The following is a 57,671-nucleotide window of genomic DNA, read 5'->3' on the forward strand; positions in this document are numbered from 1 at the left end:
AGACGCCGGTGATGAACAGACGTTTGAGTCCGGAACCACTGTGACTGGTGCCTTCCTTGAGAACCGTGAAAAAATTCCGGAAAAAACCTTCTCCATGCGTGAGGGAATGATAGGCCTGTGTTCCGGCGGTGGAGAGGATGGTATTGGCAAAATTGTCGTATTCATCAATGATGACATACACCGGCAAATTCAGTTTATTGCATGTCTGAAGTATCCGGTTGAGACGGGAAACGAAGCCGGAAATTTCCTGGATTTCCCGCATCGAATCTTCGGTGAAACAGGAAGTGTAGCTCCTTAAAAACCAGTTGAGAACACCAATCCCATATTCCTCAAAACTTTGCTCAACCCATTCCATATCGGCCCTGACCGCGGAAAAATTGAATTTGAGAATCAGATAGGAATTCCGTTCTTCCGTGGGATGTTCCCCAACCCAGAGTCCGTTGAAAAACTTCTCGAATTGGTCTTTTTTGGCAATGTCGTAATACGTTTCCAGAATCGAGGCCCACAACGACTTGCCGAACCGGCGGGGACGGATGAAAAACAGATAGCGATTTTGTTCAAGAACGGGAATGAATCGGGTTTTGTCAACGTAATAGTCATTTTTTTGACGGATATCTTCAAAGTCAGACGCACCGTAAGCGATATTGCGAACACCGGGTTTGAGCATGAAACCTCCTGATCAGCATGATAATGGTTCAATACTCTTCTTGTAACCCTGACACCCGAACAGTGCAAGCGGTGAGACTCTGTTCCGGTATCACCGTGAACGCGATCAAAGCACTAGCGTTTACAGATCCCAGGTTGCGCCGAGGGAGATCTGCTGAACTCCTTTTTTGAGTTGAAGCAGGCAGGCCGGAAAGCGTTGAATACGGAATAAGCTGATACCTCGGAACGGCTGATCATTTCGAACCAGCATGCATCAGATCTGATGCCCTGGAAAGATGGGCCGCGGTGCTATCTGATGGAACGATTATTCAACTTTGAAGGTTTCGATAAACTGTTGGAGTTCCCGTGATAAATCAGCCAGAGACTTTGAATTATCCTGAATTTGTGAGGCTTCAGCATCAACATTTCCTGTGGATTGGCGAATGCTTTGAATGGAACTATTGACAGAGGCAACCCCCTCAGCGGTGTTGGCTGAGGCCCTGGCAACTTCCCTCACGCCACGGTCGCCCTCTGTCACATTGCGGGCAACTTCACGGGATGCCTGGGAGGCTTCCGCAATGGATCGGGCGATTTCACGCAAACCCTGATCTGATTCGTGCACATGCAACACCGCTTCCTTACTGGCTCCGGCAATCATGTCAACGGATTTTGAGATTTCGGTTGCTTCCTTGCTCTGGAGTGACACAACCTGGCTTATTTTCTGGTTCAGTTCAGACAAAGTATGGATGATTTGATTCACATTTTCTGTATGACTGAGCATGTCCTGTGTTTGTTGCTGAATCAACAGCATGTGTTCACCGACATCGTTGTTCGCTTCAGCGGTTTGCCGTGCCAGTTCCTTCACTTCTGAAGCGACAACCGCAAATCCTTTTCCCATATCTCCGGCACTGGCGGCTTCGATGGTGGCATTGAGTGCCAGCATGTTGGTTTGCTCGGCAATGCCTTGAATCGTTTTGACTATTCCTGAAATAGTTTTGGTAGTCTGCCCCAACTCACTCATGGCTTTTAAGTTTTGTTCCGCGCTATGACTGGCATTTGTGGAAATGGTTCGAGCCTCAATGGCGTTCTGACTGGTTTCATGCATGTTGATCGAAACGTTTTCCATCGATTTTGAAACATGCTGAATATTTTGGGCTATCTGGTCAATATTTTGTAAAAAACCTTTGGTATTGGCCGAAGCTTCTTCTGTCGCCGACGCAATCGTGTTGATATTTGCGCTTAATTCTTCAACCGCGGCTGAAATGGAAGTGATGGATGAGGATGTTTCTTCAGTCGCTGCGGCCACCTGATTGACATTCCGGGTTAAAATATCTGAAGACTGAGATATGGAATCCACCTGTGTTTTTACAGATTCAGAGCCTTCCGCGATATGTCCTGAACTATGAGCCAGGGACACCGCCATTTCGTTCAAATGACGAGACTGTTTGGCAATGGTATGGATGATATTCTGAATTTCATCCATCAGCATGTTGAAGCCTCTTCCCAATTTCCCGATTTCATCATTGGATTTCACATTCATCCGGTGTGTGAAATCTTTGCTTCCATCCGCAATGAATTGAATTTCTTCAATGAATTGAGTCAAGGGCTGCATGATTCTGTTCAGCATCCAACCCAGAATCAACATCGTGACTATGATCAACCCCAAAGAAAATAACAGAGAAGAACGGATCTGACGTGTGATGAGTTCATAAGCATCCGATTTATGCATTTCAACATTAAGAATCCACGGATATTTTTCGTCATACAGATAAAACGCGAAAATGGACTCACCCGTTTCATCCACTTCTTCGGTAAAAACGCGACCTTTTTTCAAAACCGCCTTCATTCCCTCATTCAATTTACCATCAACCAGATCATCCACATTATTGACAATATGCGTTCCGTCAAGGGTGGTCATGAAAATATTGCCGCTCGTTCCCAGTTCAAAATTTTGCTGAAGCAACTCATGTTGAAAAGCAATCACAACCTCAGTCACGATGACTCCCAGCGTTTTGTTGTTTTTATCTTTAACAGGATGCATGGCCAATTGATGAAAATGATCTTTCTCCTTGAAGCCGAAAAAATCTGTGATCACAGGTTCTGTCAAGGCTTTCCTGAAATAATGCGACTCGGAAATCGCCTGTCCCAGATGAGAAGCCGTTGCAGTTCCATGCGGAGGACTCAAAATAATTTTCCCATTGGTGTCGGCGAGGAAAACATGGTGCAGTTCGCCCCAGAAACTTTCCTGATAATGCAACACGGAGTTGAAGGTCGTTTTTTGATAAGGTTCCTGATCTCTGGCAAGATCCGGTGTATCCAGATACGCAATCACCGCGGGATTCCGGCTGAGGGCCCCCAGATTCTTGAGAATGGTCTGGAGATGGTCGTCAAGAGAGGTTTGTTTGAGTTGTGCAATGCTCTGAATGTGCTGAAGAAGATTGGCTTCCGTCTGCTCAATGGTAGAGATGGTGTTATACGTTCCCGGGACCAAAATCAGAATCAAACCCGCAATCAGAAAAAAAAGCTGGAATTTACGTTTCAAGGTCATAATCCCCCCTCTCTGTTATATGATTTACTCAAGAGTTGTAAGTTTTCAGTTATCAGTCTTCAGCTTTTTGTAAGTCATTGAAATTAAAAATTTCCTAAACATCAAACTTTCAAAGAAACTTTTAGGCTTATATAAAAAATCATAATAATTTCAATAAATTAAAAAAACTGAGAACTGAAAGCTGAGAACTGAAAGCTGAGAACTGAAAGCTGAGAACTTACCACTGTCGAGTGATTTATAAGCACATTCGGATGAAGGGCGCACTGTATTCTGATGTCACAATAAAACAATTCAAAAAATACCAATGTTTGTTATGGAAATAGAGTCATTTGATTTTCTTTGCAGAAATGAGATGAAGCAGCCAATGATGCGGTAAACATCTTGTATCCTGCATAAAAAAATCTCGTCTGCCAGATTGCGCATTGAACATGACATTCTGGCCTGTGTTCTGTAAATATCTTTGACAAAACACTATTTTATTTTGTATAGGCCAAAGACGTTTCGAGAATTTTCTCAATCTTTTTTACAGGGAACCTTATGAACTGGTTATGGAGAACAACATTTGCCGGAATATTGCTGGTGTTATTTTTTCTGTCCTCTTGTGACAAGATCAATATGGGAGAAATGAAAGTTTCTCAACAGGAAACCTCGATTGAACTGACGGACAGTGAAGTTTCCGCTCAAAAAGAAATTTATCTGCAAGATGAATCAGCAGGAATCATTCAGGGGATGATTCAGGATTTTCAAACAGGAAAACCGATCGGTCAGGCCAGTGTCAGTGTCAATGCTAACGGAAAAACTTTTTCCGACAAAACACAGGACGACGGCACCTTTTCTCTAAAGGTGCAGGATATCGCCCCGATGGATGGTGTTACACTGCATGTCGCCAAAGAGGGCTATGCGACATCCAGTCGATCTATTGTTTTTGAACAACAAAATCTTATGTATGAAGTCGGAACAATCCCGGTAATGCCGGCTGAGTCGGTGAGTGCGGCAGCGTCTGCATCAGCAACAACAGCAACCACATCTGGAACAGCAACAACTGCGGCGCAAGCACAAAACACGCGAACCATTACTGGACGAATCCTCAATAATTTCTCTTCAGAGGGTCTTGCGGGCGTTCAGATCGTGGTGGAGGATTCGGCACAGGAACATAAGGTGGCGCTGTCAGATGCCAAGGGTGAATTCAGTTTGTCAGGAGAAAAATTCAATATTGGAAATTCCTACAACCTGAAACTGTCAAAATCCGGTTACGTGTCCAGAAGTGATGTGTCTGTGACCATCCGTGAGGCCAACAACCAGATTGATAATACGCCAATTCATCTGTATCGGGCCGTGGGAACGATCACAGGCAAGGTAGAAAATGACACAACCGGCAAACCTCTGGTCGATGCCGTTGTCACCGCCAAGGACAGTCAGGGCAATGAAATCGTGATCCGTACAGACGAACTGGGCGCCTTTGTGCTGGAAAGCCAGCACTTTCAACTGGAACAACTCTATACGGTCACAATCACGAAAACGGATTATCAGCCCTTTGAAACCCGTGTCTTTATTTCTGTTCCGTCTGCCAATCCGATTCCCGGGGAAATAGTACAACTTAAAATAGATGCCAGCATCTCTACCAGAGTGATCAATCAGGAAACTGGCCAGCCTGTTTCAGGAGTCAAGGTTCAGACGGTTGACTCCTATGGCAGAAAAATTCAGGCTGAAACGGATACTTCAGGGAATCTGGTGCTTGGGAGTTCAGGATTTCTGAGAGACCAGAAATACAAACTTGAACTCAGAAAAGAAAATTACATTTTTAAAACCATTGAATCACAACCCTTACAGGCCGGCATCAATACCATCCGTGAGATCCCTTTGCTGGAGCCACCGATTGGCACCGTTAGCATCACCGGAAAAGTCCTGGACTACTGGAAACAGGACAATCAAATCAATAATCCAGCCCTTGCTGACGCATTGATTCAGATTCAGGATGATGAAGGTCTGGCTCGCACAGCTTTCACCAATGACCAAGGAGAATTCACTGTCAATGGTAAATTTTCCCGATATCAGGATTATGTACTGAAGATTTCCAAAGATGGTTATTCCGGACAAACGCATAAAGACTGGCAGGAAGCGTCAGTCAAAATTACAGGAGAACAGGTTTCCGCAGGGACGCAATTGCTGTATCCGTTGGGCCTGTTTGTGAAACTGAAGCGTTCGTCCGACAGTTTGCCAATTTTCCGGAATTTTCTGTTTGATCTGAAACAGACCCATGAAAAATTTCTGACAGGCAAACCCGGATTCACACTTTCAGGAAGAAGTACGACCAATAAAAACTCGGCTGATACGTTTTATGTCCATATTGATGAACCTGATTTTCCAGAAACCTTACCCTTAGGTAGCAAACACTCCAATTATCTGGCCGTCAACGGAAGCTCACGAAAAGGGGTACTCGCTGAAAGTTTGGGAACAGACTCAAGGGTGGCAAAGTGGAATTTGAAAACCTATGTCATGTATCATTTTTTCGCGTCCACTGTGGGCAACTACACCTTTGTGCTGGAGGGAACACCAGACACCCGACTGGAACTGTATGACCGGGATAATCAGAAACTCTATCAGGTGAATGGTCATAGCGGTGTGTATCATATTCGAACGCCTGGATGGAACGTGCTTGTCGTACAACCAGCCAACAACAACTCTTACGGTTTCTTTGACATTCGTGTTACAGGCCCCTCACTTGAAAACAACCTGGGACCACTTCCTCAGACATGGCTGGTTTCCGACATTTCCAAAGGGAGCGTGTTGTCCTGGTATAGTGATGTGGATAAAAAAATGTATGTGGCGGCGTTTGACGAACCCGGGTCCTCGGGAGAAGTCACTATCAGCCATTTGGGAGCCATTGGCGAGATTGTTCGCGGCAGTAGTTTCACGGGTGTGATGCGAGCAGTGGAAAACTCAGGATTGACCGTTGAAATTCAAAAAGGATACTTTAACATCTTACGCGGTGAATGATATGACCGGAAAAATTTTTTGGATACAGACAGTGGCCCTGCTAATTGTGGGAGTCATATTTCAGCAAGTGCCTGCGCATGCGGCACCTGAACAGTTGGCACAGGGGGAATTCAGGTTTCAATTGGGGGATCAATCTTACCAGATGTCCAATGTTCAGGCGGTGATTGATCGAAAGAGCAAGATCGCCATCATGATTGGCCTGGATGATCGTGAGCAAAAAACCAAGGTTCTCCTGACGATTTCGGGGGAAGATCCCTCCAGTGAATTGCATTTGAACACCGAGTTTAACGCATTGTCTCTGTCAATGACCTCTGAAAACTATAAGGTTTCCATCATTCCTGCCAGGCAGTTGGCACCAACCTCCGAAATGCAGTATACCTCCAGACAGGCGAATACCGGGCAGTTTGTTCGTCAGCAGGCACGTTGGGTTTCCATGTCACGGAAACAGCGTCTTGCGACCGGAGAAGGCGTGATTCACAATGAAAAACTGGATGGAACCATTCTCTATGTCAATTTAAAGCCGGTTGTGAAAGATCATGAAATAGTTGAATTTCTTGGTACATTTTCCGGCGTTGTAAAAAATGGTCAGTCTGACCAAAATGATGAAAACGCGACCACACTTTCTAACGGAGAATTCCGGGTTGCTGTTCAAACAGGCAAATAATCAAGGGGGATTATGCGTTACAGATTATGGATCATGTTAGTTTGCGTTTTGATGACCGGCACCTTCTCTCAAGGATGGGCTTACACCTATAAATCTCATGAAAATATCTCGGAAGACGCCTTCCTGTTTATGGAATCCCACGGCTCAAACCAGATGCGTTGGGCCGCTGATTATATGAAAGCTAAAGCCGGGGGGCGTTATACAGGTGTTTGTCTGAACAAGACCAACAAACCTGATGACATTGCGGAAGGCACCGCGCTGACAGAGTGTGGTGCCATTGGCATTGCCCGAGTTGGCGGCATCAACCCCGATTATTTTACAGATGCGTTCTGGGACGATCTCACCGCGTTCAACTGGAATTATCCCAACCCGTTTCTCAAAAACAACTTCACCTCATGGTTTCATTTTATCAACCTGATTCCGGGCAAAGCTGACGCGGGACATCCGATCAAGAATAATGTTTATAATGATTATGATGGTTATTCCTACCAGGCAACTTACGGGTTTCCTGATACTGGAATTGATTATGCGGTGGCGGCCATGATGAACAACGCGCAGATGAGCATTGATCTGCCTAATTGCACACATCATATTTGTTCTGAAAAATATTCAATTGTGCCCAATGGCAATCCCGCGACAGATTATAAACAAAATGGATCCACAACGCCGTTGGGGGCACCCAGTAATAATGAGATGAAAACAGGGACCGCCAAACGGACTAATTATAACTGTTTCAGCGATATGGCGTTTCATAACTGTCCAGACAATGGTGCCAAACTCAATAATAAGGATGATTACTACCAAATTCCCAATACCGATTCTGATCCCTGGTTGGCTTATGGCTATGAAGACTGGGTGATTTATGAGCCTGCGGATAACGCCTCCACGTTTTATTACAATGAATTTTTTCTGGAAGGTGGCGCCAGTCGGAACAGCAGTTTGCAAACCTCGGCAATCGCCAACCGTTACTACACCCTCACGGGGCCGGAATTGCTCTATTTGGCAGTAACATCCCATTGGGCGGGTGATGTCACCCATCCCGCGCATATCTGGAGTACCATCGGATATAACCACGGGGAATATGAAGAATGGTCTGATGAACATTATGGGACTCGTGTTTTGGGTGGGCATAACAGTAATAATTTTGAAAATTATGAAGAAGCTGTCGCATTTATGGAACAACGCCAAAATCGGGATGAAGCGACAATCGAACAGATTTTTATGGAACAGGCGTTTTTCACCTACCATATTCGCATGCGCAGTGGCTATGACGTCATGACCAGCACCAATGACGCAACCCGTACCCGGCTTGGCAAATGGTCCATCAACAATGCCATTGCCATGGTGTCTGTTATTTTTGAAAAAGGGGTTCTGGATTTGAGAAAGTACAAATAGGTCACACTAAATGCTTGAACACATTCCCTCCAGTCCACCAATTTCATGGGTAAAACTTCCTTCCAGCCGGTTTGAACCGGCTTGTTCATCCGTCGGATATATCCTTCATCGAGTCGTCCTTCTCCTGTTTCTGGGGGGAATGACGACGGCCATTGTTTCAGCCAACAATAATCTGACTTCAAGTATGGTGTACCAATTTGATGGTGGACAACTGTCAAAAAGTACGTTTTTTCTACTGAGCCAAACGGAATTTGAAAAAATCCCTGATCCTGTGAAAATTGTTGACACCCTGGAATTTCGAGAAGCACAAGGTTTGCTTGCCACCAGACATGGCTTAAAAACAGATCCCCGTTATTCCTGGTTTTTATTGAGGAAACGCAGAGGACGGATGGCGAATGAGGCACATCTGGCATGGAAACGTCATACAGGTGGAAATCAGAGTTTTTCTTATGAAGCCATCTGGAAAGCGTTTGCAGTTCAGGTTGATTTAACTTCGGTCAGCGCCAGCATTGAAAAACTGGTCAACAGAGATCCGCATCTACCCCGTTTGACAACGGACCCAGGGCAGGTAAATGTGGGACACTGGGCAGAGGGCGACATCACTCTGGCAATGCTCAAGCTGGAGATGCTGGATGAAGACTGGACGCGTATGCTTGTTTTTTCGGAACCTGTGCGTCAGCAAGCCTTGCTCGAAGCCCTGAAATATTGGACTCACACAATGTTGAGCAAAAAAGTTGTGGCTGATTTTGGTGCGGTTAAAGAAGAACTGGAACGTCAGGATCACAATCGTGTCGCGGAACTTTTTCTGTTATCACGCTATCGCCAGGGAGGAAAAGGGATCTATCCTGTGGATCCCCTGCATGTAAAATTCACACGAACACAACTGTTTGATCATTATATGGCAACAAGATCCCGCTTCCGGCAAATCCTTCAGTTGAACGCCCGCTACACGGTGGTCAAAGATTGGGATATCGCTACGGAGTTTATTGAAAAACTGGAAGAAGGACAGGACTTTAAAAAATTAGCGGAATCCTCTGCTGTCAATGAAAAATTCATTCAAACCGCTGATATTCATGTGTTGCCACCCATTCCCGCCAAATCCACATCATCCAATGCCAAACCAACCATTGAGGATATGGTGTGGGAGATTGCCCGATCGGGTGATAAAGAAATATCTGTTCATCCCCTGGACAATGGATATCTCATTGCTCAGGTCATTGATATGCGTGAAATTGACGCGGTTCAACAATTTCAGGATGTTCAGAGCATCATATCACTGGATCTGGAAAAACAATTGCTGACCAAACAATACCCCAGGGATCTTCAACAAATCCGCCGCACCATGCATTTTGAACACATTCCCCCTGCGGAATTATCCCGATGATTCTCAGAAAGTCAGTGCCAGGCTGGTTCCTGTTTTTGGAAACCATTCTCCGGAATGTTTTTCTGTGCGGATCTGTCCTGATTCACTTTGAAAATATTCCGCGCTCACAAACAAATGAAGACTCAGATCATAGCCCAAGGGAACATCCGCGTAAAACGCCTGAGTCCATGAAGACGATTTAAATTTAAATCCATGCGTTTCTTCATAGGGCAAATCTTGTTCATACGGACTAGGTTCACGCGAAAAATCCAGGTTTGTGTAGATCAAACTGTACATTGGTTTCCAGGTATCCAGAAAATGAAACAGAATATTCATCCTGGCAGTTTTCAGTCGTGTCAGAAACTCAAATTGTCGTGCCTGAAGGTCCAGTTTTTCAGCTACAAGCGCGGGTGAATCCTCATCCGAAATAAATATTTCCTCCTTTTTGTCTTCGCCTGAACCGAAATACAAATCCATCTTGAACAATCGATTGTGGTAAAATATCCCGTATCGCTCAACACTCATGCGATGCGCAAAAAAGAGGTGTTTATGTCGTACCGCATATTGAATTTGCGGCAAAGACACATCAATGGAGTAAGAGCCATAATCCAGACCGCCACCAATATGCATGATTTCTGTCATGCGGCCATCATGAGGTCCCAACTCCCGTTCAGACCATTTGAAACGTTCTTCCCCAATGAGTAGTCGGGAAATGTCATACATGAAGGAAAAATGCGCATAATCGGCCTTGAGGCGATAATAAAACTGTGTTTGCGGTTCTTCATGCAGACTATAAGGCATCGGCGCGCTTCCGGTAATGAAAATTCGCTGAAATCCAAAGGGGCCAGCGGAAAGTTCACTGGACAATACCGGAGTGAAGTTATTTACCCTGTTGCTGGAGGCTCCATAACGAGAGCCTGCGTTGAACCATAACCCGAGAATGGTGTCATTTTTATAAACCTGGGGAACCGGATAGAATTTCTGATTTTTTTCATAACGGGACATTATTTGATGTCCCTCCATCAGATGGTCCAGTTCCTTTTTAATCAATAGTGGTTCTCCCAATAATTGCTGTGGGTAAATTGTTTGATGAGAATCGCCGGTCTCATAACGACAATGGCTGAAGGGATAAGGATGTAAAAATTGAAAATTGGCGGAGATTCCTTTTTCCAGTATTATTTCATTCGGCTGAGTCACCTTGGTCAGCTTCCAGATGTTGCTTTTTTCAATCACGGTTTCTTCCCCTTTGGGCGTCAGGAATGAGATTTTGTCTTCAGAAAAATCAACGGCCCATCCTTCCACAAGATCCACAATCTGGTTGCGAAACAAGGTCTGGATTTGAATCATTGGCACTTCAGCGGCATTATGTATTTTGGAAACCGGGATCAAACCAATGGGATAATAAGCCAGATAGGTGATTTCATAACGGGAAATATTTCTGATGTCGCCCTGAATGGTCAGCAAATCAATGGATTCTTCATCCACATTCAGAATGATTCCTACTTCACGCTGGCAACTGCCGAAATAGACCGCATTGAGATTGATCGCATGAGTCATTCGTGCCGCACCCGCAAAAAACAGGACGCACAGCAGAATTTTATAGAAAAAATGAAACTGCGGCCATGAGGGAGTATGGTGCTTCATCAAAAGTGCCTTTCTTCTGGTTGAATTGGTAACTGTAATGTCTTAAAAAATAGTTCAGATATCCAGTCAGTGTCACATAATTGCCAAAACGATGTTGCAAATATGCGGAGGTTGTCAAGTTGCTGAAGGTGATGGAGTTTCGTGCTTCTGGAAATTCATCATGGTACGTGCCTGTTAAGCCGATTTGATCCATGCCCCAGTGAATTTCTTCATTCAATTCCCAGTCAAATCCGGCTCTTACAAATTGTGCTTCCAATGAAAATTTTTCCAGGGACTGCGACAAGGCAATGGATTCTGGAGAAATCAGATTAAAATCCTGAAATTCATGCGAGTGAATGAGTTGAATATTTTCACGACCGGGCGATTTGACATCATTGGTGATGAGCGACATGATGCCTCTGAACTTCAGTGTTTCCCGCGTATGTTGCAATCGAAACACAGGTGCGGCCTGAGTTGCCAGAACTTCCCGGAAAATATCATTGCCATGGATTCCAATCACAGGATAAAAGCCACCGCCTGAAAAAGACCAGGCACCCCAGTCAACGCCTGTCATGGCCATATAATTGAATTGAGGCAGAATCGCTATTTTCTTTTCCGAGGATTGCTTCAGAAATTCCTGAAAAAATAGTCGGTTATCAATCATGAAGCCTTTGCCGATTTGCATCGCAATCGGATTTCCCGCAAAAAATCCATTGAAAAAATGGGACTTCACTTCAGTACGAACCGCAAACACAGCTTCCGCATTGGGTAGCCATTCCAATGGTTTGGTTCCAAGAACAAACAGGCTTTGATGAGAATAGGGGCGACCATTGGACCATTGAAAATAAAAGGGTGGGCCAACTCGAAGTTCCTGATTTTTGAGATCCTGCAAATAAACCAGGCCCAGTTGTGTGGCTGTGTCATATAAAAAAGGTCGGGCATAGAAGCGGGTGCGCTGTTGAAAGCGCTCCAGTTCCTCAAAGCCTTTCTGGAATCGGGACAGGAACTGGCTGATTTTAATTTGGTCACTGATCATTCGGGTCGGGCGGGTTTCCGCATCATGTTCAGGGTGCTGTGCGGCGCATTCAGGCAGATTCCGGCCAACTCCCAGGTGGACAGATTCATAGTTTGAAACCGTCACCGGAGATTGAGGGATGATTTCCGGTGTGCTGATTTTAACAATTTTCTGTATATCCATAAAAAAAGTTTTTCCTTCCAGATCATAAAACACGACCCAGTTTTCAATGAAGCGAATAGGCCATCCTGTAAAATTGGCTTTTTGATCTCCATTGATACTGACACTTCTCAAAAAATCAGCGGCACCACCGGATAAATCAATTTGTGAGACAGGATTGGAAATCAGATTATAGATGAGCACATGATTCAATTCATGGGCCGGAAGTGTGTCATAGCGCCCTTCCAGGGTCAGCAGATGAATCGTCTGATCATCCACATTGATGATATGACCACTTTTGGCATGGCAGGATTTATCAATCAGGGAATAAATCTCAATGGCCTGACTCAGTCGCGGATGTAAAAAACAGCCGAAGGCCAGATAGAAAAGAACAGAATTAACAAAAATTCGCTGAACTGAACGTGACATGAGTTATTCCTGATACAATTTGGATAGTGGCATAGCACCGGATTGCCCGCGCCATGCCCAGTGAAAATTTTCTCCGGAATTCCAGCAGAACAACCCTTCCAGCATCCAGGGCCACATTTCAGGAGAGAGGGTTGTGATTCCCGATAAATAATATGCCAGACAGGAAATCACGGTGTCATGAGTGATATAAATGTTAAGTTCTCTGGCGTTTTTTGCCGGAGGACATTGACTGATTATGCGTGGAACACCTTGTGAGAGTGGAATGACACCGGGAATGAGTTCACCTTGTAATTGCAGATTGATCAAGCCCAGCGGACCCACTTCAAGAAATATTGTTCCCGCTTGCCTGATATTTTCCACAAACGCACCCGGTTCCTTGAGAATCGGCAAGGGAATGACATCGGTTTTCAAGCCAAGGGTTTCCATGATAATGCGTCCTGTTTCCATACAACGCCCCATGGAACTGGAATAAATCCCGGAAACTGAAAAAGGTAGCGTTTGTGCCCAGTTCCGCACCATTTCAATTCCTTCCGGTGTTAATGGAATGGCGGCGCCGGAGGTTCGTTCCGGGATTGCGTAGCGGGTTGAATGTCTGAGGAACAGAGAAGCGCCGGTATCCACGGGAACAAGATTCATGGAGGTTTCCATCAATGGATGGGGAGAGGTGTTAAAAATCATCCATTCTTCCATGCGTTCTCCGATCTAATGAATTTTTTGATTGACTCAATCCAATATTCAAAGCCGCAAATTATATATCCAATTTAGGGGCGGGGTTCAAGGTAACATTTCATGGCAAGAGGTTTTTTAGAATTGCAAAAAACCACTTGTTCTGTGAGATCCATCACGTTACATACCATTGTAGAACAGGTTTGTTTTTTGCAGGAGCATCCGCATAAACCCTACAACATTGTGTTTCTTTTCCGGGAGTGTTCATGAAAATTCGAATAATGCTGGGAGTCGCGTTATTAATTCAAACTTTGATTCTGTGTTTTTCCTTCATTCTCTGGGAAAATATTCAACCTGTTGACGATGGCTTTGTTTTAACCCTGTCCATGCTGATATTTTTGATGGGAATTTTGATGACTTTGATTTTATTGGTATTGTTTCTCTTGTTTGTAGGAACGTTCATTCCATTGATGCGGAGTCTTCAAAGTGCGGCCAATTTTGATTTTTCAATCCCGGTTCCTGGAGAAAGCCAGCATGAATTAGGTCTGATCGGCAAAGAACTCAACCAGTTGATTTCCGGTTCATCTCGTTTGCAGACACATCTCAAGGATCATCATACCATGCTCAAAACAAACAATGTCAGTTTGAGTAATCTGATTCAAAGACTACAGGACATTGCTGGAAAAACCCTGAAAGATCTAAAATCTTTTGAACATCATGCCAAGTTGACCATCCATGAAATTCAGCACCGTACCCAGAAAAACCAGGATTTTGATAACCTGCTGGAAGATCTCGGGGAAAAAATGTGCAACATTCAGGAGGAAATACAAAGTGGACTAAAATCAAATCAGGAAGATATCAAAAACCTGAATGTTGTCAGTGGACAATCCGATTCCATCGAACGCAGTACCAAGCAAATCATGGAATTGGTGAATCAGACCGCAACCCTGGCATTGAATGCCGCAATTGAAGCGTCCAAAGCCGGCGAGCATGGAAAAGGATTTGCCGTGGTTGCTGAGGAGATGCGCAATATTGCCAATAAAATCAAAAATTTCGCTCATGACATTAAAACACAGAGTAACCAGATCAATGACAGTGTTGTGGTCGCTGAGGAAACATTGAAAAAAACAAGGACAATTCTCGTACACATTGACACCATTTCCAAAACTGGAAAAGAAACGGTGGAACACCTTCAAGCCATGATTGATAAAATGGAACATCAGGTTTCTGATATTGAGCGTCAAATGGGCAGTTTTTCAGAACGCTCCCACGACCGTGTTCAAAGCTTCAAGGAACTGGACGAAATAGCTTATGAACAAATGCGGATTTTTAAGAAACTGGAAGAAATCACCCTTCAATTTGCCAAACTGAATATTTCTGGCATTACTCACTCCTGATCTGACAGCTTTGTTGAAAACAACACCTTCCGCACTCATCCGATTTTTTCTGTATTCATTGTTTGCACTCAGCACTTTTTCCATAGCAGGGAGCAGTGCGGCCGCCATGTTGATGACGCTGGTGCTACTCTATCATATTAAATTGAATCCGGAGACGCTTCAATTCCAGCATCCTTTGACCACGCTGTTGGCGTTATGGTTTCTCTGGGAAATATTCGCCGCGTTTTTTACCCCTGCCGTGACAGACAGTCTGCTCCATTTACGGTACCAATGGCGCTTTCTGATTCCGCTGGTTGTATGGAATGCGTTTCCCTATGTGAAAAATCGAAAGGTATTGCTGATATTTGGTGTCTTTCTGATGCTTATTTCTGTTTATGGCATCATCCAGTATTATTATGGCGTTGACTGGTTGCGACCTGAAGGACGAAAGAGTATCACGCCCTACATGCCGGACAATGTGACAACAGGTGTGTTTCATGCCAAAGGGAATTTCAGTCATCACCTGACCTATGCGCATTATCTGCTGTTATCCTTCCCTGTTTTTGTTTCATTAGCTGTCAATCGTGGTCAGTCCCTCAAATTTCGTCTATTCACCCTTGTGACCGCCTGTTTGACAGGCCTGGCCATCTTGTTTTCCCTGGGTAGAAGTTCATGGATTGGCGCAATCGTGGCTCTTTGCATCCTATGTTTAAGACTTCCCAAAAAAATAATTTTGTTGATTGCGGGCGTGGGGGTTCTTGCCGTAGTGGTGCTATTGCCCGTCGCTCACCTGGGCGATTCCTTTGAAAAATATCAGCAACCGATTGAATCCGGACTCAAAGCCCGACTGGACAGCATGTTTGTCGCACGTCTTCAATCGGATCGGTTTGCCATGTGGGAGACTGGCATCATGTCGATCAAGGATCATTTCTGGTTTGGCATTGGCTGGAAAAATGACACGGTTGTGATGGACAAATATCGCCAGCAAATTACAGAAAGAAATGGACATATTTTTTGGAACAAGGCTTCGGCAGGCATTCACAACATCTATCTTCAAATGTTTGTATATCTGGGTTTTCCGGGATTACTGCTCTATCTGGGGCTGTGGGGGTGCATGTTCCGTTGGAATTATCAAAACATCCGGTTATCCCAGCCTGCTTCCTTGGAAAATGGAATTTTGTGGGGCATGTCCGCAGGCTGGATGGGATTCATGCTGGCAGGTTTTTTTGAAAATGATTTTATGGATGGAGAAACCCAGACTTTGTTGTTTATGCTGTGGGGCTGGAGTTTGTTTCTGGGCAGTGAATTACGTAAAAAATCTCAGTCCTTAGCAGAAAATAACTGAGGTTCCCGTTCGAAAAGCTCATACAAACTCACAGTGTTTTCAGGTTGTGTGAATTGACCCGCAGACAATAACTTATGCGGATGATCCGGTAAGTCTGCCAACCAAAATCCGATTTCTTCCATTGTTGTTCTGCATTGGCCATCAAATCCCCATAAATTAATTTTTTGCTGTTTTTCCAATAGAATAGACGTCAGTGAAAAAGCCCTTGATAAAAATATTTCGTAGTCTTCCAGAGTTGTCGCTTTCAAGGGATCACAATAAAAATGAAAAGTCTCATGGGCTTGGGGCCTTGTATATTCATTCAATATTATATCCAGTGACGCTGCCGTTTTTTTCCAATGGATATGCCTGACAGAATCGCCTGATTGATAGGGTTTAAGCTGAAAAAATTCATGATCGCCCAGAAGGTTGTGTTCCTGATTTTCATGGAACTCTTCTTTCATGATTGATTTAAGACGAACAGAATATCTGGCTGGCGGAATAACCAGTTCAAAATGACATGCCATTCGTTTGAATTTATCAAATAAACCAAAAGGAAATTGGGTGCGGCATTCTGCTGTGACCTGCCTGTAGATTCCTCGTGATAAAGGATTTCCGGTTAGAGAAATGGTTTGTAGCGTATCAGGAGGCAGGACCGGTAAAATATGGTTTGTGTCCCATTCAGGGATCAAAATATGAAGTCCGATGATGGGCAACGTATGATGAGAATTACGAACAGTGGCTTTTAATACAATATTTTCTCCGGAGGGCTGATATTCAGAGGCAGACAATTCAATGGAAAAATGCCTCATGACCCTTTCAGAAAGCCATCCAGAGAGGATCATTCCGTTCAGGAAAAACCCCAAAGCAATATACAGCGTATTTATTCCGGTATTGATCGCGCCAATTCCCAACAAGGTCGTGATGATCGTAAACCAGAAACCAACTTTGGTGAATTGCAGTCCTCTGTTGGTTTGAGGAAACCATAGTTTTAATTTCCACCAGCGCTTGGGATCGGACTGTTTTTGATCATGGATGGAAGGCTTATGTGTTTTCTTCCGCATTGCTTTCCTGATGAAATATTCTGAGTTGTTTTAAAAAATCATCAATGCCGGCAATTTTGTTTTCCTCACAATAATCCGTCAGCCATTCCCATTGTTTTATCAAAAAAGCATCTAACCGTGATTTTTGAGATACATTCAGTGTTTGTGCCTGCTGAATCTCATACATGAATGCTACGATATCCAGAATTTTGAGGTCTGTTTTCAAGGCCTGATTTTCGTGAACGCCAAGTCCTATTAAAAAAGTTTCCTGTATCTGATCAAGTCTGAGCCTCAGTTCCTTGTTTTTGAGTCCGGGAAGAATATCTCCGGTTGCGGATTCATGAAGATCGTGTGTTATGGCTAACACAATCAATTCATTCCTTTTTTCCTCGTCATAACCCCGAAATCTGCTCCAGTACAGTGCCAGAAACGCAGTGCAGAAACTATGCTGCCCAACGTTCCAGTTTCCAAATCCGGAAACCGTAAACGCTCTTGGAATTTTAAATAAATTCATAAGGACATCAAGATTGGGAGAATCCTGGATTTCAGATAAATATCCCTGGGGTGTCAGTATATCTAAGGGTGCAGGAGTATGGCCCATAAAGTTCCCTAAATATTACATTTATTAAAAATGAAAGTTCAAAAGATTGACATCCTGTACGCTTCATGTTCTAATAGTACCACAATGGTACAAATTAAACAATAAATGCAGGAGGCGTATGAAAAACACTAATAAGAAACATGCAATCAATCATGAAGAGATTCAACAATCGTTGGAGTCGTTTTTAAAAAAAGGTGGAAAAATTGATGTACTCCCCCCTCAACGAGTCGTTACCAGAGAAAAAGTGGGTGGTGACAAATGGGGAATGTACATTGCTCTTGAAGATATTCAACCAAATTCATGGAATTAAACATTGAAGACGGGAAGGCCTGCGGGAATTTTTTATTCCCGCAGGTTGTTTGCTATGAAGGGACAATCAGGGAGTGTTGAGCTGGTAGGTTCCAATGTATGCTGTCAGGGTTGATTTACCCATTTTAAATGGAAGAATGACACTTCCTGCGCCATTTTCATCAATGGTCACACCACTGCATGTCGCCAGGGATTCACCACCAAGACAGACATTGACAATGTCTCCAGTCTTAAGACCTGTTGTGGCAACAGAAACAGTGTAGTCTCCTGAGACGTTAAGAGTCGCCGCATTGCTGTTCACACTGACGGCCCCAACAGAAACAATCTGGACTGTTGGTGTCGATACCACATTATACGTTAACTCACGAAAACTGGTTTTGTATAAATTGGGGTTGTTCGAATAATTGACTTTAGAGGTGATATTGCCAGTATAATTCACCGTTTCCAAAATGACATAGGCATCATCTATTTTGCCATTTCCAGAAATTGTATTCGCAACCAATCGCACCATTCCATTTGAACCATTTCCTCCTTTTTTCATTCCATTTCCACCCGTTCCACCTTTGGCCGTAATCAGCCCCGTATCTGTCAGTGTGATCGAACCTGAAGCGGCAATCAATAATGCGCCACCGCCACCGCCACCGCCACCAGCCTCCTGGTTAGCCGCATAAGTAGCGCCGCCGCCGCCACTTCCACCAGTCAGTGGTTGATGATTTGGTGCTGTAAAAAGAGGACTGAGTTTGCCTTCTTTTCCCATATCACCATCTCCCTGAGACACAGGCGCAATTCCACCTGCACCAGCGCCCGGACCAAAACCATTCTTACCGGCAACACGATTATTAATACCAGTAATACCATCACCCCCGTTAAAACCACCAGGCCCACCTCGTCCGGCTAATGCGATGCCGTTAATCAGACTGCTTCCATCTGATCCGTTCAGGCGGATTGTTCCGGCAATTGTCACATCCTGTTGAACCAGTATTTGAATGGGATTGCTGTGATCAAACGAACCTGTATTGCTGTTCCAACCGTTTCCTGCTGGCGTGAACACAACAAGACAGCCTTCACCAATAGTGACAGATTCATATTGCAAAACTCCACTGCTACCAGCATCAATTTCGATTGGCCGTCCTGTACAAACATCACCTGTCTTATTCAAGATCCCGTCTTGTCCATTGCTGGAACTGCTGAACGATGTTTGGCCAAACACACTGCCGGCACATAGAAGGGACAGGCCCAAAATAGCGATTGATTTTTTATTCATAAGAAGACTCCCACTGAATGGTTGATAATCTGTCATTATTGAGAAACAATGATGTCCACACTCACACTTTGACGCAATGCGGGAGTCGTGTTAGTCACATAATATGGATTTGATGTCACCTGATTGTATTTGGAACTGGTGCTGATAGTTGGTCCCAATACAATGGAATATCTTCGATTTCCATCAGACGTATCACCTGTTCCGCTCACAGTAACATCTTGCTCAACATTCCAGTTTTGAGGTGTGAAAACCAGATTGGCAGAACTCACACTGTCCCCGGTATAAGGTTTGGAGGAAACCGCAACTGGAACCGTCACATCGACCAGTGGCTGGCTGGATAATCTTACTTTATACAGTGCTTTCCCACCACTCTCCGTGATGTTCAGACTGCTGCCAACCACGATAAAACCGGCTTTTTCAACATCAATGTTGGTTAGATCCAGATCTTTGGGATCCAAACCATTGTAACCAGTATCAGAACTGACGGCCGAGCCAATCACAATTGAATATTTTTGATCATCATCCGCCATCAGGTCACCTATCGGGGTTATGGTCAATAGCTGTTCCTGATTCCAGTTTTCAGTAGTAAAAACCATTTGTGCCGGACTGACAGTGGCTTCAGTCGTGTCACTACTGGAAAATGGAATAGTGACTGATGCTGTGGGAATTTTGGTTAATTTAATCTTAACCGAGGTAACTTTTCCTTCTGTTGTCTGTGCTTTTTCAACGGGACTGACGGACACTCCCGCGGTCTCATTGTCTTCATTAACCACGGTGATATCATCAGGATCGAGTCCATTGAATCCTGCATCGTTGCTTTGCGCCACAGACGTCAATATTTTATACTCCTGGCTACCATCACCCGCCTGATCATCAACGCCCATGACAATAACCAGTTTTTCTTTCCAGCTTTCAGTTGTGAAGGTGAGTGAAAGAGGCTCCACCTTGCCTTCAGTGTCATCAGAACTGGTCAAATTGATCACCACGTCATCCTTGGGTTGTTTGGTGAGACCAATTGTGAAGTTGGCACCGCCCCCTAATTCCGTAGTGTTACGGCTGATCGGAGAAATAACAAATCCTGCGGTAGTGTTTACAGAATTGTTATCTTCATTATCCAGATTCTTGATTTCCACATGGTTCGGTCGAATTCCGTTATAAGCTGAATCCGCGGAAACCGCATCACCAAACAGCACAGAATAAGTTTGGGTGCCATCCGCCTCTTGATCATCCACCCCTGTCACGGTCACTTTTTGCTTTTTATTCCAGTTGTCGGTTGTAAAAACCAAATTGTCCGGGCTCACTTGTCCCTCACTCAGATCGCTGGAAGATATTTTAAGAGAAACATCCGCGGTTGGTTTGTTTTTTAACTCGATTTTGAAGGTGGCCTGTTTCCCGGTTTCAGATGTCTCCCCGCTGATGGCTGTGACGGTGAAGGCGTCAGGAACCGCGGTATCCCGTTCAGTTCCTGATGTGATTATTTCCTCACTCACACTCTGTTCGCTTAAATTCACGCTCTGATCAGTTTCTGGTTTTAAACAACCTGAAAGACCTAGAGACGCGCAACATCCAGTAATGAACCACTTGTGTATACGTTTCATGAGACATCCCCCTGAAAGAATTTAAAATATGATTGTCTACCTGTTGGTATCTGTGGCGTAAAAAAAATGAAATTGCAAATTTTCGTCAGCAAAATTCCGGGTTACAAACGGTGACATGTCCATCCCTTGATGGATTTGATCAAAAATCTGCTTTAATTCAATGATTTAATGGGGCTGGAGGGACAGGTTGCGAGGGACTGAAGTTATGAACGGACAAGTGAGAACTGCCGAACAGTATGAACGGCAGTTCCATTAATAAAGATTACAGTTGAAGTACACCATCAATCACGGCAGGAGCGTCTGTCAGATCAGGTTCATCTCCGATTTTAGGATCTTCCCACTCGGTGGGATCAGGCAACGTCAGTGCTTCTATGGTGAGACTCGCGCATTGGGCATCTTCCACTTTCTGCATGCGTTGTTCTTTATCCAGCCCCTTTATCAGATATTCTGTTGATTTGGTATCAGTCACAACAACGCCATCAGCCAGGCTGAATTCAGGAACCCATCGAATCTGAGCGTCAGGTTTACAGTCTGTGGATTCACCTGTTTCAAAATCAACACACTTTCCAGGGATTCCGTGAAGATTACCAAACCCCTGATATTCCAGATAGAACGTAGCGTTGGTATAGCCATTTCCTGTATGGGTGTATTTGACCTGCATGGGAGGATCAAATGTAAGAAATGTTCCTGCGGCATCTTTTAGAGAAGAATACCGGTTCCAACTATTCGGACCGGTTTCATAAACATAATAAACATCCAGCAAATTCCTTGCCTGCCATGCACAAGTATTCGTCGTGGTTACACTGGTGTTACGGGGACCAGGACGTGTCATGGTACAAGCCAGTTTATCCAGATTTGCCGTAGTTGGTTCAAATAAAATACCGCTCTGCACTCCATGCTCGTATTGATCAAAACCATCTGAAGACGCACTGGTACTGGTTGAACTGGAAGAGCGGACAATCTCTTTAGTTCCAGATTTCAGGACCATATCCGCTTTACTAAACGTATATGCGATTTTAGTTGCCTCGGCAGGGGTTTTATTATTCTGAAAACTCAAATTCACAGAAGGATCTGATCCTGGACCCATGGATGTTCCTGTAAAATATGGAGAACTGGTCGTGATTTTGTCAGGATCAGGACAGTTGTCAAAACACACCAGTGACAGATCACCTGTAAGTTCTTTGGGACTGACAACATCTTCAGAATAAAAAATCACGACTGTCGCGTCTGTTGGCGCACAGTTGTAGGACGGTCTTGAAAATGATGTTGTTGAAGTAGAGGTTGAAGTATTTTCTGTACATTGGCTAGTTTTAGTGGTTCCAGTGCCCGTTTTGAAGGTCACGGCAATGCTTCCACCCAAGGCTTGGGAAAACATTTGCAGTTCATCAAAATCCAGTTTGGATGTCGCCACATCCAGTGGACTGGCCAGAGGCTCCGGTATCCAGTTTTTTTGGTCCATTTTTGCGACTTTCTGAAGCTTGGTGCCATTCCACTTGACAATAAACTGATCGCCCGGACCTGTCGAACTGAACTCACTATAATTCAGGGGAATGCCTGTTACATCTTTCAGCGTCAACTCCTTGCGTGTCATCTTACGCAAACGGCCTCCGGCAATGAATACAGTATATTCCTCGCCAGCACTTTCTCCGTTTTCATCAAAACTGACTTTCGTCACAGTATCTCCATTTTTAAGCGTTTGGCTGTCAGGCCCTCCTGCATGAATTCCATGATAACCAACCCAGCCATGCTGTTTTTTTCCATCTGTATCTGTCACGATAATGGGAAAACCTGAATTCAGGCTCACTTGTTTTCCCGCCGAATCGTATAAACCATAGCGCCATACACTTTCTTCAAATTTGTCTCGATTGAGACAAACCTGTTTGCCCTCTACATTGTCTTTTCTGAGGAAGAGTGATTCGTTGAAGGCGATGCCGAAATCCATGGTTTCAGAAAAAGTTTCGCCATTGAAAGATGCGTTGAAGGAGGTTTTCAGAGCCCCTGAACCCGCAGTACCATCCTTGGATCGAGTAATGGCTGCCTGCTCCAGACCAGTGAAACCCATTTCTTCAGCTCCCATCTTGTTGAAAAAGCTCAAGACTACCTTTTCTCCCTGTTTCTGTGCTTTCAACAAACCTGTTCCCATTAAGGGTGCATTGGGATAGGCATTGCCTTCTTCATCTGCAGGAATCATTTTGAAATTCATGACAAATAAACCATAAGGATTGGTATCGCTGGCTCCCTCAGTGATTTTGATTTTTGCCTGAATCTGCTGCATTTCAGGCGGACCTTCCATCTCTCCTTCGGGTGGTTTTGCTCCATCAGTGGGTTTTGTACCGCCATCAGCGGGCTTTGCTCCGTCTGCGGGTTTCGCCTGTCGTTCTTTGGGACCGCCTTCTTCACCGCCGCCGCCCATATCATTGTCCTGGCTAAACCAGAAAGTGACATACTGATTGGAATTATCATCCTTGCGGATAGATTCTACCGTGAAATAGGTATAGTCCGGAGAGCTACTGCTTGAAGAGTCGCTTTGCGAACTCTGGTTGGCACTTGATGCGTCATCCTTGCTATCGGCACAGAGATTTTCATCCACTTGTGCGATATATGGCCCCTTGTTCAGCATTTCATCATAGGAAAGAAGATCAAGCATGCATAAAATATTGTTCACTGTATCCAGTGCCTGAGTAGATTTTTCTTCAACAAATACATGTGTTTTATCTGTATTATATGCCGAGTCCGCAGGAACATCAGCCGCAGATAGTCGAAATGTTCCCAGACGCAGTGGTGTTACTCTAGCCGTAGTAGTTGCATCCTTGGCATCCACTACACTGACTTTGGAAGACACTGTCAGTGCGGAAACACTACCATCATCGGCACCTCTGATTTCATCTTTTCCGGTTACACTGTCTGAGGTTGCATCACTTGATGAAGAAGTGGATGTTTTTGAATCTTCCTCTTCCGGCAGAAGACCACAACCAGTCATTATGAGAGATGCCCCGAGAAACGAGGCTATTAATGTTTTTGCCAGTTTTTTCATACATACCTCCTCATTGGTAAATTAAATCCAAAGAGATTTATTCTCAATGGATTGATCATGATGGGATTTATTCATTCATCTATTGTTACATGGACTTAACAAAATCAATGGACCCCTACTAAAAACGCAAAAAATTGCGTCAGTACCCCCCACAGATACAACAACGATCCATGTGGTTCATATGTTTTGAATTTAACGCATAGAAATTTATTTGGCAAGAGTGCTGAAAATTCATTTTTGTCGTGGGTTTCTGAAAGGTTGTGCTATGATCACAAAAATCGAGCATTATCTCGATGAAAATACCGTATGACGATGTGTAAGGTTAAAGCCCATGAGTGTGTTTTCAACAATCAGAAAATTAAACAGAAAATTTGAGACTGAATCAGACATTGATAAATTTGTGCAATATCAGATTCAGAACAGGCCACAATACGCGAACCAGAGGCTGGACCAGTTGATTCAAGCACAAGAATTCCTGGTGCTTGAAAAAATGGAAAATGCCTTTGATGGACTAAAACAAAAACAAAACATCAGCCCTGTCTTCATTGAACATATCCGGGGTATCTGTGCCAGAGGTGTTCAGGCTGTCAATGAACTTCCCCCTGAAACACGTTTCTGGATACAACTGACTGTGGCCAGCCGGAATAATTTGTATGAGTGCGCAGACATTGTGCTCAGAACTTCCCATCAAGCCCGCAAAAACATGATCCATGATCATTTTTTAAAAAAATTCGCGGCAACCTATGACGTCATCGAAATGTTGGAAAGGGATGAAAGATTGTTTGCTGAGGGGATGCCCTTTCACAAAGAGAATCTCCATGGATTGCTCAAGCAACTGGCAGAAAAAATCATCAATTATGGAGTTTTGGAACTGGATGATTCAGACGATGATGAAACTGACAAAGCCGCTATTTTGTATCATTTTATCCGCAACCACACAAAAGAGGAGATTCTGGAAAGCCTGAGTGATGATCGAGTGCTTGTGAATGCGAGTGTTGATTATTTCAGTGTGCTGAACACCTCGCCCCATGTCATGGAATTTGCCAGAGCAAGAAACTATAAGCTCAAACTGTTCCTGATTGATATCAGCACCCAGGATATGTTTGAGGGGATGGATCCCTATGATCTGGTACGTATTTTGACTGGATTGCTCGTGGTGAATACGCAGATTGATCCTGACCTTGAGGATGAACTGAGTGAGGAACCACTCACTAAAAAACTTCTGCACCAGGATACTTTCGAACTGAATGATACCCGCATGCATCTGATGCGCTTTCTGGAGCAATTGAGTCCGTTGATTATTGATGATTTGGTAAAAACGATGATGTTTGTGATTCAGAAAGTGAAGGAAGACACCTCCGACTACGAAGTGCTCAATGACATACGAGCCATTTCTGCTACGGAAAAATTCGGGATTGATCTGGATGAATTGGGAGAAAAAGTCACCAAAGGTTTCAAGGAACTCACCAATCGTGGCATGGGGGTTCTGGCTACATTTGGTGAGATGTTTCAACAATTAAAAGAAAAATATAACCATTACCAGGAGATTAAACAGCAACAGGAACCCGTTGAAGTTGTAGAAGACCAGGTAGCAGATCCGGAACCTGAAGAGGATCCGATGATACAGAAAAATCCGGAATATGAAGCCTTCGCTGAAAAACTACGGTTTGTTCAATCGGATACCATTGACTATAAAGAGGATCGGGATACACCAATCAGGCTCTACAGGGAAATTCATATCGCGTTTGGCGGCAATGAAAATGAATCATTTACCGGGCATCTTAAAAATTGTCTGTTTTGTCTATTTGACACAAAAAAACTCCCATCACTTGATGATGACCGTATCTCCAAACGTTTTCATGTGACCATACTCTCTCCATTTTCCAGAGAAAAACCGGGAAGTTTATCGGAAACATTATTTGCGGTGGGATTGACCAAAGTCACAGGCAGGGATATTTTTCATGACCAGTTGTATATACAGAATCAGGATATCGTAGAACTGGACCCTTACATCATCAAATTACGCGGAATAAAAGATGTATCCCAGGTCAATGAAATCAAACCACGTAAAGTAGTACTTGGTGATGTCACGGTACATGTTCATGCAGTGCCAATAGGTAAAAGCAGTTACCGGGAAATTTATGACCTGCTAGTCCTCCTGTTGCATCTGCTTCCTCCTGATGAATCTGGTTTTTACAGTCCATCCGCACAGTTTTGCATAACGTTTCTGAATAAACAGCTTGAAAAGCTTGGTAGTTCCTAGTGTCGCGGGTGTCTGTGCCCAACAGAAATCATGTTTCTGAGTTGTTTGTCAGCACACTGTGAATTGTTCCAGTTTTCAGGCAACTCAAGATTGATCAGCAAATGCGTCACCAGACTGATGACCGTTTCGAGTTGCTGTTCGATCCTTCCTGGAAAAGCACTTTCGATAAATGTCAGTGAATCCTTGGCGGTATGCCACAGTGTCCCCTGTTCCACTGTTTGTGTGTAGCCATCTTTTTCTCCAATATCCCAGTTCGTCGCTTCAATGGCTCCATAAGGTATTCCCACTTCATGAAAAGGTGCATGGTCACTCCATGAACCTGTTGTCCCCTTGGGATATTCTGGATTATTTCCGGGATTAGTCCTGAACTCATAACTGAGATACGCTGCAAGTGTTAAGGCCTGCTCTCTCAGGTAACCAGAATCATCACCATGCACATACAGATAATCACCTCCCGCGATCGTGTCAAAATTCAGCATACCAATAATTGACTCGCATTGCGCTGCGGACATCTGAGTCACATAGGCATGGGACCCAAGCAAACCGATTTCTTCCGCGCCAAAAAAGACAAAGACCAGCGTGTAGGGCAATACGTTGTTTTTGAGTCTGCCTGCCAATTCAATCAACGCCCCTGCGCCTGACGCATTGTCAATCGCTCCGGTTCCAACCCCGACAGAATCATAATGAGCGCCAAGAATCAGTTGATAGGATCCATTACCCTGTTTGGTCACAATAATATTATACGAGTCAGTATTCTGGTTTAAGGAACTGTTAGTCAGCTTAAATTGTTGTTGTTCAGGCTCGTAGCCCAGATTTGTCAGTTCCTGAACGATATAATTTTTTGTCGAGGCTTCTTGTTCACTTCCTGCGGTACGTTGCCCAATGGATTCGGATAAATAGCGCATCACACCCAATGTTGTTTTTCCCGCATCTGTCATGTCCACGGTTTCTATGTGAACACTGGTCTGTTTTTTTTCTGAACTGGAGGAGCCTGAATCTGAACAGCCTGTCAGACTCAGTACCATGAACAAACACAACATTGTTACAGGAAATCCGCTGACATTCTGCTGACAATTTCTCATTTGTTCATTGACAATGGGGATCAGTATTTTTATTTGATCAAGAAGGGACATCAATATTCATCTCAGGACAAAGAGGTTTCATGGTAAAATGGCCACGTATCAAATTATTGGAATATCAGTTGGGAAATGCCAGAACTTATAATGAATGGTTTGATATTGCCAAAGTACTTGATTTAAAAACGGGTGCGGCCGAATGGCAAGCAACCGATGAATCTCCGCTTTATCCCTGGAAACGGGTGAAAGAACATACAGCGCAAATCAACCAGTATCTGCAACAGAACGATCCAGGGAATCTGGCATATTTTCTTCATGAAAGTCTTTATCTCAACTGGGGAGATATCAGTAATCCGGCTTTATATCAGGAAGCACTGACAGGCACCAAACATTTGATCGAAGCCTACCTTCAGACCATCTCAAAGTCACTGGAATTTTTAAGTCAGACCTCTGTGCCCGGAATGTCAGACACTCAAAAAAACGCTTTGTATGCCCAGTCTGCGCATAACTTTGGCCGATCCGCGTTGCTCTTGAGTGGTGGTGCCGCCTGGGGAATTTATCACCTGGGCGTCGTCAAGGCCCTCTGGCTTCAGGATGTGCTTCCCAAAGTGATTTCCGGCGCAAGCATGGGCTCCTTCATCGCAAGTGTTGTCTGTGTTCGTTCAGACAAAGAAATCCAGGCCATGTATGATGCTCCTGAAATGCTGAACACAGAAGCCTTCAGAGTATTGAATGTTGCTGGAATCTGGACCAATAAATCCCTGATGGATTCTCAACAATTATTAGAATGTATCAAAAAAAATGTGGGGGAATATACGTTTGAAGAAGCATATCTTCGATCTGGAAGAGTGCTCAATATACCTGTATCGCCTGTGCGTGCAGGCCAAAAAGCAAGACTGTTGAGTTATCTGACAACACCGGATGTGATGGTCAGTCACAGCAGTCTGGCTTCCTGTGCGGTACCGGGAATATTTCCGCCGGTTTCTCTAATTGCCAAAAATATTCATGGTGAAATCAAACCCTATCTTGACGGCGAAAAATGGATTGATGGTTCCATCCATGATGATTTACCAATCCGCCGTTTATCACGCCTGCATAATGTGAATCATTCCATTGTCAGTCAGGCAAACCCGCACATCCTGCCTTTTTTATTGAGCAAGAACACAAATGGTCTCACACCGTTTGCTGTAGATCTGACCACATCGGTGATGCATGCGGCCAGCATACAGGCGGTGAAAGCATTGAACCAGCGGGTAAATCTGGCCTCCCAGAGTGCGTTGGTTCGTAAGGCTTATGGCGTGATTGATCAGAAATATACAGGTGATATCAATATCTATCCGGGGTTCAGTCCCCTGATGTATTATAAACTATTGTCCAATCCCACCCGGGAAGGCATGGAAAATTTTATTCTGGAAGGAGAACGTGCGACCTGGCCGCTGATACCCAGGATCAGAGATCAGACGTTGATCAGCCGAACTTTTGAGAAAGGTTTACGCACCATTTCCAGCCTGTCAAAGGAGTGATTTTTCCCTGAAAAGAACAGAATTATTTTCAGATATTCAAATTTGAACATAAACCAACAATCGACCAACAGGTTCTATCAACATAGAGCTGACAACTACAAACCACATTCCGTGAAAGACTACATTCCAGGAAGGTAAATGGTAGAACAACCAGACAAACACAAACCTCTTTTGCAATATTGACTATGATAAAATTTTGTTTTCCTCCCCTGATATTGATCCTTGGCTTAATCCTGTATCAGAGTAATCTTTATGCCCAATATCCAGGCCTTTTGCACCATCAGGGACAAATGGTCATGGTTGATGATGGTGAACTCATTGAGATGACTCCCCAAGACTGGAATCTGAAAAAACCGGTACGAATTCTGCCGAAAGACAACAAGGAAACACAATCAGAAAAAATCCCCTATCATCCTGTAAATCCAGCCGAATTAAACCGTGCATTCCTGGTGTCAGCAATTTCTGATCGCCAGATTTGGGTGCTGACAAATGGCTCGGTTTTTACCAAAGATCCTGCGACACGACGATCTGTTTATAACGTGGAAGGTGTGGCACATTTACTGATCAACGGTGATGAATCAAACTCTGCCCTGAATATCACACTCAATGGAATCTCAATGCAGATCAACCATGCACATTTATTCATAAACGGGATGTATGAACCGGTTCAATGGAGTGTTGCTGAGGGGGAAGTGCTTATTGAGGACGTTGATCAATATTTGTCACACGAAGAGGTCCGTCGCCTTGAACAGGATTCCCGACTGATGCCCGGTGAAACGACACTGAGAATCAAAAAAGGGGAGTCCCTCCAGTTCGTTCAGGAAAAAATGATGCTCGGTCCTCAAGTGAATCTGGTAACAGACTCCGTCTATAAAAACGCGAGCATTCCGGGATTTGAAGCACCGGGTCCCTATGTGTCGGCTGGATTTGTGGAGGCGGATCCTGTGAATCTGAAAATTAATCGCAACTCACAGGTTTCAATACTTCCAGGAAACAGGATTCCTGTTTTTGAAGGCGACGTAATCACAACCGTCTCCGGACAAACGGCCACCTTATCCCTTATTTCTTCGGATCAAATCATGATTGGAGAAAACAGCCAGTTCAGCCTACGGGAACTCCAGTTGGATTCGGAAAATAAATCAGGTTTTCTGGGGAAAATAAATCCCTTTGGTTCGCAAAAACAATACCGGTTTCTTGGTTCCCTGTTGGGAAAAATGCGTGCGATCATTAGTCCCAGAGGCCGACCCGGAATGGTCAAAGTCAAGACGCCTACAGCGACCATCGGTGTGAAAGGTACCGACTTTGAGGTCACTGGAACTGATGCGGAATCTGAAGTTTTGACCGTGGAAGGCCTTGTGAGTGTTTCTGATTCTCAAGGTTTGGGGGAGGTGGATGTAGAACCTGGAATGATGACCACAGTTAAACCCGGCCTGGAACCCGCAAAGCCTACGCCCATTCCTTTGGACAGATTAAAATTGCTGAATCCTGAGCTTTTTCGGGAATTGCATGGTCCTGATGAAACCACGCCTGAAGCTCCTGAAATTAAAACCGGTAAATCGGTTGAAGTCAAAGCCCAGTTACCTCAAGCCTTTATCGCGCCGATTACTTTTGTGGGTATTTTCAGTTATGAAGAAAAAAAACTGCTGGCCGAGACCTTCGCGGGGGAGCTTGCACACCATTATGAAATCATGAAACCTTCTCATTTCTGGAGTGCTCACCGTGTTGCCAATAAAACACTGGACCGGAGTGTTTGTGTCACAGAACGTTGTTATCGGAAAACACTGGAACAACTGAATATTTCATATCTCTTTCGCTTCATGATTGTGCGTACAGGAACCGCCACCCGCCTCAATGTCACATTGCTGGATTATAACCGGGTATATACCAGTTATTGTGAGTTTTGTGCCCCTGAAGCATGGACAACGCTCATTAAATCGCTGGTGAAACAAATTACAGGCGATGTAACGGAGGCTTCTTTCACCATCAAAACGACAGACGATCCTTCTGCCAGAAAACACAAATTAACGATGGTGTTTTCCGGTATTCAGGGAACCTTAAACAGTGAGACATCCGAAATTGCCGCTGAGATGAGCGCAACAGCCAGTTCCGTTTCTTTAGATTATCTCTATCGCACTCCTTCAGGCATTGTCATTGGATTCTGGAGTACGAGGGAACAGGGATCTTTGCGGCAGGTGCTGGAAAGCGGGGAAATTGCGGGAGGTGATCCATCATTGATGTATTCACAGGACGTTGGCGGACTTTCTTTGGGCTACAGCTTTAATCCTGGAAATGCCAGCATCATTTTCCAATTGGTCGGGGGACAAGGCCAAACCGTCTTTTTTCAGCAGAGTGATCATGGTGATTTATGGCAGTTGAATGGAACAACCCAGCTTGGTGGATTAGAAATTCCCGTATATTTTGATATCGGTGGCCTTGTTCTTGGGTTCAAACTGGGAGGCTACAATACGATCACAACTTTTGAGACACAGACACAAACGTCAAAGCCCTCTGAGGATCAAAATACCGATCAAGTCGTCATGAGTTATGCCAAAGCCGGCCTTCTGATCGGTTTTTCATTTTAATACACGAACTCACATTATTGGGCTGAATTCTGGAACTCTGATTCTTCCAGTTCCTGATCCAGCCATTTCCAGACATCATTGGTTCGATGATACTGTTCAAGCACATAGTCCGCCGGAGCTTTCCCTTGTTTGGTATATTTTTCAAAAAAGGGTAACAACCACTTTTCTTCGGAACTGCCCAGATGTTCAAGGACAATTTCCATCATTTTCCAGATTAATTTTTTAAAATTCAGCCAGTTGACTTCCGTATCCATTCCATGTTCCACACCAGCCTTTTGATACAGCCCATAATCCTCTTCGGGTAAATCCATCAACAGTTTTTCAATTTTCGTAAAAACCTGTTCATTATACACAACACAAGTGGTTAATGCTGGAATGGCCATGATGTCTTGAGGTCTGAGCGAATCCATGCACCGGATTTCCAAAATTTTCTTAATCCGTATTTCAGGAAAAACCATGCCGAGATGCTGTTCCCAATCATTCATATCCGGTTCAATCGGGCTGTTTTCTTCAAAAAATTTTCCGAAGGGAATATGTGTCATGGGTTTCAATTCTCCATTTCTAACCAGAAAATAAGGAGAAGCACGTAAAACCCAATCAATATATTTTTGCAGTTTGAACGACTTTTTTACAAATTCAGTGGGCAGTCCCGCCCGTTGGTTGTCTGTATCCAGCCAGATACGTCCCCGAAACGATTTGTAACCATTCGGTTGGCCTTTCAATAAGGGACTGTTGGCAAAAATCACATTCAGGAAAGGAGCCAGTCGATTGAGCATGATAAATTTGCGTTCCAGATCTTCCACTGAAAAATAATCGAGGCTCACCTGAGTGCCCGATGTGCCTTTCATCATCCACTGGCCATGTCCGCCAACGGTCGCCATATAGGGATACATGATATGGTACCGCTGTTTATCCAGCAGAGGCATTTCTGCCAGAGTGAACACAGGATGCACTCCCTGAAACAATATTTTTCCGTCATGCTGAACAACGGCGGAGTGTAGTGCTTTCAGGTATTGAGTCATCGCAATATGCACTTCTGTCAGATTTTTTCTCGGGGCATCGGATAACTCAAACTGTCCTCCGGGCTCAATCGTCAGACTTTGACTCGTCTGATCCCGAAGGCCAATCACATGAGTTCCATCATAAATTTTTTCCCAGGGATTTTCTTTCGTTGAAATCTCAGAACAAAACGACTCCATAATGGGCAACATGCCTTCATGTTCAAGAACTGGAAGCGGTCGGTATTTACGGGGTGGTTTGGAGGGCAATAAAATAAATTTTTCGTATTCCAATCCAATGAGTGGTGTCTTTCCTTTTTGAATTTTGGACGCAATTACGTCCAGAAAATAATCTCGAAGATCTGATTTTTGCATAAAAGCAAAGGATCCATTGCCTGAAAAGAGGAGGTTGAGATATTCACGATGACTGATCGGAACGTTGATTGTAGTTTAAAATCGCTCTCGGAAAATTGTATCAACAATTCAGGAGCGTACACCAGCACAAATTATTTTCTGAATATTTTTTTCGAAAGCCAGTTTTTTAGTCCATCCAGAGTTGAATAAAGAACCGGGACCACAAACAACGTGAGGAATGTGGCCACTGATAATCCATAAATAATCGCATTGGCCATCGGTTTCCAGAAAGTGCTGCTTTCCGCGCCAAAAACTGCGATTGGCCATCGGTAAAAATTAAGATCCATGCCAATCGCGACAGGCACCAATCCAAGAACCGTAGTGATCGCGGTGAGCATCACAGGGCGCATCCGTGCCATGCCGGCCAGAGCGATCGCTTCATCACGGGGAATTCCACGACGGGTCAATTGCTGGATAAAATCAATCAGAACAATGGCGTTATTGACCACAATTCCCGCGAGCGAGACAACGCCGATTCCTGCCATCATCACACTGAAGGGCACATCATGAATCATGAGTCCCATAAAAACGCCCATCAATGACAGAATGACGGAACTGAGAATGATCAAGGGCACCATCAACGAATTGAATTGCATGGTAAGGATGATGTAGATGAAAAAAATGGCAATAAAAAAACTCTGTATGAGAAAACGCTGGGTTTCATCCCTGTCTGTATTCTCACCTGTAAATTTAAGCGTGTAAGTCTTGGGAAGTTCAAAATCCACCAAAGCTTTCTGAACGCTCTGCAACACAACCGCTCCAGGCAAGCCTTCAGCATTTGCGGACACGGTCAAAACCCGGTCAAGATCCACATGTCGGATAGAACCAAAGGCGGGACCTGTCCGGATATCAGCCAATTCGCTCAGAGGAATTCCTTTCCCGGTCGGTGTATAGATATACAGATTTTCAAGGTTCTGAATATCCTGTCGAAATTCCTCATCCAATTGCACCACAATGTCATATTCATCCTTACCATCCCTGAAGACAGACACTTTTCGACCATTGAACGCTGTTCGAACAGTCATTGCCAGATCCATGGCTCTCAGCCCCAGTCTACCGGCTTTTTCACGGTCAATTTCCACTCTCACTTCCGGGCGACTCTGATCAAAATCGTCTCTCAGGTCAACCAGTCCCGGTAAATCCTTGATTTTTTGTTTGATGCCTTCAGCAATTTTTTTCATTACCTTGAAATCTTCGCCTCTGATTTCAATATTGACTGGCGGTTGCTGAGGCGGTCCCATCTGGTTTTTACTGACCCTGACTTCTGCGCCGGTGATTCCGTTCAATGATTCACGGAGCTTTAAAATCACATCAGACGGACGAAGATTCCAATGTTGCCAGTCTGGAAACTCAATAACAACATGACTGAGAAACGTGGTGGAGGACCCCGCATCCTGAGCACCAAAACCTCGACGCTGACCAACATTAGCCACGCTTGCATTCATGCTGTCGCGGTAGCTTTCAATAGAATGCTCGACCTGATTGACAACCGAATCAGAAAAATCCAGCGTACTGCCCATTGGTGCCGTGATGTTGATCACCGCTTCATTGGGTTCTGTGACCGGAAAAAACTCAACACCACGCCGTTTTAAAGTGGTACTGGCATAAGCCCCGATCATGGTAAAAAACAGTATTATGGTAAGAAGCAGAGTTGATACTCTAAATCGTAGACATACGTTTAAAGCCACACGATACCATCTTAAAAATCGTGAATGTTCCAGAATCTGAATTTCATCCGCATGGTCATGCGCGTCTTTGGGAATTTTCATCATGGTTGAGCATAGCACCGGATTGATGAGCAATCCCACTACCAGTGAACACGTCAATGCGACAATCAGGGTTTTAGGCAGAAATGACATGAATTCCCCCACAATCCCCGGCATACTCATCATGGGCGCAAAGGCCGCCAGTGTGGTTAACGTAGAAGTCACAATGGGTACCGAAACTTCATTGATACCGATCAACGCAGACTCCAGACGAGGTTTGCCAGATTGAAGATGGCGATAAATATTTTCTACAACAACAATCGCATTGTCCACCAGCATTCCCAACGCCAGAATAAGACTGAACAACACCATCATGTTGAGGGTGAACCCCATCCGGTCCAGAATGACCATAGTCATCAGAAATGAAAGAGGAATCGCCACCGCAACAAATAATGAATTGCGGACCCCCATCACCACTAGCAGTACTACGAACACAAGAATAAATCCGGAGATGATGTTATTTTCCAGATCTGTCACCAGACGTTTGATCCAGTTGCCTTGATCAGAAAGAATTTTCAATCGAACCTGTTTGTCGTATTCTTCCTGTTTCCGATCCACCATGCTTCTGATTTCATCTCTGATAGCCAGCAGGTTAGCGCCACTTCTCTTGACCACACTGAGAGAAACAGATTCCACTTGATCCAGACGGGAACGACTGACGACTTCCTTGAAGCCAAACACAACATGCGCAATATCTTTCACCAGCACCGGTACTTGTCCAGTGGAACTGACAAGTGCGTTTTCCACGCCTTCCGGAGTTTCAAATTCACCGGGAACCCGAATGAGAAATTTCATAGGTCCCATCGTGATGGTTCCACCGGGGATATTGGTATTTTCCATCTCAATGGCGTGTGTCAACTGACTCATATCCAGCCGGTAGTGTCTCAATTTTTCAGGGTTGGCATAAACCCTGATTTCACGTTCCAATCCTCCCACACGCCGTACTTCAAGGATTCCGGGAATGGTCTCAATCTGATCCTTCAATTCTTCCGCAACCTCCTTCAACCGATAAAGACCAATTTCCCCGGATAAATTGATGATCATCATGGGTTGTTCTGATAGTTTGATTTCATTCACCATGGGATCTTCAGCTTCTTCCGGCAGTTCCGGTTTCACTTTATCCAGAGCCTCCTTCACCTTGGTTCGAGCGGCGCTGACATCAAAATCCGGATTAAATTCCAGTGTGATGGTGGCCGCGCCTTCTGTCGATGTTGAATTGATTTTTTTCAGATTTTCCAGTCCTTGAAATTCGACCTCAACTTTACGGGTGATCAGGGATTCCACATCTTCCGGGGACGCACCTGGAAAGGGAATGACGACAATCAGCAGGGGAATCTGGATATCCGGACTGGATTCTCTGGGCAGGCCGGCATAAGATATCATCCCCAAAATGGCGATCATGGCTGTGAACAGATAGACAGATGCCGGATTTTTAATAGCGATTTGACTGATTTTCATAGTTTTTCAATGATGGAATATTGGGGCAAATAGTTTTGTTAAAGTGCGGGTTGTTGTATCAGATTCCGAACATTCACCAAAGATTTATCACTCAATTCATGCTGTCCTTTGACAACCAGCCAATCGCCAAATTTAAGCCCCTCCATGATCCGGACATATTCCTGATGGCTTTCACCAAGTTTGATTTTTCGTTCAACCACTTTTTCATTGTCAAACACAAAAACAGCTTTCCCATTTTCACGTTCCAGAATGGTATGACGCGGAATAACCAGTTGATTCTGATATTCATTGAGCATGATGTTCACTTTAGCAAGCATACCCGAACGCAATTCACCCTTCACGTTGGGAATTGAAATTTCAATGGGAAAGCCCCTGTTTGTGGAATCGGCCTCAATGCCAAGCTTGGTGATTTGTCCTTCAAAATTCTTTTCCTGAACATAAAGTGAAACGTCCACTTTCTGATTTAACTTTATAAAAACAATGTCCTGTTCCTGAACATAAATCATGATTTTAAGTTGCTGCATGTCAAGAATTTCAGCAATCATCTGGCCTTTATTGACAAACTCGCCCTTTTCCACATGCCGGCTTTTAACGATTCCTTTCAAGGGCGAGACCAGAACTGACTTGGCAAGTTCCAATTGCGAGAGTTGAAGTAATTGTTTTGCTGTCTGAAATTGATGATACATCTGATCTCTCTGTGAGGGTGCCACCAGTTTTTTTTCAAACAGTTTCTGATCTCTTTCATAATTGGATTTGGCCAGATCAAGATCAGACTTTGCCAGTTCAACTCTCAATTCCAGCTCATGAGTCGAAATATGGACCAGATCCTGATTCTGCTCCACATGAATTCCTTCTTCAAAGCTCACACTCTCGACTGTTCCCTCACGTTCGGATCTCAGTGTGATCCGCTTATTGGGAAACAACTCTCCGACAAATGATTTATAAATCTTAAATTTCTGGGGAGTCAATTGCATGATTTCCACATTGGAACTGCGCTGTTGTTTTTCCTGTTCCTTTTCCTTGTTATTCACTGTTTGCGCTTTTTCGTCTCTGGTCACCTCATCAGCAGGCTTGTCTGATTCACAGCCTGAGACTATGACAGACAAAATCGTCAAAACTATCCAGAAATACGTGAGATACTCTTTCATACTTTTCCTGAGTTAAAGAGTTGCAGACGAAACAGTTCGGTTAGGGCTCGTGCGTAAATAACCTTTATAGTTTGAGAGATTCAGTCCTGATCATGTCCACAGGGGATATGGGACGAGATCCCTCCTGACGACACCATAGTGTAAATCTTATTCTTGCACGAGCCCTTAGTCCCAAAAACAAACAACGTGATAATTTCCGAACTCTGTTCTGCCAAAGAGGATAAATAGTGAATAATTCAGAATCATCTTTCACAAGATCCATACAAGAAAGTATTTTCTTTCACAAGATTCACAGACAATCAAAAAATCAACTTGTGTGTCTGGATATATGGATCAACGAGACGTTTAACTCAACCTGATAGTAAATACGTTGAATTTATGGAGAAATAAGGGCGGGGTACAGGGTACCTGCAGGCACCCTGTTTGATTATTGATAGCGCGCGGCTTGTTGCCGGACTAGTGCACGTTTGAGTTTTGCCTCAAATTTATCCATGCGTTTGAGCTCATCATCACCGGCCGAATGGGAATGAATCAATTCAGTCAGAACTTGAACCGCTTTCTTTTCAGCGGTCTGGGCTCTGGTTGTATCAATTTCACTGGCAGGTTCTGCCAGTTGAGCCAGAACTGTGACACGGTTTCCTTCAACTTGTGCATAACCCCAGTGAATGGCAATAGCCTGCGTTTTTCCATTGTCCTGATAAGTCAGAACTCCGGAATTCAGCGTTGTCAGCAACGGAATATGCTCAGGAAGGATCCCCAACTCACCAATACTACCTGGAAGAGTCACAGAAGTGGTTGTGGTTTGAAGAATCCTTTTTTGAGGTGTCACAATTTCCAATTGTAATTGGTTTGCCATTTAATATCCTCAAGATGAAATTACAGAAAAGATTGCTCAGGCTTATGCCATTTCTTTTGCTTTTTCAATAGCTTGTTCAATGGTTCCAACCATATAAAAAGCCTGTTCAGGCAAATTGTCATGTTTACCTTCCAGGATTTCTTTGAACGCTCGAACAGTGTCTTTGACATCTACATATTGCCCGGACTTTCCAGTAAAAATTTCTGCCACAAAAAATGGCTGGGATAAAAATCTCTGGATTTTTCTGGCGCGTGCGACCACCGCCTTGTCTTCTTCGGAAAGTTCATCCATCCCCAGAATCGCGATAATGTCCTGCAAACCTTTATATCGTTGCAGGATCTGCTGAACATTTCTGGCCACAGTATAATGTTCGTCACCAACCACATCCGCCGTAAGAATTCGAGAGGTTGAATCGAGTGGATCCACAGCAGGATAAATTCCCAACTCTGAAATTTGTCGGGAAAGAACAACGGTTGCGTCCAGATGGGAAAATGTTGTTGCTGGAGCAGGGTCAGTCAAGTCATCCGCTGGTACATAAACAGCCTGAACAGAGGTGATGGATCCTTTTTTGGTGGTGGTGATCCGTTCCTGCAATTCACCCATTTCTGTGGAAAGCGTTGGCTGATAACCTACCGCGGAAGGAATCCGTCCCAAAAGAGCGGAAACCTCAGAACCGGCCTGGGTAAAACGGAAAATATTGTCAATGAACATCAACACGTCTGAACCTTCTTCATCACGGAAATACTCAGCGACACTGAGTCCGGTCAACGCTACACGAGCACGAGCTCCAGGCGGTTCGTTCATTTGGCCGTACACCAGACTGGTTTTATCAAGAACGCCTGATTCTTTCATTTCATTCCACAGGTCATTCCCTTCACGGGTTCGTTCACCAACACCAGCAAACACAGAAAAACCTCCATGTTCAGCGGCGATATTCCGGATCAATTCCATAATGACCACGGTTTTGCCCACACCAGCACCACCAAATAAACCAATTTTTCCACCCTTGGAAAACGGGCAGAGCAAATCCAGAACTTTAATTCCAGTCACAAACATTTGTTGTGATGTGACTTGTTCCTCAAAAGCTGGAGCGTCTCGGTGAATAGGATATCTTTTTTCGTGCGTGACAGGCCCCAATTCATCAACGGGTTCTCCGATCACATTAATAATTCGGCCTAAAACACCGGGACCAACTGGAACACTGATAGGTTCACCAAGATCCCCAACTTTCATTCCACGGGCCAATCCATCGGTTGATCCCATTGAAACGGTCCGAACAGTACTTTCTCCAAGATGCTGCTGAACTTCACAAATGAGGCGTGTGTCTTTGCCGTCAATCTGATAGTTGATTTCAAGAGCATTATAAATGGCGGGCAATTGACCTGATTCAAATTCCACATCCACAACGGGTCCCATGACCTGGATAATCTTGCCTGTATTCATTCCTAGCCTCTTGTATACAAGTTATGATGAAGATTGCAGAGAAAGTTAAAGTTACAGACTTTCTGCACCACTGATGATTTCAATAAGTTCTTTAGTGATCGCGGCCTGACGAGAACGATTGTAGAACAATTGCAGTTTTCCAATCATTTCAGCAGCGTTTTTCGTTGCTGAATCCATGGCCATCATGCGTGCCGCATGTTCTCCTGCGATTGTATCAAGCCATGCCACAAAAATCTGGTTTTCCACATATTTTTTCAGGAGGGTATCCAGAATTTCGGCAAGAGATGGTTCAAAGACTGTTTCCCGTTCATCCTGAAGTTCATCTGCCGGGGGCATGATGGGAAGCAGTTCGGTGATCACAGGTTTTTGTGTGACAGTGCTGACAAAATGGTTATACGCCAGCACCACCCGGTCAATCTGCTGATTTTCAAACGCATTCAGACAATCGTTGAAAATATCCTGAACAACAGAGTACTGATCTGCTGGAGAAATTCCCATAAAGGTTTTTTTGAAAGTTCCTTGTTTGCGGAAATAATCACGTCCCTTGCGTCCGATGACATAAAACTGATAGTCCGTTAATCTCTCTTGCTGAAGATAGCCGGCGAGATTCTTGCACAAATTGACGTTATATCCTCCACACAATCCACGGTCTGAAGTGATCAGAATAATCGCTGTTCGGTTTCCTTCAGCCTTTCGAAACAAAGGATGGGTCTCTTCACTGAAGTTAGAACTCAAGGTAGAAACCACTTGTCGCATTTTCTGAGAATACGGCAGTGCCGCATGGATGGCATTTTCCGCACGCTTCAATTTAGCGGCAGACACCATCTTCATGGCACTTGTCGTTTTCTGCGTGCTTTTTACACTCGATATACGAGTTCGAATTTCTTTTAAACTAGGCATCGGCGTCCACCCAATAATTAGTTAGGCTGAAAAGTTTTGCAGAAATTTTCCAAAATGCCTTTCAGCTTTTTGATTGAGTTATCATCAAGTTTCTGATCCTTGATGATTTGGCTGCGTAACTGTGATTCCTGCGAGGTCATTACTGTCAGAAATTCTTTTTCAAATTTTTTCACAGCACTGACAGGATATGTATCAAGGTAGCCATTGATCGCTGAAAAAATAGCGAGAACCTGATCCACCCATGCCAATGGACTGAATTGTGGTTGTTTCAACATTTCCACAAGACGTTGTCCCCGTGCAAGCTGTTGCTGGGTTGATTTATCCAGATCACTACCAAATTGAGCGAAGGCTTCTTTTTCACGGTATTGTGCCAGATCAAGTCGCAGAGTCCCCGCAACCTGTTTCATGGCTTTTACCTGAGCCGCGCCACCTACTCGTGAGACTGACAACCCTACGTTGATCGCAGGTCGCACACCAGCATTGAACAGTTCCGATCCCAAAAAGATTTGTCCGTCTGTGATAGAGATCACATTGGTTGGAATATAAGCGGAAACGTCACCGGCCTGTGTTTCAATAATGGGCAGAGCTGTTAATGAGCCAGTGCCATAATTTTCATTGAGTTTGCAGGCACGTTCGAGCAAGCGACTGTGAAGATAAAACACGTCACCGGGATAGGCTTCCCGTCCTGGAGGGCGTCGCAGCAACAGTGACAATTGTCGGTATGCTACCGCTTGTTTTGACAAGTCATCATAAATACAGAGAACATGTTTCCCTTTATCTCTGAAATACTCACCCATGCTGCACCCTGAATAAGGTGCAAGGAATTGAAGTGGTGCTGGTTCAGAGGCGGTTGCCGCAACAACAATGGTATACTCCATTGCACCCGAATCTTCCAATTTTTGGACGATGTGCGCCATGGTGGATCGCTTCTGTCCGATTCCCACATAAATACAAATCATATCCCCACCCTTCTGGTTTATGATTGCGTCAATCGCAATCGCTGTTTTTCCAGTCTGGCGGTCTCCAATAATCAATTCGCGCTGTCCACGTCCTACAGGAACCATCGCGTCAATCGCTTTTAAACCTGTCAACATCGGTTCATGAACAGATTTTCGCGCAACAATTCCCGGAGCAATGACTTCAATTTGTCGGGTGGCCGTTGCGTTAATCGCGCCTTTTCCGTCAATAGGTTTTCCTAGTGGGTCCACCACTCTGCCCAGCAAAGCTTCACCAACGGGAACTTCCGCGATACGTTCTGTTCGTTTAACCATGTCACCTTCTTTAATGTCATGGTCGCCACCGAAAATAACAACGCCAACGTTATCTTCTTCCAGGTTGAGGGCCATACCAATGATACCGTGTGGGAATTCCACCAGTTCTCCAGCAACCACATGGTCCAGACCGTAAACTCTCGCGATACCATCGCCTACCTGTAAGACAGTCCCGACTTCAGTTGTAGTAGGGGTTTTGTCAAAACTCTGAATCTGCTTTTTGATAATTTCACTGATTTCTTCAGCTCGGATTTTCATGGTCAATTAACCTCTGCTAATAGATTGTCGAACACTGTTTAACTGGTTTCGAATGCTTCCATCAATGATGACGGAGCCTAAACGGGTAACCACTCCACCAATAATGGAAGGGTCAGTTTTCTGAACAACACTGACAGTTTTTCCGGAATAACGCGACAATTGCGATTCCAGTTCTTTCAGAGCGGATTTGGACAATTCTTCAGCAACTGTGACTTCTGCTTCCAATCGTCCAAGTTTCTCCATCACCAGACGGGAGAATGCGGATTGAATGTCGGGGAGTAATACAATACGGCGTTTGCTTAAGAGATATTGAACAAAATTTTGTACCACCGCATTGATTTTTTGTTTTTTCATCACATCAACCAGAATCTGGTTTTTGATCTGAGTGCTGATTTTAGTGTCAATCATGACATGTTGAAGTTCTGTGGATTCACCATAGATCTGAGCAATCTCTGTCAGGGCGTTCCCCAGTTCTTCTAATTCTTTTTCGGTATCAACAAGACTGACTAAAGCCTTGGCATATCGTTTGGCTACGACGAACTGGCTCACTTGTGGTCTCCGGTTTGAGTGATGTGGTTCACATACTGGTTAACTAAATTTTTATGACTGGTTGAAGTGATCTGATTTTTAATTTTTGTTTCGGCCAATTCAACAAATTGTTGCGCAACCATTTCCTTGAGTTGTTGCTCCGCAATTTTGTATTCCTGCTGTATAGTGAACTGGGCGTGTTCCCTGATTTTTTGAGCAACAAGCACCCCATCTGCAATGATTTTATTTTTTTCTACTTCCGCATCCGCACGTGCTCTCACAACCATGGCTTCTGTTTCTTTTTGCATGTTTGCGATTTTATCACGAAATGCATTCATGTCCCGTATGATTTGTTCTTTAGCTTGACGGGCATCCTCCAGTTCTTTCTTTGCGCTTTCTGAAGACGATCGCAACGCATTGACAATGGGCTTTTTAGCAAAATAGTGAAGAATGATCAGCAACCCGACAAAATTCACTACTTTCCAGACAAAATCCAGTGGTGACGGGGCATGTCCACCTTCTTCTGCAGCAAACACCAGTGTGCTCTGGATGATCGTCAATAAACCTGTTCCCAGAAAAAAAGATTTAATCTTCATGTGCATCCTAATTGAGCAAATAATTGGCAGTGATTAAAGCAAGTTCATCGGACAAGGCGGACAATTGTGCTTTTGCGTCGGCAGTTTCTTTTTGAAGGGTTCCACGGCCTCTTTCAAGTTCTGCTTCACTGAAAACGTGAGCATCATGGACCAGTTCTTCATGTCGTGCCTGAGCTTCCTCATACGATTGATGAAACACATCCTGAATCACTCTTCTCGACTCAATCAATCTGACTTCATAATCTTTTTTGAGTGATTCCATTTCCGCACGGGCTTTGGCCGTACTGTTGCTGGATTCCCTGACAATTTTATTACGATTGTCCAGCGTCCTTAAAACAGGCTGAAACAAAAGCTTGTTGAGCGTAAAAATCATAACCAGAATAATAATAGCCACCATAACTGGAGTTGCCAACTGCACATGCAACAACCCAAAGTCCATGTTCAGACCGCCCCAGGCGTTTTCAATAATCGTTTGTTTATAGTCCATAAGCATCACTGGATGAGATATTTGACATCAAATAACAGGTGTGTACGTAGATGGTTGGCACAATAACATCAACATGGGTTACAAGCGTAACATGATGTTTTTGAAGACGGGCTGATTCGATCGGGAGAATATTTTCACTTTGTAGAAAAAGTGCTGCAGCCTGTCTGCAAAACGGGCAAGGAAATAACACAGTGGAATGTACTGGTCAAGATTGATTTTTTACAGAGTTTGATTATTGTCACTCAGATATCGTTCATTTCTGTCGATCGCAACCACACGATAATATTTTTTTCAGAGGTGTTTCATGTTCAGAATAGGCTCAGGATTTGATGTTCATCCGCTGGTCACGGAAAGAAATTTGATATTGGGTGGTGTCAGGATTCCTTTTGAAAAAGGCTTATTGGGGCATTCCGATGCGGATGTTCTGGCACATGCGATCATGGATGGCTTGTTAGGCGCACTGGCGCTCGGAGATATCGGGATACATTTCCCGGACACCGACAGTCGGTATAAAAATGCCGACAGTATGGAAATGCTGAAACGTGTCTATCAGAAAATTGTGCAGCAGCAATACACTCTGGTTAATCTTGATTGTACCATCATGGCCCAACGACCCAGAATCATGCCCTATATGACCGCCATTCAAAACAATATCGCATCTGTTCTGAATGCCGAAGTGTCACAAATTTCCATTAAGGCCACAACCACTGAAAAGTTGGGGTTTGTCGGGCGAGAGGAGGGCATTGCCGCGCAAGCGGTAGTTCTCCTGCAAAAAATTAATTTTACCCTCAACGGAGGTTGATCATGTTACTGGCAGGCATTCACTTGATTGGTATCAGCACAATTATTTTTGTAGTGGGCGGAATTGCTTACAGGAATGGAAAACAGGAAGGCATCCGCCTGGCAAAAGCCCATTTCGAAAATAAAAAATTGGAGGAATTAGAAAAAAAGAATCCATCCACTTAAAAATAAAACCTGTTCCTCCCGGAAGATGGCGTGAAAAAACTATCATCCGGAACAGGATGTCTCTCAATATCTATCAGAGATTCAGGAAGTTCCTCCACAAACCTTGAGTGCGTGGATTGCTCTGTGGTGCCATACGTATGGGTAAACAACGGTGATGTCAGCATCAGATATTTTTTTGCTCTGGTCATGGCCACATAAAACAAACGCCGTTCCTCTTCCAGTAACTCTTCAGAGTGCAGACAACGGTAATTGGGAAATTTTTCTTCTGTCAGGCCAATGACAAAGACCGCTTTCCATTCAAGTCCTTTCGCTTGATGGATGGTTGTTAAAATCAACGCGTCTTCCGGTTCCTGTTGCTCATCCTCTTCACCCACGTCAGACAAAACAGTATTGGACACGGATATGGCAATTTCTGCCAGAAATTGCTCCAAGGTACTGAATTTGGCGGCAAACGAAAGAATGAAATCTACATCAGCCTCACGGATACGGGCATTTTCATAATTATGATAAAGATAACTTTTATAAAACTGTTTATGAATCCGGGAAATAATGGACGACGGTGTTATGTCTGCCACGGTGCAGGCCTTGAAACAGTTGAGAAGGATGTTCCACTCATCTCTGGATTTGGCTGGAATCAATCTTTGAAGGTCATTGTTATCCATCGTCAGGCGAACGGCCTGTTGCTCATAAAACACCTTATAAATTTTTGATGCTGTCCCCGGACCAATGCCTGGAAGCATTTTGAGCACACGGAACCAGGCGATTTCATCCAGTGGATTATGAATGATCCTCAGAAAGGCCAACACATCCTTGATATGTGCCTGCTCAAAAAACTTAACCCCTGAATAAATCACATACGGAATATTTTCCTGATTGAGCGCCAATTGCAGAATGGCAGACTGCGCATGAGTCCTGTAAAGAATACAAATATCATTCAGCGACAAATCCAACGACCTCAGATGATGTATCTGCCGAATCACAGTTTCTGCCTCTTTGTAAGGATCAAGCAGGTAATGCAATGTCGGCTTTTCCGCAGAAGGCAGGTGTGAGAACAGGTGCTTCTTGAACTGGTTTTGATTCTGGTTAATGCTGGCATTGGCGGCTTCCAGTATTTCTGGCGTACTGCGATAGTTTTGCTCCATACGATATATTACCGCTGAATACTTTTCTGGAAAATCCAGAATATTTCTGAAGTTGGCACCTCTCCAGCTATAGATGGATTGAGCATCATCGCCGACAACCATGAGGTTACGATGCGGATAAGAAAGATGCTCCAGAATATTGGCTTGAACCTGATTGGTATCTTGGTATTCATCCACAAGAATATAATGGGTTCGCTGCTTATACGATAATTCACTCCCATGTTGAATCAGAAGATCCAGCCAGTTTTCCAGCAGATCATCAAAATCCATGACATTGTTTTGACGCTTTTTTTGGCGATAAAGCATCAGGATTGCCAAAATTGACTCAAGATGTTCTTCCAGATGGGGATATTCTTCCATGACCAGTTTTTCTATCTGAAAATTACGTATGGGATATGCGGGTTTGAGTAAGTCCTCATTGCAATAACGATTAAAACCCAAAGAAAACAATTCATGCAATACCGCTGCTTTGGGAAAACTTTTCCCTGTCTTACCGACGGTTTGGGCCATAGCTGACTTCACTAATTCACCGGCGTCGGAACTATCCAGAATATTAAAATTGTTTGAGTATTTTAATAAGGATGCATATTTCCTTAAAAACCGGTTGGCTATGCTGTGGAATGTGCCATGAACAATCCGCGACGAATGTTTCTGGAGTCCCATCGCAGAACGATGCGAGATTTCGTTGGCGGCTTTGTTGGTGAATGTCAACACCATAATGGTTTCAGGAGCAACGCCATTCTGAACCAGTTGCATGATACGATGAATAATCACCCGTGTTTTACCACTACCGGCACCAGCAATCACCAGAGCCGGGCCTTCATGGTGGGCAACTATTCGCTGTTGACTGGGATTCAGATCTTCTGGATTGTATTTAAATGTATTCATCAGTGTTTTTTGGTCAAAAGGAATGAGCATGTGTTTCTTTCAAGGGAAACGATGCGATAACTCCGGTTAAGTGTCAAAATTTTTTATATCGTCAATCATTACAGAAGGGATCTTCTGAACAGGAAAAAATATGAGCATGATCCGGCCACAGTCATCAGTAAAAATAGTTTTAAGTTTATGCATACTTCTGTTCGGGGGCAACTTGAGGTTGCTACGGGCAATTGAAATGGAAGACCGCCTTCCCCCGTTTGTGCTTCAGGCCGGGTTGAATCTGTCCAGTTCGGAATACTATGGCGCATACGGTGGAAATTTTCACAGAGCGTCATTGAAGGATCTTATTATCAGAGACAATCAATACCGAACCCGTCTTGAGGGGAGAATCAGACGGGAAGAAACCCGTTATACCTGGAATATGTTATATGGTCTCAGTGAAAACTGGCAGCTTGGTCTGGAAATTCCCTACATCATCCGTGAGCAACGGGCGGATCTGACGATCATTACCACCGAGGGGCTTTCTGCGGATGAAAGCTCAGACATCCATGAAATCATTGATTATTTCAACACTTCCCAACATGTGGAGGGAACGGGTGATATCAGTCTGAAACTGGGATATGACATGCACTACAGCAACACTTTGCTGGTCAGGAGTGGCATCATTATACAGACCCCGCTCAATACCACTGAGGCGCCTCGCGGAATCTATCCATGGGAAGTTAGTGAAAATCAAACTGATGTTACCGGTTTTTTTCACTTTACACGTTATCCCTATTCACGTTATCAGATACGTAATAACCTCCGAATCAGTATGACCAATCAACTCGTAGGAGAACGTGAAACGCTTGCTGGTCATAAGGTGAAATATTTTGGGGGGAATGCTCTTGATTTAAGGTATAATTGGATTTATGAATTCAATAATAGCCTTGTCGGAGCAGAACTTCAACGTTCGCAGGGAGAAGACAGTAATCTGAATGGACAGAACCAGAAAAACAGATCGGTTCTTCATCAACTGAATTTTGAAATTGGACAGGGAAACTATCAGGATCTTGAGCAAAAAATGGTTCTGCTCCCCTATCAGTTCAGAACAGGATTCCGGCTCCCGTTGGGCGGGATGAATATTCCATACGTTTATCAGATTTATTTCACATTTCAGGCATATTTTTAGTCAAAACAATCGTTGGGGAAAATATGAGCGATCAAGAGAATAAGCCTCAGACTGAGCCTTCAGAAACAGGAGGAGGTGAGGCAAAAACGGGGAAAAAGCTGAAACTGTCTATTAAAAAAGTTTCTAAGGCAGCCACCAATGATCAGGAGATATCCTCATCTGAGACTGATCAGGTCAAATCCGGATCACCAGAAGAGCCGATTACAAAAGATACGCCCTCAACGGATAGCGCCGTCGCGCCTGAGCAAACATTGACTTTATCACTTTCAACAAAAACCAAAGCTGACGACGCAACCATTTCGGCAACTGAAGAAGTAACAACACCAACAATGCCTTCCCCTGAACCGGAACTTCCCCCAGTTACTGAAAAAACAGAAGAACCAGAAATTGCTGAAACAAAGAAAATTGCGTTTTCTCTCAAAGATTTTGCTCACAATGAAATTAAAAAGGAACCAGAAAAACCAGAAATCTCCCCTGTTGAGCAACCAACTCCTCCAGAAAAACCAATCCGTCTATCATTAAACACGACAGACACACAGCTTACCCCTGAAGCAAAAACACAGGAATCAACTCCCGGCAGCGAGCAGGGAAAACCGGCAAAAATCAAATTATCTTTTCATGATCTGGCATCAAAAACGCAAAAAGAACCTGCGTTAAAAGAGGGACCCCCCCCACCACCGGCAGGTGGCAAGATCGCTTTTTCACTAACGGATCTGGTTCCTGAAAAAAAAGAAATCCCAGCCAAGGTCACTTCGACGCAGGAACCTGGAACGTTGGCACCTGGAGAAAAATCTGTTGTTGCTGATACGGGGAAAGTATCAATATCCTTGAAGGATCTGGCCCAGATCGACTCAACACCGCCCAAAGCGGAGACGCCACCGCCGGCCAATGCCCCAAAACTATCATTATCAGGGATGGCACCTGCGGCTTCAACTGAAAAAAAACCAGCAGAACCAGCACCATCGTCCAAAGTGAAAGTCAGTTTGTCTTCGCTTGCGGGCACTTCAGAGAAAAAAGAAAGCGATTCTTCAGAAAAACCAGTCACGGCCAAAACCAAACTGTCGTTGTCTGAACTGTCTTCAGCCTCAGGCTCTCCGACAAAAGAAAAACCGGCGACGGCACAAGCACCATTATCAATGTCTCAGAGCGCCCCCAAACCTCAATCCGCTCCTGCAAAGGGACAGGACAAACCACTTGAAACCGATAAAGAACTCTCCCAGCAGGAAAAGACCTCTTCATTGTCTGATTTGGCGGCACCGCAATCGCTCAAGCCTGGGATCGGTGAAATTCTGGGAAAACTTCTCGGCACTGCCGCTGTACTTGTGCTGTTGGCAGGACTTGGCTGGATTGGCTATACCATTGCCATGGGCCCCCAGGATGTGAAATTATCCAGTGTAAAATACGAATTACCACCAGCCATTGAACTCGATAACCTGTCACTAGCTACTGTGAACGAGTCGAATACGAGCATTGCTTCTGCCTCAGATGACAAAAAAACTGTGGTCGCTAAAGCCAAACCCAAGCCTGTTCTCAAGCCTGTGCAGAAAGTGGAGCCCGCACCCACACCAGTTCAACCGGTTGCAACGCCTGAACCACCAATGAAGGAAGAAGCGCCACCATTGATTGCGACAACAGAGACACCCCCACAGAAAAAAGTTTCAAAATGGTTTGAACGCGGTGTTCGTTATCAGAAAAACAGTGAATGGGAAAAAGCGACGCATGCTTATGAAAAAGCTTTGGAAGAGACGCCCAAAGATCCGGATGTCTATAACAATCTGGGAGTTGTTTATCAAAATCAGGGTGAAACGGATAAAGCGCTGGTGCAATATGAAAAAAGCCTGGAGCTGGATCCTGATTCTGTAAAAACCTTGAACAACGCCGGTAGCGCTTATATGGTCAAACAAAGCTGGGAAAAAGCCGAGCAAATGTTCCGAAGTGCGATGGCAACAGACCTGGAACAGGCTGACAGTTATGCCAATCTGGCTCTCGTTTATAAAAAGAATCATAAGCTCAATGAGAGTGAAGCGGTGTTGCATCAAACCCTCACCATTTTCCCCAAATATGCCTTGGCTTACTATTACCTGGGGCAAGTGTATGAGGAGCAGAAAATGCGGAATGAAGCGCGCTGGTCCTATGAACAGTTTTTGCAGTTTTCACAAAACAAGGACCTCAACAAGGCCGTTGAGAATCATTTAAATAACAATTTACGCTAGTTATCAAAGGCTCTGATGTCTGTTGAAACACGTTTTATAGATTCCGCGCACCAACAAGCGCTTGTGACCCTGAAAAAAGTTTCAGAAATGCACTTCAGTGCTGTTATGTTTGAAGTGGGACATGACTTGATCGAGAAAAATGTGCGTCACATTATCGTGGATTTACTCGATATGGTCTATATTCCCATGGAGGGCTTGGGAACACTGAATTCATTATGTCAGGATCTTTCTGCCATCAAAGGCCGGTTGGCCCTTGTATGCCACAATGCCAATATTAAAATGCTACTCAGATCAACCACTTTGGCTAAAGTCATTGAAATTCATGACAATCTGGATGACGCAATGCAGATCCATGAAGATCAGTTGCTCCAGGGCTTCATGGATCAATTGAATGACGAACAAAAATTCTGGTATCTGAAAGCTGTCGCCAACATCATTGTGGCGGATGGTGAAATTTCTCCCGGTGAAATTGCTGTCGCTGAATCATTGTTTGCCCAAATTGAACTCGAATCACACAAAATCGCGGAAATTCAGAATATTTTCCAGTCATTGACTAAAGTGAAACTGGAACCCTTACGCATTGATAAAAAGTTGGGATTAACCATGCTTCAAACCCTGACGCTCATTGCGATCGCAGACAATTCGCTGATGTCCGCGGAAGAAAATGTTATCCGTGAACTCACTCATTGTTTAGGCTTTGCTTCAACGACAGCAGAGGAAATGATCAACTGGGGCTCTGAACAATTAAAAACAGCACAGACTCATCAGGACTAAAATATGGCTGCTGCAATCAATGTGTTTTTTGAATTCATGCACAATCAACGCGCGTCTGATCTACACATGGCCAGCGGACGAAAACCCAGAATCCGGATTGATGGGGAACTGCATGATATTGAATATGAAGTACTGACTGATCAGAGCTTACGAAAAATGCTGTATGAAATCATGCCACCGGAGCGCCTGCCAGTGTTTAAGGAAACAGGCGATATGGATTTTGGTTATGAAATTCCAGGCCTTGCCAGATATCGTGCAAATTATTTTGAACAAACGCAGGGAATAGGCGCTGTATTCCGGGAAATTCCAAGCAAAATTTTAACGTTGGAGCAATTGGGACTTCCACAGGTACTGGCACGTTCAGCAATGCTCAATCGGGGATTGGTACTGGTGACAGGCCCGACTGGTAGCGGAAAATCAACGACCTTGGCCGCGATCATGGATTATGCCAATAAAAACCGTCGCGATCATATTGTGACGATTGAAGATCCCGTTGAATTTGTGCATGAAAGCCATGGATGTCTGGTCAATCATCGGGAAGTTGGTAAACACACAAAATCATTCACCGCGGCACTGAGAGCAGCGCTGCGTGAAGACCCTGACATCATTCTGGTTGGAGAGATGCGGGATTTGGAAACCATTGAGCTGGCGATTGAAGCTGCTTCGACAGGTCATCTTGTTTTCGGAACCCTGCATACCCAAAGCGCAACCAAGACAGTTGACCGGATTATTGATGTTTTTCCAGTGGATCAACAGGAAAAAGTCCGCGTGACTCTCTCTGAAACGCTGAAAGTTGTCGTTGCGCAAAATCTGTTCAAACGCTCGGATATGCCGGGTCGATGTGCCGCACTGGAAATTCTGATCTGCACCCAGGCTGTTGCGGCCATGATCCGTGAAGGCAAAACGCATCAACTGGTGTCCATGATGCAAACAGGCAAAAAACATGGCATGCGATTACTGGATGATACCATTCAGGAATTACTGGATAAAAAATGGATTTCTCCAGAGCAGGCTTATGAAAAGTCTATGGATAAAAAACGGTTTATTCCCTACCTTTCTGAACCGCCGGATGAATTGGCCGGATGAAAGCTCGAGACCCTGAATTCTTAACATAAGGAGTTGTTTGTGAACAAATACAGTCAATTGATCAATGATTTTCTGCAAAATTGCGGTGAGGCTGAAAAAAGCTTTGTGACCGATACGGAATGGTGGATCATCAACGGTTCAGTGAAAGTTCAAATATTCTTAACCTCGCTGGATGAGGATGCTGAACTGATTGTGGCCGCAAATCTCCTCCGTCTGACTGAACCGAACCCCGCACTGAATCAATATGTTCTGCAACTCAATGGCAGTCTCAAATTGAAAGGGGCCGCATTTGGACTTCGCAATAAGCAACTGATTCTCAGCTTTGTGAGACCTGTTCAAGGGCTTGACCCGGAAGAACTGGAATGGATGATTGCCTGCATTGCCATACTTGCTGATGAGTACGACGATTTTCTCATCCAGAAATTCAAAATCGAATCCTGAGAGCGATCACGGCTCCGACCATTTGAGGGAAATCATGCATTGTGTGTAAAACGTGCATGATTATTGCTTGTGCGGAATATCACTGTTTATTTTTCAATAACCACCAAGCACGAACCCATGACCTGGACTCATAATCAATATTACCCCCTCCCCCAAGCCGGTAAAGATACGATTGCCGCCGCAGTCGCTTTGTTACGGGCTTACCCGTTGACAACAGCCTGTCTGGAAATTCTTGGCAAACAACTCCTCGCCAAACTCGAATTTGGATTTTTCATGGAAGGGCAGGAATTTATCACTCAGGGAGAGTCTGGAAGAGACATGTTTTTGCTTTGCGGCGGAAAAGTGGATGTGCTGGTTAATGGACAGGTTGTCGTACAGATGGAAGGCCCGGTACTTTTGGGAGATAAAGCGCTGGTTGAACCCAAATCAAAACGTGCCGCCAGTATCCGTGTGGCCAAGGACCAAACCGCCCTGCTGATCAAAATTCCCATGGGATTGTTTATCAAAAACTTTGGCGACCCCAGCATTCCTGATCCACAATTCAGTCAGGAAGTTTCCATTTTTGCCTACCTTTTCCAGGGAATCCAGCAACGATTGTTCAATTATGTTTATGTTCAGAAAAACCTCTGGGAAACTGTAAATACCAGTCTAAAACTGGCAAACAGCACCGTGATTGCCAAAATGCTGGACCAGCAAAAAAATATGAACTGGGATAAAAACGTATGGGACCGTGTAAAACGATTTTTATCTCAGGATATTGGTTTCAAATGGGATGACTCCATTGCAATTTCACCTCAGACATTCCGTGAAAAACTCTGGGAATACCTGGATCAGCGGTTCCCTCGAAAAATTTTTAGTGGTTCTGATTCAGAATACGTGACCCAAAAACTTTTGATCTGGAATACCTGGCTCAATCAGATCAGTGCTCAAGCGCTACAGGCTCTGCCAGAAAACAAGTGGCCCATCAGTATCGGTGAACTCGAACTATTCAATCCCAGAAATTATCACATGCGATTGACACATATGCTACGTGGGGTGGAATCAAAGTTTTCCGCAAAAAATGATACACATCCCGCAATCACTTCTTTTTTCGGAAAAGGAGAGCAATCCAATGAATTTGAGCTGGATCAATATTTAAAATCTTTTGAACAGACATTTTCTATACCACATCCCAAACGGATGCAGGCACAGGTGGCTCAACGCGTGGCTCAAATCGCGGCAACCTGTGAAAATCAGTTCAATGGAGCCATCGCGAAAATGCAGAATTTTCTGGTCGCTGTTCAGAAAAAATTCAATATTCAGGCCGATGACACCGCACATCAGGAAGATAACACTATTGAATTGAGCCAGAAACTGATTCAGCGTTTCTCAAAAAGCTTTGTGGGATATGAAAAAAAGGTACAGTCCATATCACAGAGTATTGGTGAACTGAAAATTATCATAGGCTTCACGCCCACGATTGAAGATCTGATCAAAAGCTCTCCAGTCAAACAGAATCGTGAAGAAATGGAAAAAATTTATTTGAGGATCCTCGATGTATTGGACCTCAGAGCACAACTCACCCCTGTCAGTTACAGCATGAAACATTGGTTTCTCTCCATGGGAACCTTTCAGGATCATGTGCTGTTTAATGAGCTCAATAAACAATACTGGATGGTGTGTTCACCGGAAATAACCCTTTCTCTGCAAGATTCTGAAATTACCAGTATTCCTGTTGGCATGATGGTCGGGGGGCCAGGCTGGTTGAAAGAAGCGGAAAGCAGGGAGCACAAACAACCCTATCAATTGAACATTCCCGCAAAAACCACATCTTCCGTTTTTTCCAATTTCTTGTTTGTGGGGATTGTTCCTCAGGAATTGCCGTGGACACAAGACAAGAATCCCTCACCGGAATTATTTGTTCAGCATCATTTGCCACTGATGCAGTGGCTCATCAACAAACATATTGAATTTCTGAAGCTATTGACACAGGAACGTGACCGTCATTTTAATAAAGGATTTGAAGTGGAACGGTCATTGCGGTTGGAAAAAAAAGTGAAAGCATTTGAAACCGGCAACACCGAAATAAACGCCTTATTGTTTCAGGATATCCAAAAGCATCTTGCGCAAAATCTGCGCTTGAAACTGGAATCTTCCAGCCTCAATTCAGAACAGATAGCCAAAAAAATCTATAACCATATTCTGGTACAAATGGGTGAGGATTATCCCGGAATGCCCCTTGAGGAACGCAGCAATAAATCTTACACCAAATGGCGTTTTGCCCTGAGCGAACTGATCGCCTATCTGGATGCTCTGGACAAATCCACGAATTCTGTCGGGAAAACCGTTCAGCCTGTTTGGGAAATCATAAAAAACGAAATTTCATCAGTACTGGAAACATATCTTGGCGGCAATGGAAAAGAAAGTGTTCAACTGGACAAGGATCCCCCGGCACTTGATATCAGTTCCATCCTGACAAATTATGGCACCATGCAGGTGAAAATGTTGATCTTCCGACAATCGTGTACTTTGTTGGAACGGTGGGTTTACCGGACGCTTGAAGAAGTGCATATCTACAAGCAGGAATGGGAAAACCTGAGCAAGAATCAGACACAGGATAATCATCAAAAGATTCAACTGGAATTGATCCGTGAAAATGCAAGCAGGCTTCAGCAAACATTGGGCATTGCCGCATGATAAAAAAAAGACCCATAAGATCTGTTGACAATCTATATTTTTTTTTCTATCCACTTTATAGCTGGTTTCCTGCTTTTTTTGACACGCAAAGAGGAGTTGATATGAAAACGATAAAACATGGCTTGGTTTGTATTATGATTATGACGTTCACAATGGCTATTTCAAGTCCTGCGCTGGCCAGCCTCAATGAACGCCCCAGTGGTGCGGCCATGGCCGTGGATATTCCAATCAGAGTGCTCAGCTTGGGATTGACCTTAGTCGGTTTTGCTGTTTTTATTCCAACCTTGTTGTTCACAGCTTTCGGTGAGGAAGGTTCAGTCGGCATGGCCTGGGATGGCCTGGTTGGTGAACCTGCTGAGTTCACATTCAGACGACCTTTGGGGAAATTTGATGACTGGCGCCAGATCAAAGATGGACAAGATTGATTAATTTCACCCCCCTCTTGTGTTGTTTCTTCCTCGTGGTATCTTCCTGAAAATCTGTTAAATCATTCCTTTCAGCCTGTTTTTGAAAGCAGGCTGACATTAAAAAAGCATAGTGATACATGTTATGGATGATGTTTCCCCAGTCAATCAACCGTTTTGCTGATAAAATTCTTTTTGCAGAGCAGCTATACTTTGAGTGGTAAATCTGGAGTTTTTAAGAGTAGTGTCATGCCGGACTTGATCCGGCACCCAGAAAACCGCCGCAGGCCTCTGGATTTCGTGTCAAGCAGGAATGACATTCCGCATAATTCCACTTTTCAACCGTTGTGAGTATAGCCGTGAAATTTTATGAAGGATCACTTTTTGCTTGGCTACTTATCATTGTTGTCTGTTGATCATTTTTTGCCTCTGTTCAGGATGGTTATGTCACACAAAATCATGATACGGAATTTTCTGGCAGGTGTGTTGCTGTTATTGTCACTGAACACCGCCAATGCCCAATTTATGGGAGTCAGCGCCGACGCCGCACTGTCGTATTCCGCAGTGGAAGGCAGTGTTTCAGGAGGAACCCTGGGAATCACGCATCCTGTGCCTCTCATGCCCAATATTGGTTTCATGCGCCTGTCCTTCGCTGAAACCCTTCAACTGGATGATCAATATAAATTCAACACGGATGTGAGCATGCGAGGTATGGAATTTTTTTATCACATCCCATTTCCTATTGTGACCTTCGCCATCGGTATCGGAGGCGGACTCATGGATTTGACGACCAATGTGATTGATGGAACCCGAACGATTGAAATTCTGAATCACAATACCACGATTGCAGAAGGTTTTATCCGCTTTGGACTTTCATTCGGCCATGTTCTTGATTTCCATATCGGACTACATTCCATTGCGACAGGTTCCATTGATCTTGCCGAAGGTTCGGCCACAGACCTTTCCGCCTATGAGACCAAACGTGATTTGACAGGCACAATGACCACCGTCGGAATTCAGTTGGCTTTCTAAAAATGGCAGGTATTTCCCTTTCTTCATACTCAAATTGCTATTCTTCCTTTTCTTTGATCATCCATTCCCATTTTATTCTGATTTGATAAATCCCCGTTTTTTGAGGACTTATGCGCAGTATTTCTTTTCAACGACCCGTGAAATTTGAACTGGAAACAGTTCAGGAAACCTGGAACCAGGGAGATAAGGTCAATGGAAATCTCATTGTTCAGAACATGGACGATAAGCCTGTTACGATCAAAGCCCCACAGATTGTTCTCGCTCATGGTTTGTACAAAGAGATCAAGGCTCACAGCAATTCATGGGGCATAATAGGTCAACAGATTCTGGATAGTGAATTGACGATGCTTCCCGGTGAACACAAAGTTTTTGAGTGGGAATGCCTGCTTGAAACACATTGCCCCATATCGGATAATGCGGGAAGCCTGTTCCTGTTGTTCGGCGATGAAACGGCCCGGGAATCAGGAGGGAAAATTAATTTAAATGTTGGCTTGCACCCTTTACTGCAAGGTTTTTTACAAACATTTGAAACCCAATTCCACTTTCTGAAAAAATACGAAAAAAATAAAAAAGACTGGTTGGAAATCAAACTGGTGCCGCCTCCGTCTTCCAAGGATTTTCCTACCTTGGACCATTTGATGTGCCTCTTGAGATTGAAAGAAACCAATATTGAAATTGAATATAATTTCAAGGTGAAGCTGATCGGTCGAGAGGGCGAAAATATTAAAATGAAACAGAAAACACGTCAATCCACTCAAGTCATAGCAGAATCAGAATATCTTCAGGCGGGAGGATTTCCCAACCGGGCCTGTTTTCGGCAAAAAATTGAAGACGCACTGGAACTGGGTAAACCCGGTTCACTTTTTTGACAGACATCAGGGTAAAGGCATACAATGTTTTCAGAAGAATGGAATTTTGAACAACTCCAGCAAATGTCAGAAGATATTCTGGCGTCTCTGGAAAACAGAAAACTCATGCAACCATGGCAATTGGAATCTTTTTCGTTGCCTGCAAGCCCGGATATTGAATCCCGAAAACAGGTGTTGATCATCGCTTCAGGCTATCCTGAACATGCGGGTGTCTGGTCCTATACCCTGTTGGAAAAAAGTATCCAGGCTCAGGAATGGCGGAACAAAGCCAGCATGGAATCCTGGTTTGAACGGTTTCACCAGTCTTCGACCGGAATCATTGTACTGAACCCGCATCATCCGCTGAAACAACCGCCTGAGGACTCCCTTCCGATTTATCTGGCACAGTTAACAGCTAT

The 57,671-nt window shown here is 44.2% G+C and carries 44 protein-coding genes (1 of these 44 running past the window's edge); 22 read left to right on the forward strand and 22 right to left on the reverse strand.

What is annotated here, in order from left to right; translation table 11 throughout:
- Together HQM11_05700 and HQM11_05705 are read right to left on the reverse strand one after the other, a co-directional pair.
- On the reverse strand, positions 1-667 hold a 667-nt coding region (locus HQM11_05700), incomplete at its 3' end, for an AAA family ATPase (protein MBF0350503.1).
- Between the two features lie 303 nt (positions 668-970).
- On the reverse strand, positions 971-3,193 hold the full coding sequence (locus tag HQM11_05705) for a methyl-accepting chemotaxis protein (GenBank protein ID MBF0350504.1): 2,223 nt from the start codon (positions 3,191-3,193) through the stop codon (positions 971-973).
- A gap of 537 nt (positions 3,194-3,730) precedes the next feature.
- Here HQM11_05705 and HQM11_05710 point away from each other — a divergent pair.
- Genes HQM11_05710 through HQM11_05725 form a run of 4 tightly spaced genes read left to right on the forward strand, consistent with a single transcriptional unit; the run spans position 3,731 to position 9,633 of the window.
- Positions 3,731-6,190: a carboxypeptidase regulatory-like domain-containing protein gene (locus HQM11_05710; protein MBF0350505.1), complete on the forward strand. Its 2,460-nt coding sequence runs from the start codon at positions 3,731-3,733 to the stop codon at positions 6,188-6,190.
- 1 nt (position 6,191) lies between these two features.
- Complete coding sequence (locus HQM11_05715; GenBank protein MBF0350506.1) at positions 6,192-6,854, forward strand: hypothetical protein; 663 nt, start codon at positions 6,192-6,194, stop codon at positions 6,852-6,854.
- 12 nt (positions 6,855-6,866) lie between these two features.
- Complete coding sequence (locus tag HQM11_05720; protein ID MBF0350507.1) at positions 6,867-8,249, forward strand: hypothetical protein; 1,383 nt, start codon at positions 6,867-6,869, stop codon at positions 8,247-8,249.
- A gap of 10 nt (positions 8,250-8,259) precedes the next feature.
- Positions 8,260-9,633, forward strand: coding sequence for a hypothetical protein (locus HQM11_05725; GenBank protein MBF0350508.1), 1,374 nt, complete (start codon positions 8,260-8,262; stop codon positions 9,631-9,633).
- 3 nt (positions 9,634-9,636) lie between these two features.
- Here the strand turns inward: HQM11_05725 and HQM11_05730 are convergent, their stop codons facing one another.
- The 3 genes from HQM11_05730 to HQM11_05740 are packed head-to-tail and all read right to left on the reverse strand — an operon-like array spanning position 9,637 to position 13,528.
- Complete coding sequence (locus HQM11_05730) at positions 9,637-11,256, reverse strand: hypothetical protein (GenBank protein MBF0350509.1); 1,620 nt, start codon at positions 11,254-11,256, stop codon at positions 9,637-9,639.
- Positions 11,210-12,838 carry a hypothetical protein gene (locus HQM11_05735; protein MBF0350510.1) on the reverse strand — a complete coding sequence of 543 codons (1,629 nt, stop codon included), beginning with the start codon at positions 12,836-12,838 and terminating at the stop codon, positions 11,210-11,212. Before HQM11_05735 ends, HQM11_05730 begins: the two co-directional genes overlap by 47 nt.
- Before the next feature lie 3 nt (positions 12,839-12,841).
- On the reverse strand, positions 12,842-13,528 hold the full coding sequence (locus HQM11_05740; protein MBF0350511.1) for a histidine phosphatase family protein: 687 nt from the start codon (positions 13,526-13,528) through the stop codon (positions 12,842-12,844).
- Positions 13,529-13,770: 242 nt separating this feature from the next.
- On the opposite strand from HQM11_05740, the gene HQM11_05745 reads away from it, so the two are divergent.
- Both HQM11_05745 and HQM11_05750 read left to right on the forward strand, forming a co-directional pair.
- A complete protein-coding gene (locus HQM11_05745) occupies positions 13,771-14,901 on the forward strand; it encodes a methyl-accepting chemotaxis protein (GenBank protein ID MBF0350512.1) in 1,131 nt (376 codons plus the stop codon).
- 10 nt (positions 14,902-14,911) lie between these two features.
- Complete coding sequence (locus HQM11_05750; GenBank protein MBF0350513.1) at positions 14,912-16,225, forward strand: O-antigen ligase family protein; 1,314 nt, start codon at positions 14,912-14,914, stop codon at positions 16,223-16,225.
- On the opposite strand, the gene HQM11_05755 is transcribed toward HQM11_05750, so the two are convergent.
- Positions 16,201-17,268, reverse strand: coding sequence for a DUF58 domain-containing protein (locus HQM11_05755; protein ID MBF0350514.1), 1,068 nt, complete (start codon positions 17,266-17,268; stop codon positions 16,201-16,203). The genes HQM11_05750 and HQM11_05755 overlap by 25 nt on opposite strands.
- Positions 17,249-17,848: an HD domain-containing protein gene (locus HQM11_05760; protein MBF0350515.1), complete on the reverse strand. Its 600-nt coding sequence runs from the start codon at positions 17,846-17,848 to the stop codon at positions 17,249-17,251. The genes HQM11_05755 and HQM11_05760 overlap by 20 nt, the downstream gene beginning before the upstream one ends.
- A gap of 118 nt (positions 17,849-17,966) precedes the next feature.
- Between HQM11_05760 and HQM11_05765 the strand changes: the two genes are divergently transcribed.
- The gene (locus HQM11_05765; GenBank protein MBF0350516.1) at positions 17,967-18,158 is read left to right on the forward strand and encodes a hypothetical protein; all 192 of its coding nucleotides are present in this window, start codon (positions 17,967-17,969) and stop codon (positions 18,156-18,158) included.
- A 66-nt stretch (positions 18,159-18,224) separates the two neighbouring features.
- On the opposite strand, the gene HQM11_05770 is transcribed toward HQM11_05765, so the two are convergent.
- From HQM11_05770 to HQM11_05780, 3 genes are all read right to left on the reverse strand, one after another.
- Positions 18,225-19,421: a hypothetical protein gene (locus tag HQM11_05770; protein ID MBF0350517.1), complete on the reverse strand. Its 1,197-nt coding sequence runs from the start codon at positions 19,419-19,421 to the stop codon at positions 18,225-18,227.
- Between the two features lie 35 nt (positions 19,422-19,456).
- Positions 19,457-21,019, reverse strand: a complete 1,563-nt coding sequence (locus HQM11_05775; protein MBF0350518.1) for a hypothetical protein — start codon at positions 21,017-21,019, stop codon at positions 19,457-19,459.
- 262 nt (positions 21,020-21,281) lie between these two features.
- The gene (locus HQM11_05780) at positions 21,282-24,053 is read right to left on the reverse strand and encodes a hypothetical protein (protein ID MBF0350519.1); all 2,772 of its coding nucleotides are present in this window, start codon (positions 24,051-24,053) and stop codon (positions 21,282-21,284) included.
- A 331-nt stretch (positions 24,054-24,384) separates the two neighbouring features.
- Here HQM11_05780 and HQM11_05785 point away from each other — a divergent pair, with 331 nt between their 5' ends.
- The gene (locus tag HQM11_05785) at positions 24,385-26,316 is read left to right on the forward strand and encodes a hypothetical protein (GenBank protein MBF0350520.1); all 1,932 of its coding nucleotides are present in this window, start codon (positions 24,385-24,387) and stop codon (positions 26,314-26,316) included.
- Here the strand turns inward: HQM11_05785 and HQM11_05790 are convergent.
- Positions 26,313-27,449: a M28 family peptidase gene (locus HQM11_05790; GenBank protein MBF0350521.1), complete on the reverse strand. Its 1,137-nt coding sequence runs from the start codon at positions 27,447-27,449 to the stop codon at positions 26,313-26,315. The two genes, HQM11_05785 and HQM11_05790, sit on opposite strands and share 4 nt — an antisense overlap.
- Before the next feature lie 29 nt (positions 27,450-27,478).
- Between HQM11_05790 and HQM11_05795 the strand changes: the two genes are divergently transcribed.
- Both HQM11_05795 and HQM11_05800 read left to right on the forward strand, forming a co-directional pair.
- Positions 27,479-28,915 carry a DUF3336 domain-containing protein gene (locus tag HQM11_05795; GenBank protein MBF0350522.1) on the forward strand — a complete coding sequence of 479 codons (1,437 nt, stop codon included), beginning with the start codon at positions 27,479-27,481 and terminating at the stop codon, positions 28,913-28,915.
- Between the two features lie 290 nt (positions 28,916-29,205).
- Positions 29,206-31,497, forward strand: a complete 2,292-nt coding sequence (locus tag HQM11_05800; GenBank protein ID MBF0350523.1) for a FecR domain-containing protein — start codon at positions 29,206-29,208, stop codon at positions 31,495-31,497.
- A gap of 14 nt (positions 31,498-31,511) precedes the next feature.
- On the opposite strand, the gene HQM11_05805 is transcribed toward HQM11_05800, so the two are convergent.
- From HQM11_05805 to HQM11_05850, 10 genes are all read right to left on the reverse strand, one after another.
- Positions 31,512-32,870, reverse strand: coding sequence for a glutamate--cysteine ligase (locus HQM11_05805; GenBank protein ID MBF0350524.1), 1,359 nt, complete (start codon positions 32,868-32,870; stop codon positions 31,512-31,514).
- 131 nt (positions 32,871-33,001) lie between these two features.
- Positions 33,002-36,133: an efflux RND transporter permease subunit gene (locus tag HQM11_05810; protein ID MBF0350525.1), complete on the reverse strand. Its 3,132-nt coding sequence runs from the start codon at positions 36,131-36,133 to the stop codon at positions 33,002-33,004.
- A gap of 38 nt (positions 36,134-36,171) precedes the next feature.
- Complete coding sequence (locus tag HQM11_05815; protein ID MBF0350526.1) at positions 36,172-37,281, reverse strand: efflux RND transporter periplasmic adaptor subunit; 1,110 nt, start codon at positions 37,279-37,281, stop codon at positions 36,172-36,174.
- Between the two features lie 427 nt (positions 37,282-37,708).
- The gene (locus tag HQM11_05820; GenBank protein MBF0350527.1) at positions 37,709-38,137 is read right to left on the reverse strand and encodes a F0F1 ATP synthase subunit epsilon; all 429 of its coding nucleotides are present in this window, start codon (positions 38,135-38,137) and stop codon (positions 37,709-37,711) included.
- Positions 38,138-38,179: 42 nt separating this feature from the next.
- Positions 38,180-39,580, reverse strand: coding sequence for a F0F1 ATP synthase subunit beta (gene atpD, locus HQM11_05825; GenBank protein MBF0350528.1), 1,401 nt, complete (start codon positions 39,578-39,580; stop codon positions 38,180-38,182).
- 51 nt (positions 39,581-39,631) lie between these two features.
- Positions 39,632-40,480 carry an ATP synthase F1 subunit gamma gene (atpG, locus tag HQM11_05830; protein MBF0350529.1) on the reverse strand — a complete coding sequence of 283 codons (849 nt, stop codon included), beginning with the start codon at positions 40,478-40,480 and terminating at the stop codon, positions 39,632-39,634.
- Between the two features lie 17 nt (positions 40,481-40,497).
- Complete coding sequence (locus HQM11_05835) at positions 40,498-42,009, reverse strand: F0F1 ATP synthase subunit alpha (protein MBF0350530.1); 1,512 nt, start codon at positions 42,007-42,009, stop codon at positions 40,498-40,500.
- Positions 42,010-42,015: 6 nt separating this feature from the next.
- Positions 42,016-42,558: an ATP synthase F1 subunit delta gene (atpH, locus tag HQM11_05840; GenBank protein ID MBF0350531.1), complete on the reverse strand. Its 543-nt coding sequence runs from the start codon at positions 42,556-42,558 to the stop codon at positions 42,016-42,018.
- Positions 42,555-43,133, reverse strand: coding sequence for an ATP synthase F0 subunit B (locus tag HQM11_05845; protein MBF0350532.1), 579 nt, complete (start codon positions 43,131-43,133; stop codon positions 42,555-42,557). Before HQM11_05845 ends, atpH begins: the two co-directional genes overlap by 4 nt.
- A 7-nt stretch (positions 43,134-43,140) precedes the next feature.
- Positions 43,141-43,620, reverse strand: coding sequence for an ATP synthase F0 subunit B (locus HQM11_05850; GenBank protein MBF0350533.1), 480 nt, complete (start codon positions 43,618-43,620; stop codon positions 43,141-43,143).
- A 304-nt stretch (positions 43,621-43,924) separates the two neighbouring features.
- Here HQM11_05850 and HQM11_05855 point away from each other — a divergent pair, with 304 nt between their 5' ends.
- Both HQM11_05855 and HQM11_05860 read left to right on the forward strand, forming a co-directional pair.
- Positions 43,925-44,422: a 2-C-methyl-D-erythritol 2,4-cyclodiphosphate synthase gene (locus HQM11_05855; protein ID MBF0350534.1), complete on the forward strand. Its 498-nt coding sequence runs from the start codon at positions 43,925-43,927 to the stop codon at positions 44,420-44,422.
- Positions 44,423-44,424: 2 nt separating this feature from the next.
- The gene (locus tag HQM11_05860) at positions 44,425-44,586 is read left to right on the forward strand and encodes a hypothetical protein (protein ID MBF0350535.1); all 162 of its coding nucleotides are present in this window, start codon (positions 44,425-44,427) and stop codon (positions 44,584-44,586) included.
- On the opposite strand, the gene HQM11_05865 is transcribed toward HQM11_05860, so the two are convergent.
- A complete protein-coding gene (locus HQM11_05865; GenBank protein ID MBF0350536.1) occupies positions 44,583-46,616 on the reverse strand; it encodes an ATP-dependent helicase in 2,034 nt (677 codons plus the stop codon). The genes HQM11_05860 and HQM11_05865 overlap by 4 nt on opposite strands.
- Before the next feature lie 130 nt (positions 46,617-46,746).
- Here HQM11_05865 and HQM11_05870 point away from each other — a divergent pair, with 130 nt between their 5' ends.
- From HQM11_05870 to HQM11_05915, 10 genes are all read left to right on the forward strand, one after another.
- Positions 46,747-47,778, forward strand: a complete 1,032-nt coding sequence (locus HQM11_05870) for a hypothetical protein (protein MBF0350537.1) — start codon at positions 46,747-46,749, stop codon at positions 47,776-47,778.
- A gap of 23 nt (positions 47,779-47,801) precedes the next feature.
- Complete coding sequence (locus tag HQM11_05875) at positions 47,802-49,991, forward strand: tetratricopeptide repeat protein (protein MBF0350538.1); 2,190 nt, start codon at positions 47,802-47,804, stop codon at positions 49,989-49,991.
- A 15-nt stretch (positions 49,992-50,006) separates the two neighbouring features.
- On the forward strand, positions 50,007-50,765 hold the full coding sequence (locus HQM11_05880) for an STAS domain-containing protein (protein ID MBF0350539.1): 759 nt from the start codon (positions 50,007-50,009) through the stop codon (positions 50,763-50,765).
- A gap of 3 nt (positions 50,766-50,768) precedes the next feature.
- A complete protein-coding gene (locus HQM11_05885; protein MBF0350540.1) occupies positions 50,769-51,851 on the forward strand; it encodes a type IV pilus twitching motility protein PilT in 1,083 nt (360 codons plus the stop codon).
- A gap of 57 nt (positions 51,852-51,908) precedes the next feature.
- Entirely contained in the window at positions 51,909-52,292 is a 384-nt protein-coding gene (locus HQM11_05890; protein ID MBF0350541.1) for a YbjN domain-containing protein, read from the forward strand.
- A gap of 117 nt (positions 52,293-52,409) precedes the next feature.
- Entirely contained in the window at positions 52,410-54,968 is a 2,559-nt protein-coding gene (locus HQM11_05895) for a hypothetical protein (GenBank protein ID MBF0350542.1), read from the forward strand.
- A 101-nt stretch (positions 54,969-55,069) separates the two neighbouring features.
- Positions 55,070-55,393: a hypothetical protein gene (locus HQM11_05900; protein ID MBF0350543.1), complete on the forward strand. Its 324-nt coding sequence runs from the start codon at positions 55,070-55,072 to the stop codon at positions 55,391-55,393.
- Positions 55,394-55,816: 423 nt separating this feature from the next.
- Positions 55,817-56,404 (forward strand): hypothetical protein, encoded by a 588-nt coding sequence (locus HQM11_05905; GenBank protein ID MBF0350544.1) that lies wholly within the window; start codon positions 55,817-55,819, stop codon positions 56,402-56,404.
- 110 nt (positions 56,405-56,514) lie between these two features.
- Positions 56,515-57,273 (forward strand): hypothetical protein, encoded by a 759-nt coding sequence (locus tag HQM11_05910; protein MBF0350545.1) that lies wholly within the window; start codon positions 56,515-56,517, stop codon positions 57,271-57,273.
- Between the two features lie 24 nt (positions 57,274-57,297).
- Positions 57,298-57,671, forward strand: partial view of an alpha/beta hydrolase gene (locus HQM11_05915; GenBank protein ID MBF0350546.1) — the 5' portion only. It continues 376 nt past the right edge of the window; the window shows 374 of its 750 coding nt (coding positions 1-374); its start codon is at positions 57,298-57,300; its stop codon lies beyond the right edge, outside the window.

Source organism: SAR324 cluster bacterium (assembly GCA_015232315.1).
Lineage (GTDB): Bacteria > SAR324 > SAR324 > SAR324 > NAC60-12 > JADFZZ01.

Bases quoted from the DNA above. Each gene is read 5' to 3' on its own strand.
- HQM11_05835 (MBF0350530.1), bottom strand. From the start codon at position 42,009: ATGAAAATCCGAGCTGAAGAAATCAGTGAAATTATCAAAAAGCAGATT.
- HQM11_05910 (MBF0350545.1), top strand. From the start codon at position 56,515: ATGCGCAGTATTTCTTTTCAACGACCCGTGAAATTTGAACTGGAAACA.
- HQM11_05870 (MBF0350537.1), top strand. From the start codon at position 46,747: ATGAGCATGATCCGGCCACAGTCATCAGTAAAAATAGTTTTAAGTTTA.
- HQM11_05795 (MBF0350522.1), top strand. From the start codon at position 27,479: ATGGTAAAATGGCCACGTATCAAATTATTGGAATATCAGTTGGGAAAT.
- HQM11_05745 (MBF0350512.1), top strand. From the start codon at position 13,771: ATGAAAATTCGAATAATGCTGGGAGTCGCGTTATTAATTCAAACTTTG.
- HQM11_05710 (MBF0350505.1), top strand. From the start codon at position 3,731: ATGAACTGGTTATGGAGAACAACATTTGCCGGAATATTGCTGGTGTTA.
- HQM11_05860 (MBF0350535.1), top strand. From the start codon at position 44,425: ATGTTACTGGCAGGCATTCACTTGATTGGTATCAGCACAATTATTTTT.
- HQM11_05820 (MBF0350527.1), bottom strand. From the start codon at position 38,137: ATGGCAAACCAATTACAATTGGAAATTGTGACACCTCAAAAAAGGATT.
- HQM11_05760 (MBF0350515.1), bottom strand. From the start codon at position 17,848: ATGGGCCATACTCCTGCACCCTTAGATATACTGACACCCCAGGGATAT.
- HQM11_05880 (MBF0350539.1), top strand. From the start codon at position 50,007: ATGTCTGTTGAAACACGTTTTATAGATTCCGCGCACCAACAAGCGCTT.
- HQM11_05735 (MBF0350510.1), bottom strand. From the start codon at position 12,838: ATGTCACGTTCAGTTCAGCGAATTTTTGTTAATTCTGTTCTTTTCTAT.
- HQM11_05800 (MBF0350523.1), top strand. From the start codon at position 29,206: ATGGTCATGGTTGATGATGGTGAACTCATTGAGATGACTCCCCAAGAC.
- HQM11_05805 (MBF0350524.1), bottom strand. From the start codon at position 32,870: ATGCAAAAATCAGATCTTCGAGATTATTTTCTGGACGTAATTGCGTCC.
- HQM11_05705 (MBF0350504.1), bottom strand. From the start codon at position 3,193: ATGACCTTGAAACGTAAATTCCAGCTTTTTTTTCTGATTGCGGGTTTG.
- HQM11_05895 (MBF0350542.1), top strand. From the start codon at position 52,410: ATGACCTGGACTCATAATCAATATTACCCCCTCCCCCAAGCCGGTAAA.
- HQM11_05845 (MBF0350532.1), bottom strand. From the start codon at position 43,133: ATGAAGATTAAATCTTTTTTTCTGGGAACAGGTTTATTGACGATCATC.
- atpG (MBF0350529.1), bottom strand. From the start codon at position 40,480: ATGCCTAGTTTAAAAGAAATTCGAACTCGTATATCGAGTGTAAAAAGC.
- HQM11_05785 (MBF0350520.1), top strand. From the start codon at position 24,385: ATGAGTGTGTTTTCAACAATCAGAAAATTAAACAGAAAATTTGAGACT.
- HQM11_05720 (MBF0350507.1), top strand. From the start codon at position 6,867: ATGCGTTACAGATTATGGATCATGTTAGTTTGCGTTTTGATGACCGGC.
- HQM11_05865 (MBF0350536.1), bottom strand. From the start codon at position 46,616: ATGAATACATTTAAATACAATCCAGAAGATCTGAATCCCAGTCAACAG.
- HQM11_05905 (MBF0350544.1), top strand. From the start codon at position 55,817: ATGTCACACAAAATCATGATACGGAATTTTCTGGCAGGTGTGTTGCTG.
- HQM11_05715 (MBF0350506.1), top strand. From the start codon at position 6,192: ATGACCGGAAAAATTTTTTGGATACAGACAGTGGCCCTGCTAATTGTG.
- HQM11_05815 (MBF0350526.1), bottom strand. From the start codon at position 37,281: ATGAAAGAGTATCTCACGTATTTCTGGATAGTTTTGACGATTTTGTCT.
- HQM11_05765 (MBF0350516.1), top strand. From the start codon at position 17,967: ATGAAAAACACTAATAAGAAACATGCAATCAATCATGAAGAGATTCAA.
- HQM11_05900 (MBF0350543.1), top strand. From the start codon at position 55,070: ATGAAAACGATAAAACATGGCTTGGTTTGTATTATGATTATGACGTTC.
- HQM11_05810 (MBF0350525.1), bottom strand. From the start codon at position 36,133: ATGAAAATCAGTCAAATCGCTATTAAAAATCCGGCATCTGTCTATCTG.
- HQM11_05790 (MBF0350521.1), bottom strand. From the start codon at position 27,449: ATGTCCCTTCTTGATCAAATAAAAATACTGATCCCCATTGTCAATGAA.
- HQM11_05740 (MBF0350511.1), bottom strand. From the start codon at position 13,528: ATGGAAGAATGGATGATTTTTAACACCTCTCCCCATCCATTGATGGAA.
- HQM11_05780 (MBF0350519.1), bottom strand. From the start codon at position 24,053: ATGAAAAAACTGGCAAAAACATTAATAGCCTCGTTTCTCGGGGCATCT.
- atpD (MBF0350528.1), bottom strand. From the start codon at position 39,580: ATGAATACAGGCAAGATTATCCAGGTCATGGGACCCGTTGTGGATGTG.
- HQM11_05885 (MBF0350540.1), top strand. From the start codon at position 50,769: ATGGCTGCTGCAATCAATGTGTTTTTTGAATTCATGCACAATCAACGC.
- HQM11_05775 (MBF0350518.1), bottom strand. From the start codon at position 21,019: ATGAAACGTATACACAAGTGGTTCATTACTGGATGTTGCGCGTCTCTA.
- HQM11_05770 (MBF0350517.1), bottom strand. From the start codon at position 19,421: ATGAATAAAAAATCAATCGCTATTTTGGGCCTGTCCCTTCTATGTGCC.
- HQM11_05850 (MBF0350533.1), bottom strand. From the start codon at position 43,620: ATGGACTATAAACAAACGATTATTGAAAACGCCTGGGGCGGTCTGAAC.
- HQM11_05875 (MBF0350538.1), top strand. From the start codon at position 47,802: ATGAGCGATCAAGAGAATAAGCCTCAGACTGAGCCTTCAGAAACAGGA.
- HQM11_05730 (MBF0350509.1), bottom strand. From the start codon at position 11,256: ATGAAGCACCATACTCCCTCATGGCCGCAGTTTCATTTTTTCTATAAA.
- HQM11_05755 (MBF0350514.1), bottom strand. From the start codon at position 17,268: ATGCGGAAGAAAACACATAAGCCTTCCATCCATGATCAAAAACAGTCC.
- HQM11_05855 (MBF0350534.1), top strand. From the start codon at position 43,925: ATGTTCAGAATAGGCTCAGGATTTGATGTTCATCCGCTGGTCACGGAA.
- HQM11_05725 (MBF0350508.1), top strand. From the start codon at position 8,260: ATGCTTGAACACATTCCCTCCAGTCCACCAATTTCATGGGTAAAACTT.